The sequence below is a fragment of the Pseudomonas sp. 10S5 genome, from assembly GCF_035019745.1.
In the GTDB taxonomy this organism is placed as follows: Bacteria; Pseudomonadota; Gammaproteobacteria; order Pseudomonadales; family Pseudomonadaceae; genus Aquipseudomonas.
Window position 1 is genome coordinate 1 of record NZ_JASJVL010000006.1, and the last position, 57,671, is coordinate 57,671.

Here is a 57,671-nt window from a genome sequence, read left to right on the forward strand (position 1 = left end):
GAATATTTACCCATGAAAAACACCCCGGTAGTTGGATGGGTGTCCAACATTTGGGGCGCAGTTCACTCTGTGGGAGCGAATTCATTCGCGAAGAGGCCATCAGCCCCACCACATAAGGGGCGCAATGTTATGATCCGCCGCATTCACGACTCAGGATCAACACGTCCCCCATGGATTACCGTAAGCCCTCAGCCCGCAAAAGCATGCACGCCCGTATCGTTCAGGAAGTCGGCATGCAGATTGTCTCCGGTCGCTTTAAGCCCGACGACAAACTGCCGGCTGAAGCGACCTTGTGCGAAGAATATGCGGTCAGCCGGCCAGTGCTGCGTGAGGCCACGCGGGTATTGGTTGCCAAAGGCCTGGTGTATTCCCGGCCTCGGGTCGGCACGGTGGTCAAACCGCGCCGTGAATGGCATTTGCTCGACCCGGACGTGTTGCACTGGGTCATGCAAAGCACGCCACAAAATGAGTTCTTCGCCCTGCTGACCAGCGTGCGCAGCATCATTGAGCCCGCCGCCGCCGCCCTTGCCGCCCAACATGCAACGGACGATGACATCGCGTCGATCAGCGAAGCATTCCAGCGTATGGACGCTGCAAGTACCCCTGAAGAGTTGTTACAGCCTGACCTGGATTTCCACAGCCGAATCGCCGACGCCACTCACAACGACCTGCTCGCCCACTTGAGCAACATGTTGTCGCTGGCCCTGCGCGAAGCATTGAAGCACTCCAATCAGCGACCTAACTTGCATGAGTTGGCGATGCCGCGTCACAAAGCGATCCTCACTGCCATCGAAAACCGCGATGCCCTCGCCGCAAAGCACGCAACGCTGGTGCAGTTGGATGATGCGCAATTTGCACTAAAGCTGGTGTTGGGGCGGGAAAACCAGGGTTAATCTGCGAAACCCAATAGCCCCATTCGCAGGCAAGCCTGCCCCACAAAGACTACGCTGTGGGAGCAGGCTTGCTTGCGAAGCGTTGAATCACTCAGTGGGAAAACAAAGAGTGCCCTACTTGCCCAGCCATTTTCTCCGGTCTGAGCAAGAACCGAGCGATGGCCGGTAACAGCCATAAGGCACCGAACATGTTCCACAGCAACATAAAGGTCAGCATCAGACCCATGTCGGCCTGGAACTTGATTGCTGAGAAAATCCAGGTACAAACACCAATTGCAAGGCACAAACCAGTGAACAGCACCGCTTTACCGGTAGATTTCAGCGTCTGGTAATACGCCTCTTGCAGCGGTAGGCCGGCACGAAGGAAGGTTTCCAGTCGGCTGTAGATATAAATCCCGTAGTCAACGCCAATCCCCACCCCAAGCGCCACCACCGGCAGCGTCGCCACCTTGACGCCAATGCCCATGAACGCCATCAGTGCATTGCCCAGTACCGACGTCAGAACCAACGGCAAGATGATGCACAAGGTCGCAGCCCATGAACGGAAAGTGATCATGCACATGGTCGCTACACAAACGTATACCAAAATCAGAATCGTCAGCTCAGACTCTTTGATCACTTCGTTGGTCGCTGCTTCAATCCCGGCGTTACCCGCCGCCAGTTGGAATTGCAGACCGTCCTTGTCATTTTGCTGAGCGAAGTCCTTAACCGCATTTACAACCCGGTCAAGGGTTTCGGCTTTATGGTCGTTAAGGAACACGAGTAGCGGTGCCAGCGAACAGTCGCTGTTATACAGGCTATCGGCTCGGGCAATGGAGTTGTTCAGCACATCCTTATTGCGCGATAAGGATTCCCATTTCAGGTTGCCCTCATTCATGCCTTTGATCATCTGCTTAGACACCGTCACCAAAGAGATCGCCGACTGTACGCCGGGGGTGTTCTCCATCTTCCAGGTCAGCTCGTTGATCGCCGACATCGTGGGATAAGCCGAACAGCCTTCAGGTGGCGTCTTGACCATTACCACCAATACGTCGGAGCTGGTGGAGTAATTGTTGATGATAAAACGGTTGTCCTTGTTGTAACGCGAATCCGGGCGCAGCTCCGGCGCGCCCTGGTCAAGGTCACCAATTTTAAGGTTCTGGCTATACCAAAGGCCGCCGCCAAAGGCCAGCAGCGCCAGAACAATCGATACCCGAGCAACTTTCGGATTGGCAAAGTTCGACAGCAAACGCCAAAACTTATGCTCACGCACTGCATCCTCTTTACTGCGACTGATCGCCTTCCTGCTGATCCCGACGTAGGAAATGGCCACTGGCAGCAGGATCAAATTGGTGAAGACAATGACGGCCACTCCAATTGACGCGCCAATGGCCAACTCATGGATTACCCCGATGTTGATAATCAACAACGTAATAAACCCCACGGCGTCTGCAAGGATCGCGATCATCCCTGGGAGGAACAATTGACGGAACGTCCTTCGCGCGGCCATCAAAGAGTTTTCGGCCTCGCTGGATTGCAGCGCAATGCCGTTGATTTTCTGTACCCCGTGGGAGATACCAATGGCAAAGATCAGGAACGGCACAAGCATTGAATACGGGTCCAAACCGAAGCCGACCAGGTGCATCAAACCTAGTTGCCAGACCACCGCAATCAAGGTGGTACTCAATACCGCGACGGTACTTCGCACGCAGCGAGTAAACCAGATCAGCGCCACGAGGGTAATCATGAACGCTACACCAAAGAACATCACTACCATGACCAGACCATCGATCAGGTCGCCAACTTTTTTTGCAAAGCCGACGATATGTACCTTCACATTCGGGTTTTGCGCCTGAAACTTGTCGCGAACTTTCTCTTCGAGCTGATGGGACAGTTGCCGGTAATCAAGGGCAAGCAATTTACCTTGGTCTTGTGGGTCAGGGTACGACTCCAATAGCGGAATTTCGACCACACTGGATTTAAAATCGTTGGATACCAAACGCCCGACTTGACCGGACTTGAGTACGTTGTTGCGCAGTAAATCAAGGCTGTCTTCAGAACCGTTGTAGCTTTGAGGGATGACTTCACCGCCGGCAAAACCCTCTTCGGTCACCTCGGTCCAGCGCACGTTAGGGCTCCACAACGACTTCATCCCAGAACGATCAACGCCTGGAATGTAAAACACTTCGTCGTTGATCTGACGCAAAGTTTCCATGTACTCCTTGGTGAAAATATCGCCCTTCACCGCTTCCACGGAAATCCGCACGGTGTTGCCCATGTTGGCCAAGTCGTGGCGGTGCTCAAGCATCTTCTGAATAAACGGATGCTCCAGCGGAATCATTTTTTCGAAGCTGGTCGAAGGCCTCACCAGTGTCGCTTGGTAGAACAGGAAAATACTAACCACCAGGCAGATAAAGATCACCGCAGGGCGATGGTTGAAAATCAGATTCTCAAGACGAGTGGGTTTAGTTTGAGGCGTCAGTGGTTGGTGATTGGTCATAAAAATTCTCGCCTTAATAGGTCTTATTGTTGGACCAGCTCAGCGCCGGTGGGCGAGGTGATGTGGACGCCGCCTTGCCCTACCAGGATCAGATCGCCTTTGTCATTAACGGTCACACCTGCAAGGGAAATTCGATCAGAACGGTTGGTTACCACGAACGTCTGTCCATCATCGCTACTGCGCATGACGCTGCCGCCATTGCCTACCAGCACCAGCGAATCATCGGGTAACAAGGACGCCCCCGACAGGCCAAATTCCAGCGGGCCACGGGCGCCTTTCAAACCAATAGGGGTCCAAGTGTCACCGAAGTTGGTAGAGCGCAGTAAGTTACCGCGCAAACCGTAAGCCAACAGCGTTGCAGGTTTAGCAGTGGCGATAACGCCAAACAGCGAACCCTGATACGGACTTTGCACCCGCTCCCAGGTCTGGCCGTCGTCGGCGGAGCGAAACATGCAGCCTTGTTCGCCAACGATGAATAAGCCGGAGTCCTTCACGTAAGTGATGCCGTTGTAGTGATACTGGTCTTGGTTGTCGATGCGGTCGCTGACATCAGCCCAATGTGCGCCGCCATCGGTAGTGGTCAGCAATGCACCATACGCGCCTACGGCAAATCCGGTGTTGATGTCTTTGAACCAAAGATCCAACAGCGGCGCCTCACGTTTGAGGTCTTCGAACTGTTTGGTCCAGGTGACGCCGCCGTCGATGCTGGCAAGGATCTGTGCATCATGGCCGACTGCCCAGCCATGTTTGTCGTCGGCAAAATAGACAGCCGTTAATAACTGACGGCTTGGCACTGTGGCTTGGGTCCAGGTTTTGCCCTGGTCATCGGAGTACAAAATATGCCCCCGGTCACCCACTGTTACCAGACGCGCGCCAGCGTGAGTAATACCGAGTAATAGGCTACGAGAAGATCGGGATGACAGGATGGATATCTCGGGGTTTTGAGCAGCGGCTTGCGCCGCGTATACAGGCGTGCAAAACACAAACACCGAGAGTACGCCGAGTACACACAACGCTGCCGCCAGGGACGTGCCTTTGTGTAACGTCAATGGGGGGCACAACGCCAACGCCCCATCGAGCTGGGTGCGCCGGCTCACAGGCTCACTCATAGACTATTCCCCTTCTTATTGTTATTAGGTCGACCTTCAAGTGCGCTGAGTAAACAGCTGCAAGCGCTCTAGGAGCACCCTTTCGGAAGCAGGCCTATCCTATCCAGCTTTAGAAACGTATGACAATCGACATGACGTTATCTTTTGTTAAGCCGATACGGCGTGATTATGAGGTATTCGTTTGATTGATGAGCGATAAGCGCTGCCAGAGACAGTGATCCGCAGGAGTCGTTTACTGAGCCAGCCGGTTACTGCTTGGGCAACGAGGCCCGTGCTATCGTGCCGCCTTCGAGCCGACGATAAAGACGTAACTCCCCGCCATGCTCCAGAACAATCGCCCGAGCTGCCGACAGACCCAGCCCGACACCGCCGGTGTTGCGATTACGTGAAGCCTCCAGTCTAAAAAACGGCTCGAAGACCTTCTCAAGCAGCGCTTGGGGAATACCCGGTCCACTGTCAGTCACCTCAATGATGATCGACGTCTCAGACTGAGTCAGGTCGATACGTGGCGCTACTGCATATTTGATCGTATTTTCCAACAAGTTAGTGACGACCCGTTTGATACCCAACGGGCGGCCGAAATAAACCTGTTTGCTGGGGCCGGAAAAATCTACTGTCACACCCTGATCGCGGTAGTCATCAATGAGAGTTTGAATCAATTCGGAAAGATCGAAAGCGGTGGCAGTCTCAAGCCGGGCATCATCGCGAAAAAACTCCAAGGCCGAGGTGATCATCGACTGCATTTCATCTACATCACGAAAAAGTTTGCGCTGTTGCTCCTCATCTTCAATGAACTCGCCGCGCAACCGCATGCGGGTCAGTGGCGCCCTTAAATCATGGGAAATGGCTGCGAGCATCTGAGTTCGATCAGTGACGAAATGCCGAATCTGCGCCTGCATGGCATTGAACGCAATGATGGCTTGGCGTATTTCGTAGGGCCCTTCGGGGGTGATGGCAGGGGAGTGAAAATCACCACCGAAACGTTTGGCAGCATGAGCAAAACGCCTCAATGGAGCGGCCAGTCGACGAGTAGCAAACCAAGCCACTGACAACGCGGCGATCAAACCCAGCAGCCCCAGCACGGCGTTGCGTGCAGTTTGAGATAGACCCCACGTGCGCTCCGGCGCGACAAATGCCAACCAAGTCGCATCAGTTAACTGTACGGCGAGCATGTAGTGGGGTAGGGAATCGCCTTTTGGCCAATCTTGAGGTCCGTAGGCCTCTACTCGACGTTGCGGCGAACTCGTTAGTCGCTGAATCACAATAGCGTCAGTGAATTGAACCCCGGTTTTAAGTGGCGCTCCGATACTCGCGTGTTGCGCGTACCAACTGACGGTGAACAGCGGATTGCTCGCGGCGCTGGCTAATTTTGGGCGTAATTGGACTGGGGCGGCATCAATGATACGGGTGATGGCAGCGGCTTGATCTAGCAATCCGATCTGTTCCAGCGACGGACGCGACCAGACCCCAGCGGCTTGGATAAACAGTGCGTAGAGCCCAAGCGACGCGATCATGGCTGCCGCAATGGTGAGTGCAATCCAGCTCACTATCGTGTCTTGAGAACCGTGGGGTTTGCTCATTGGCGGCTCACACTGGCGGTGAAGATATAACCGCCATTGCGCACGGTGCGGATGATGTCCGGGCGTTTGCTGTCGGGTTCGATCTTGCGGCGCAAGCGGCTGACCTGCACATCAATACTGCGATCGAAGGCCTCATGGGAATGTCCCCGGGCAAGATCGAGTAATTGCTCTCGAGTCAAGATGCGTTGCGGATGGTCTACAAATACTCGCAGCAAATCAAATTCGCCTCCTAAAAGCGGAACCATGACGCCTTCGGTTGAACGCAGCTCTCGTCGAGTGACGTCAAGTTGCCAACTACCAAACAAAATCAATGGACGCACGTCAACTGCCAAGCGCACGGGTTGATCCGCCATACGCCTTTGCACTGAGCGCAAACGGGCCAACAGCTCGCGGGGGTCAAACGGTTTGGTCAAATAATCATCGGCGCCCAGCTCCAAGCCGATGATTCGATCACTGACCTCACTCATGGCGGTTAGCATGACCACCGGCGTGTTTGATTCAGCACGGATTTTCTGGCACAGACTCAGACCGCCCTCTCCCGGTAACATCACGTCCAGCACGATGATGTCAGGGCGTTCGTTCTTAATCGCCACCCACATGGCCACACCATCACACGCGACCGCCACTTCGTATGCGTGCTTAACGAAAAACCTTTTCAGCAGGTCGAGGATTTCGACGTCATCGTCGACGATCAGGAGTTTGCTCACGAGGGTCCAGTCAGGGCTATTAACGAGCCCTAATCTAAGTCAATTGGAGGGCTCGGTCATATATTTCAATTCCGTAATAATCATTCCGTTATGGCATAAACGGGACATATTCCAGCAAGGTCCGGTAGCCATTCTTGGGTGAACGCCATCCACTGGAAAATACCGCCATGCAGTCAGCACTCAGACGTATAAAATCCCGAAAAAACCCGGAAAATACCTGGAGAGCGCCACTTCAGATCGTTGGTCTATTATTGGGAGCGGGGATTCTGGGCGCCTGCACTCAACTACCGACAGAAGTGCCGTGCGACGAACTGAATTATCAGGTCAACGATCCAGGCGCTTCGGTCAACCGCAAAGTCTTTGCTTTCAATAAGGGGGTTGATACCTACGCCTTAAAACCAGTTGCTCATGGGTATAAGCGTCTGCCTGAGCTGGTTCAACATGGCGTCCACAACTTTACCTCGAACTTCGGCGAGCCTAAGGTGTTTATCAATGACGTGCTTCAAGGCAACATTCGCCGCTCGGCAAATACGTTGCAGCGTTTTGTGGTGAACAGCACGGTGGGTGTGCTGGGCTTGATGGACGTTGCCACCGGCTGGGATCGTCCTTACCATGAAGCGGATTTTGGGCAGACGTTTGGCGTGTGGGGTTTGCGTAGCGGGCCAACAGTGGAGCTTCCCCTATTTGGTTCTTCAAACGTGAGGGACAGCGTGGGAAAAGTCGCCAATTTTGTGCTGGACCCTTTTGGCAATGTTAATAGCAGCACCTACAGCACCTTAAGTACCGTGAACACCGTGGGTGATATCGTCGACGGACGTGCACGAGCACTACCACTGACAGACAAGCTGGAGCTGTCGCCCGACTACTACAGTGCGTTACGAGATAAAAAAGGAGAGCATCGCAGCGCACTCGTACTTGAAGGCAAGCAGGGCGCCGTTACCCATTCAACTTTGGCACAGCGCTGTCTGATCTCCCCGGAAGATGCCGATGCGGCGAAAGGTGCGCTGTAACTTTGCCGCGCACCCGGTCCCCTATAGCTATCCGCACACCATCAAGCCAGGCTTTTGCTCACCACCTCATACACATCGCTCGACAGTTCGCCTGACGCACGGATGCGTTCCAGCTCACCTTTCATTAACGCCTGACGTTTGCTGTCGTATTTACGCCAGCGCGTCAACGGCGCCAATTGGCGCGAGGCGATCTGTGGGTTGAACGCGTTCAACTCAATCACCAAGTCCGCAAGGAAGCGATAACCCGAACCGTCTGCCGCGTGAAAGTTGATCAGGTTTTGGCCGGCAAACGCGCCGACCACCGAGCGAACCTTGTTCGGATTTTTCATGTTGAACGCAGGGTGCTTCATCAGCGCACGCACTCGTTCCAAACCGCCCGGCAAGGTGCTGCCAGCCTGGACGCTGAACCATTGATCCATGACCAACGGGTTGTCTTTGAAATTTTCCGCAAAGGTCGCCAGCGCCTTGGCTTTTTCTTCAGCGAAAGGTGAGTTGACCAACACTGCCAAGGCCGTCAGGCGCTCAGTCATGTTGTCGCTGGTCTCGAACTGCTCAAGACACGCCGCCAATACCTCAGGCTTACCGCTGAGCATCAGGTACGACAGCGCAATATTTTGCAGACCGCGACGGGCGAAATGCTCGGCTTCGGCGATATAGGCCGTGGTCTTCGACAGCGTACGATTCGCGTGATAACGCTTCCACAAGCCATCGAACAGCAAGGTCGCCAATTGCTTGCGGGCGAACTCACGGGCGGCGTGGATGGCGTCGACGTCAGCAATTTCGCTTATTTCAGTGAGATAAGCCTCACCCGGCAATGACAGCATTTCTGCGACCATGGCCTGATCCAGTTGATCGTTGGCCAACAAGCTGCTCAGCGCCGTAACCAAGCGCTGATCGAGCACCAAGTCCTGACCTTTTTGATACTGGCCGATCAATTCTTGCAACACCTGTACCGACAGTTGCTGACCGGCGTCCCAACGATTGAAGCCATCGCTGTCGTGCTGCATCAAGAACATCAGTTGGTCGCGGTTGTACGGAAAACTCATTTTCACCGGCGCCGAGAAACCCCGCAGCAACGATGGCAGAGGCTGTTCAGCGATGTCGGCAAAGGTAAACGTCTGCTCCGCTTCGGTGACCGAGATCACCCGGGTGGTGCTGCCAGCGGCGGCTTCGTCTGACAAGCGCAATGGCAATTCATTACCGGCAGCGTCCAACAAGCCCAGCGCTACGGGAATCACGAACGGCAGCTTTTCCTGCTTGTCCGGGGTTTGCGGGCAGCTTTGGCGGAAGGTCAGGCTGTAGGTGCTTGCCGCGCTGTCGTATGACTCGCTGACCGCCAAGCGTGGCGTCCCTGCTTGGCTGTACCAGCGTTTGAATTGAGTCAGGTCGACGCCGTTGGCGTCTTCCATGGCGGCAATGAAGTCGTCACAGGTCACGGCCTGGCCGTCATGGCGTTCAAAATACAGGTCGCTGCCCTTGCGGAAGCCTTCGGCGCCGACCAAGGTCTGGATCATGCGGACCACTTCCGAGCCCTTCTCATACACCGTCAAGGTGTAGAAGTTGGAGATCTCGATGAAGTTGTCCGGGCGTACAGCATGGGCCATAGGTCCCGCGTCTTCGGCGAACTGATGGGTGCGCAGATACGCCACATCCTCGATACGCTTGACCGTACGCGAGTTCATGTCTGCCGAGAAGGCTGAATCGCGGAACACCGTGAAGCCTTCTTTGAGCGACAACTGAAACCAGTCGCGGCAGGTCACGCGGTTGCCCGACCAATTGTGGAAATATTCGTGGGCAACAATCGCTTCGACCCGCTGGTGAGCGGCATCGGTGGCGGTTTCGGCGCGGGCCAAAACGGCGCTGGAGTTGAAGATATTGAGGCCCTTGTTCTCCATGGCGCCCATATTGAAATCGTTGACCGCAACGATCATAAAGATGTCCAGATCGTATTCACGACCGTAGGTTTCTTCGTCCCAGCGCATGGATTTTTTCAGGCTGTTCATGGCGTGCTGGCATTTGTCGATGTTCTCTGGCTCGACGTAAATCCGCAGCGTCACTTCACGATTGCTCATGGTGGTGAAGGTGTCTTCGACGCACCACAAATCACCGGCAACCAGCGCAAACAGGTACGCCGGTTTCATGAACGGGTCTTCCCAGGTCGCCCAATGCCGGTCGCCGTCTTCCGGGCCGCTGGCAATCGGGTTGCCGTTGGACAACAGCACCGGGAAGCTGTGCTTTTCGGCGCTGAGGGTAGTGGTGAATTTGCTCATCACGTCCGGGCGGTCGAGGTAATAGGTGATCTTGCGAAAGCCTTCGGCCTCGCATTGGGTGCAAAACATGCCGCTGGATTTATACAGCCCTTCCAGCGCCGTGTTGGTTTCCGGGTGGATGCGCACGGTGGTGTCGAGGGTGAACTGCTCGGCGTTCGGCTGCACCGTCAGGTTATCGGGCGTCAGCAGGTAATCGGTGGGGCTAAGCTCGGTGTCATTAAGCTTGAGGATCACCAGCTCTAGCAATTGCCCGTCCAGCACCAGCGGCGGCAGGCCGGCACCACGCGCCGGGTTGCGGCGCATGATCAGTTGAGCATGGACCAGCGTGTGGTCATCGAACAACTCGAAGGTCAGGTGCGTCTCATCAATGAGGTACTCAGGCGCCTGATAGTCTTTCAGGTAAATCATTTTCGGTTGTTCTGTGCGCATGCTGGAATCCCCTTACTGGTGCGCGTCCTTGGGAGACGTGCCTAGTGATTCAAAGTCTAGTGATGCACGGCCAGTTGGTATGCCGTGTATTTGCGAATGTTGATTACACCGGTATCGAAGATCAGGTATTGGCCCTTGATCCCCAGCAGCGTGCCTTCAGCAATTGGGTTTTTATCCAGGTTAAAGCTGACGATTTTGGTTGGATATGCTTCGACTGGGTAACGAATATCAGTGGGTTCTACGTCATGGAGTAGTTGGATAGCCTGTAGGCCAAATCGTTCTTGCAGGCCCAACAAGCCTTCACGGCAAGACTCGAAAAGTTGCTGACGAACTGCTCTCAGATCAACGGGCAACGCATCGCCTTTGAGCAATGCACGCCAGTTAGTGCGGTCGGCGACTTGGCTGCGAAACAGGTCTTCGACGAAACCGGACTGTTGCCGGGTCGCCACACGGGCGATGGGTAACCCTTGGATTGCGCCTTGGTCTAGCCAACGGGTCGGTAACTGAGTTGCGCGAGTAATACCGACTTTGACCCCGGAGGAGTTGGCCAAATACACCACGTGGTCGGTCATGCAGAACTGTTCGCCCCACGCCGGATCACGGCAGGTGCCATGTTCGTGGTGACATTTTTCCGGGGCCATGATGCACACGTCACACTGGGCCAGTTTGATCATGCAGGGGTAGCAATACCCTTGACTGAAACTGGTTTTGGTCTTGCGTCCGCAATGGCTGCAATGGATCGCACCCAGATATTCCAGGCGCACCGTTTTCCCAATCATTGGATTGACTGGAATGTTCGTATCACCCAGACGAAAACCGTACTGCACGGTCGGCGCGTCAAGGCGCACCGACATTTTGTTAACTGCACCACGACCGATTTCGATCAATGGACGGAATCCGACTTGAACAGGATGTTCGGTACGGTAATGGACTTGGACGCACACTCCTGCGCACCCATGTAGCCAGTGCGTTGATCTTCTGGCAGGTTCTGCAATTCCCAGGCGATTAGTGCCTGCAAGGACAACTCGCGCTGCTCTTGGGACAACTTGCGGCCATCGGACCATTTGCCAATCTCTACAGCCAATTTCAGGCTTTCGTAGATATCCGGGGTAATGTTTTCAATCATTTCGACGAAAGAGGACATAGCACTCTCCAAAGTAGGTGCGCGATTTTAGCGATTACGACGGGCGAACACACCGCCCAATAGACCTGTAACACAACCGATGATCAGTCCACCGACATGGGCACCGTTGGCAATGGCACCAAAGCCCAGCATGCTGACCAGGCCCGAAATACACAGCAACAGCCAGATCAGCATCATCACCAGCACGCCACGTGGCAGCCGATAAATCGGGTTCGGCGCCAGCATCTGGTAGATCCAGCAATGACCGAGTAAGGCGTAAAGAACGCCCGACAGACCACCAAACAAACTTGGTCCGCTGTACCAATATTGCGCGTAGTTGGACACCGCGCTGAACACCAGAGTCAGGCCGAGCAAGTTCCAACTGCCCTGACGCAACTCGATCCGCCGTCCTAACTCCCAGAACCACATACCGTTCATGGCCAAGTGCAGGACGCCAAAGTGCAACAGCATCGGCGTCACAATGCGCCACCACTGTCCGGCTGCCAGACTATCGGCCACCGGCGTGAACTGGCCTTGAAGGTTGAACTCCTGAAAGGTCAGCCAGCTGAGACTTTCAAGATTTTCACCAAACAGGGTAATGCCCGCGACAATCAAGCTCAGCAGCAGCACCAGCGTCGTAACTGGGCTATTGCGCAATTGCTGAACGATGCCGGGCCGGGCCAAAGTCGTACCTTGTTCGGGCACCGGCAGTTCAAAAGACGGATCGCCTTCAGGAAACCGCTGATACAGCGAGCGGATGTCGTCGGCCAATTGAGGATCAAGCACCCACAGCACTTGCTCAGTGCCGTCTTCACTGACGCGATGGGGCACGCGCAAGCGCTGCAGCAAACTGACAAACCCACTTAAATCGGTGGTCAATGGCAAACGAAATACGGCAACAGCACTCATTGCGAAGCCTCGGGACGTTCGACGTCGACCCAAACAAACTTATGCGGGTCGATTTGGGTTTCTTGGTCCAGCCGATAGGCGACCAACTTGCCGTAAAGCACGGCGCTGTAATCCAGACAGGCCAGGTTCGGCCTTATGGGCGCGGGATGGCCGCTGCGCCAGTAGTGGCCGACAAATAACATTGGCTCGGCACTGCCATAGCGCAGCAAGGCACTTTTTTCGGTAGAAGTTAACGGCGTTTTTGCCACCAACTCAGGCAGTGCATCCGGTTGGAACACTACGTCGCCATAGGTTTGCGGATCGTCTTCCCAGAATTTGGTGCGGAAGAAGGCGCGGGTCAAGCCATCACCACCGGTCAGCGTCAGGCCGTGGGGCAAGCGCATATCGGTGCCACGCAACAAACGATCAAAGACATTGCTGGCGAAACTTCCCGCTTCTGCGGAGGCCTGAACAAAAGCCTGGTCGATACAACCATGGCTGTGCAGTGCACGCAGCGGTTCAATCAGCTCCGCATCCCAGCAGGCGTGAACCATGCGAAAGCGCCCAGCGTCGATGAACAGCGGCAATTTATAGAACCAGGCGAGAAAGTCCTGCCATTCCGCCGGGTGCTGCTCGAACTGGCTCAGAGTTTCACCTAATAACCGAGCATGACGCGGAGTATGTTCGCGCACGAATTGCTTATCGGTTCCAGGCAGCGCTGGCGTACTCCAACCCAACGCATTGAATTCGTGGTTACCCATGATGCAGCGCGCCTGACCGGCCTCGACCATGCCGCGGACGATATGCAGCGCTTCACGAATTCTGGGTCCGCGATCAATAATGTCGCCCAGGAATAGAGCGATACGTTCAGGATGGCGCCACACCCCGCCCTTAAAACGGTAACCGAGGGTGTCAAGCAAGTGCTCAAGCGTATGAGCGCAGCCGTGCACGTCACCGATCAGGTCATAGCCACGCGCGGGATCGAGCATCAATCGCCTCCACCACCGAGCCGGCTGCCCCAGCCAAGCTTGGTGCGGCAGACTTCGTAATAGTTATGGTCCAGAGGATGGATCAAGCGCAGTTTTTGCGGTTTTTTACTGACGGTAATGGTGTCGCCGGGCGCGCAGCTAAAGTGGTTCTGCCCATCACAGGAGACCTGGGGATAAATCTGCATGTTTTTCGAGACGACGATTTTCAACTCGCTGTTGCCGTCCACCACGATGGGCCTCCCCGATAAGGTGTGGGGGTACATTGGCACGATGACAATGGCGTCGAGTTTGGGGTGCATGATCGGGCCGCCAGCAGACAAAGCATAGGCAGTCGAGCCGGTGGGCGTAGCAACGATCAAGCCGTCGGCCTTTTGGCTACAGACGAACTGACCGTCGATGTACAACTCGAACTCGATCATGCGCGTCGATTTGCCGGGGTGGAGCACCACATCGTTTAACGCATCGCCTTGACCAATGGCTTCGCCATGACGCCGGACTTCTGCTTGTAACAAGAAGCGGTTTTCCACCAAGTAGTGGCCGTCTAAGACTTCGGCGACTTTCACTTCCAACTCGTCGGGACGAATGTCGGTGAGGAAACCCAAGCTGCCTCGGTTGATCCCCAGCACCGGCACGTTATGTCGCGCTAACGCGCGCGCGGCGCCTAGCAGGCTGCCATCACCGCCGACGACAATCACCATGTCGCAGACTTCCCCAAGCATTTTGCGCGTCGATGTTTGCAAACCATGGCCCGGCAAGACTTCGGCGATAGTGTCCTCGAGGATCACATGCATGTGCCGTTCAAGCAGAAACGCCTTCAAGCGGCGCACGGTATCCAGCACCTGCGAACTGCCGAGGCGACCAATGATGCCGATATTGCGAAATTGCTCCATGGGGCTCCTGCGAAATTCCATGCGACTCAAAGAGATCGATTATGGGTGAAAGGCTGGGCCAGCGGCAAACCAACAAAAATATTTGTCCTACTCCTTGGGCGCAGTTCACGCTGTGGGAGCGAATTTATTCACGAAGGCGCCAGCCAGAGCAACACCAGCTATTCTCGCACCATGACTTTGTTTCCAAGCTTACTCGACCTCCCCCCCCAACTGCGCCACCCTGAAGTGCGCGATTTGGCGTGGGTGATCCTCGCGCCACCGATGCTCAGCCAGACGCCTTGGCCTCAACGCAATCCGTTGACCGCCAGCGATTGGGTGCAGGCCCCGCAACACCTCGCCGATTGGCTCTTGCGCCTTGATCAGGACGGCGATCCCCTCAATCATTGGCTGGCATTGGGCGCAACCCGGCGTTTGGGCCTGTATTACGAACGTCTCTGGCAGTTTGCCGTGCATCAAGCCCCCGGCGTTGAACTGATAACGGCCAACCTCCCGATTCGTGTGGCCGGGCAAACGCTGGGTGAGTTGGACATGCTGCTGCGCGACGCTGATGGCGTACATCACGTGGAATTGGCGATCAAACTCTATTTGGGGCCGCAAGCAGGCAATGGCAAGGACCCGGCGCAATGGCTGGGGCCAGGTTGTCACGACCGACTGGACCGTAAGCTGGCGCATTTGAGTGAGCATCAACTGCCTATTTCGGCGCGACCGGAAAGTCGACAGGCGTTAGCCAAGCTGGGTATCACGCACTTCAGCGCAGAGCTGTGGCTCGGTGGATACCTGCTTTATCCATGGCCCGGTCACGCGCAACCGCCGGTTGGGGCGCATCTTCAGCATTTGCACGGGCGATGGCTTCATCAGCGCGATTGGCTGGCGTTTATTGCACAAAGCCCGGTCGGCCGCTGGCAGCCCCTGCCGCGTCACGCCTGGCTGGCACCTGCCCATTATAGCGACGACCAGACGTGGCAAAACCATCAGCTTGACGCTTGGCTCAGGCAACTCGACCCCATGGCCCCGGCGCAACTGATGGTGAGATTGAGCGAAAATCCAGCAGGCGAGTGGGAAGAAGCGGAACGTCTGTTCCTGGTCTCGGATAAATGGCCGAACCTTGGGGACATAACTAACAACCGCAATTTAGGGGCGTTGGAGCTTTAACGCCGGTCACACGCGAGAACTGCGCCGCCATCGCGAGCAAGCTCTAAAGATGGACCCATGTGAATTTACCCATGCTTGGTTTTGGGCAAAAACACGGTAAATATACCCAGCAACGGCAGGAATGAGCACAACGTATACACATAAATAATCCCGTGGGCGTCTGCCAAGTAACCCAGTAGCGCAGCGCCAATACCGCCGAAACCGAACATCAGGCCGAAGAACACCCCGGCGATCATACCGACGTTGCCCGGTACCAATTCCTGTGCGAAAACGACGATGGCAGAAAACGCGGATGCCAGGATAAAGCCAATGATCACGCTCAACACGGTAGTCCAGAACTGGTCCGCGTACGGCAGCACCAACGTAAAAGGTGCCACTCCGAGAATCGAAAACCAGATTACGGTCTTTCGTCCCACCTTGTCGCCGATAGGGCCACCAAAAAACGTACCCGCTGCCACAGCTCCTAGGAATAAGAACAAGTGCAGCTGTGAGCTTTCCACCGACAGGCTGAATTTCTCGATCAGGTAAAACGTGAAATAACTGGTGAAGCTCGCCATGTAGAAATACTTGGAGAACACCAAAAATCCAAGTACCACCAACGCTGCTATCACACGATTTTTCGATAAGCCGTGGGTGGCTTTTTGTCCGGCTTTAAGCTTGAACAAGTTCAAATGCGCCTTGTACCAACGGCTGATGGCATAAAGCAAACCTATAGCAAACACCGCGATTAGCCCGAACCAGGCGATATGACCCTGACCAAAAGGAATGATGATCGCTGCGGCCAATAACGGCCCGAACGCTGAGCCCGTGTTACCCCCCACTTGAAAGGTTGATTGCGCCAGACCAAAACGACCACCCGAGGCCAATCGAGCAATACGCGACGCCTCGGGGTGGAAGGTTGAAGAACCAATACCGATCAGTGCTGACGCCAGCAAAATCAGTGGAAAGCTACCAACCATCGACAGCATCAAAATACCCAGCAGAGTGCAGAGAGAACCTGCTGGCAACAGCAGCGGATTCGGATGGCGATCCGTGTAATAACCGACCCACGGCTGCAACAGCGACGCAGTCAGCTGAAATGTTAGCGTAATCAAACCAACCTGGCTGAAGCTGAGACCGTAGTTCGCTTTAAGCATCGGGTAGATCGACGGCAGCACCGACTGAATCAAGTCATTAATCAGGTGCGCCAACGCCACCGCACCAATAATGCGCATTACAAGTGGGTTGCTCTGCGTTGAGACCACAGGAGGTATTGCGCTCGACTGCGCGTTTGTGAGAGCCATGAAGTTCATCCGTCTAAATGGACCTGCGCGTTGCAAAGCCTGCAAAACGGGTCATCCGCGCTTGGGGCGCCAATGTGCCATTTTTTAACGCATTGATGCCATTTTTTGTTGCGGCGGTTGATCTTCTTCACACTCCGGCCCATGCAAGGAAATTTTCGACGTTTCAGGTAAGGCCATCCCGCCAATCAATGCAATCACGCTGACCACCATCAGGTAAAACGCCGGAGATAAATTACTGCCCGTCGAGGTAATCAACCATGTTGCCATCAACGGCGCGGTGCCGCCGAAGATCGTGTAGGCCAGATTGTAGGTAATCGCCGATGCGGTGTATCGGGCACGGGTAGGAAATGTCTCTGACAGCAGGGCCGCTGTGACCACACCACACAACACCGCGCCGACGGCCAGCAGCATCACGCCGACAATCGAGGCGATGAACGATCCCGAACTGGCCATCAAAAACGCGGGATATACCACCACCAGCAACAGCACGCTCGCACTGGCTATGGTTGCGCGACGCCCTACCCGGTCAGAAAACGCACCCGCCAATGGACAAATGGCTGCCGCAAAAACCAAGGCAATCACCGACACCAGTAACGCCGAAGCACGGCTAAGTCCGCCTGCGACCTGCAAGTAGGTGGCGAAATACGTGGTGAACATATAGAACGACAACGCCGTCAGCGAGACGAACGCCCCCAGGCAACAAATCGCGGCGCCGTGGGTCTTCAGGGTTTCACGTAACGGCGAGTGAGTCACGGCGTGTTCGTTAGTGACGGCTTTAAACGCCGGGGTTTCATCCAGTTTCCAGCGCAGGTACAAACCCACCAGGCCCAGCGGCGCGGCGAGGAGGAACGGCAAACGCCAGCCCCAACTGCTCATGGCTTCTAACGACAGCGAAGATTCCAGCGCGTAAGCCACTACTGCCGCGCAGGCGAAGGAGGAAAACGTCGACACCGGAATAAAGCTGCCGTACCACGCACGTTCGGTGCGCGGCGCGTGCTCCATCAAGTAAGCGCAAGCACCGGCATATTCGCCACCGGCAGAAAACCCCTGAACACAGCGAATAATGGTCAACAGCACCGGCGCCATGACGCCGATAGCAGCGTAACTCGGCAGCATACCGATCAACGTCGTGGCGCCAGCCATTAACAAGATGGTCAGGGCCAAGGTTTTTTTACGCCCCACTCGGTCACCGAGCATGCCAAAAAAGATGCCGCCCAAGGGCCTAAACGCAAAGGCCACGGCAAACACTGCAAAGGTTTTCAGCAGGGCCGCGCCAGGATCGCCGCTGGGGAAAAACTGCTGGGCAATGGTCGTTGCCAAAAAACCATACACGGCGAAGTCGAACCATTCGACAAAGTTGCCAATGGCCGCCGCACAGATCACACGTCTCAAGGTGGCAGGGTCTACCCGCGTCATTGCTTGGGTTGTCATGCTGGCCTCGGCGCGCTCGTTAGGAAGGTATCGATTATCGGGATCACGTTGGGAGGGGCTGATCTGAAACTGCCCTCCACATGTCAAACACCGACCCGATGCAGGTCAATGTCCGCAGGATTCGTGCCATCGGCGGGCGGAGAGGAAGTGCCGACACTAGGTGTAGGCCTTTTCCCAAAGGCTGTCCGGGGGATTGAGGCGACATTGCATATCCATGGCTGCGCGCTTTCGAACTGCAAGGAACGCGCAATGACCGATTTCATGACCCCACGTGGTCACATGGCCAATCTGGTTGCCCTGTCCAAAAGCGCCACCCCCTTCGGCGAAATCGGCGTGTGTCCGCTGACGAAAACCACTATCCAACTGCTGCAGATGCGTTACGGTCTGGTCGAACCGGGCCTTGATCCTCGCGCTGATATGGCAATGCCCTACACGCTGCAAAGTCGACCACTGGGTTTGCAGATGCTGCGCGATGGCTTCTTGTACGTGATCGACAGCGCCACCGGTCTGTTGAGCGAATACACTGTCAAGGACGGCTCATTGGAGTATTGGCTGTTTACCGGTAAAGACATCAAGGAACATCGCACGCCGCTGGGTGACCCACCGGAAATGATTTTCTCCCGGCGCAGCGTGCTGCATGTGGCTTATGCGGAAACACAATGGGCGGTCGCCAAATGCCGGCAAGTGCTGGACAACGCCAGTGAGCGCGAGCACTTCATGCAGCGCGTCGACCTGACCCAGGCCAACAGCGAAAACATTGTCGCACCCCTGATCCATTCGAGGACACTAGAAGAACCACCCCGCCTCAGCTATCGACTTCAAGCGCTGTCGAATCATTGATCGACGCGCTGGCCTCAGGAGAAGGTTGTATGCGAAATCATTCTGTCATTCATACACCTAAGCAAAGCGACTACCCGGAACTTGCTCGCCTGTGGGAAGACTCGGTGCGAGCCACCCATGATTTCTTGCCCGACTCCTATATTTTGATGCTCAAGCGTCTGGTGCTTGACGAGTATCTGGATGCAGTGATGTTGATTTGCAGCAAAGATACTCAACAACGAATTACCGGTTTTGCCGGAATCGCCGCTGGCAAGGTCGAGATGCTGTTTATAGACCCCGAGTATCGGGGCCAAGGTATCGGAAAGCTGCTGTTAAATCACGCCATCGATCATTTTCATGCAGATAGACTGGACGTCAATGAACAGAATCATCAGGCACGGGGTTTCTATCTCAAACTGGGATTTGAAGTCATCGGTCGGGAGGAGCTTGATGGCATGGGCCAGCCTTATCCGTTGCTGCACATGCGTTTGAAATTGGTCGGAGGGAATCTGTAGCACCCAATTCATTCGTAAAGCGGTACACCGGCACAGTCCATCAAGCCATTCGCGAATGAATTCGTTCCGAATGAAATCCACAGAGGTGGAATTAAGTACTGTCAGTGAATCAGGCCATTAAGCAACGCTTTGTTAAACAGTGCTGGATCTTGAATTTGCGGTGAATGGCCCAAATCGGCGAACTCCACCAGCGTTGCGCGGGGTATGCGCTTGGCGACCGCTTTGCCCAATTGCGGATAGTTACCCAACGTGCTGCGCAACGGTTCGGGCGCAAGGTCTTTGCCGATGGCGGTGTTGTCTTTCTGGCCGATCAACAGCAGGGTCGGCATTGACAGTTTCTCGAACTCGTAAAACACCGGCTGATTGAAGATCATTACGTAGGTGCGTGCGGATGCCCGGGCAACCTCTTCGCGGCCGCTGCCGGTATACATGCCGGCTTGCATACTGACCCAGCGATCAAACTCGGGTCGCCACTGGTTCGCGTAATAGGTCGCTTGTTGGTATTTACGAATGGTTTGCGCAGTGGTTTTAAGATCACGGGCATACCACTGTTCGAACGTAATGGCCGGTACGCCTTTGGCTTTCCAATCTTCCAGGCCTAGCGGGTCGACCAGTATCAGTTGGTCCACCTGCTTCGAGTACGTCAGCGCAAAACGGGTGGCAAGCATACCGCCCATGGAATGCCCGACGACCGTGACGTGATCAATACCCAGACTGTTCAGCAACCGTCGCGTGTTTTGCGCCAGCTGTTCAAAGCTGTAGATGTAATGCTCAGGCTTGCTTGATCGGCAGAAGCCAATCTGATCAGGCGCCACCACTCGGTAACCGGCCTCACTCAACGGCTTGATCGCTGATTCCCATGTTGCACCGCAGAAGTTTTTTCCGTGCAATAGAACAACTGTTTTTCCGTTGCTCTTAGCTGACGGCTTGATGTCCATGTAGCCCATTTGGATACGTTGGCCTTGAGACTCGAACACATAGTTTTTCGCGGAGTAAGGATAATTAAACCCTTCTAGTTGTGGGCCGTAAGACGGCGCTTCGGCAGCGAAAAGCGGCAAACTGACGCTCATTATCATGAGGATAAACCATTTGCTCATGGGGCTGGACTCCAGAAAAAAAACGCTATCTCAAGGCATTTTCAATGTAGCCGCGATTAACCAGGCGGGCGCGGGTACAATACCCGCCTTTCCCCCTAGTACGGCTCTTTGTCATGACAGAACCCATTCGCCTCTCCAAACGCCTTGTCGAATTGTTCGGCTGCTCCCGCCGGGAGGCCGAACTGTTTATTGAAGGCGGTTGGGTCACGGTTGATGGCGAAGTCATTGAAGAGCCGCAATTCAAGGTCGATGCCCAGAAAATCGAACTGGACCCGCATGCCAAGGCGACTGCACCTGAGCCCGTCACTATTCTGCTGCATCAACCCGCGAGCTTTGATGCTGAAAGCGCGTTGCAGTTGATCAGCCCCGGCACACTGTCCGAAGAGCATCGCTACGGCAAGCGCCCACTCAAAGGGCACTTCATGCGTCTTTCGCCGATCTCCACCCTACAAGCCAATGCCAGTGGCTTGATGGTGTTCAGTCAGGATTGGAAGGTATTACGCAAGCTGACTGATGATCGCAGCAAGATCGAACAGGAATACGTAGTCGAGATTTCCGGCGACATGGTTGCCCATGGGCTTAATCGCCTTACTCATGGATTGACCTATAAGGGCAAGGATTTGCCAGCAGTCAAGGCCAGCTGGCAGAACGAGAACCGCCTGCGCTTTGCGATGAAGAACCCGCAGCCCGGCGTCATCGCCCAGCTATGCGAAGCCGTTGGTCTCAAAGTCGTCGCCATACGACGTATACGCATCGGCGGCGTCTCTATGGGCAAGCTGCCAGAAGGCCAGTGGCGTTACCTGTCCAGCAAGGAAAAATTCTAACCCTTCGCTGACCCACCTTTGAGTGGCGCCAGGATTTGCGTGCGCCGCTCACCCCGTCTTATCAGGACCCGAACACCATGATGAACAACGATGTACTGCGTAGCGTTCGCTATATGCTTGATATCAGCGATGGCAAAATCGTCGATATCGTCAAACTCGGCGGCTACGATGTCTCCAAAGCTGACGTAATCGCCTTCATGAAGAAGGACGAGGAAGAAGAAGGTTATCTGGATTGCAGCGATGAAATCATGGCGCACTTTCTGGACGGCTTGGTGGTCTTCAAACGTGGCAAAGATGACAGCCGCCCACCGCAAAAGATCGAAGTGCCGGTGACCAATAACACCGTCCTTAAAAAGCTGCGGGTTGCCTTCGAACTTAAAGAAGACGACATGCACGCGATCCTCAAAGCGTCAGAGTTTCCGGTCTCCAAACCAGAGCTGAGCGCCTTGTTCCGCAAGTTCGGCCACAGCAACTACCGCACCTGTGGCGACCAGTTGCTGCGTAATTTCCTCAAGGGCCTGACCCTGCGTATTCGCGGCTGATTCCTGCACCGAGGCCGATGGCGACCATGACTTACACCGTTTCGCCCATCGGCTTCATGCGTTCTTGTTTCAAAGAGAAGTTCGCCATCCCTCGCCAGCCGCAACTCGCGCCTGCCGCACGCGGCGTGCTGGAACTCATAGCACCGTTCAACCATGCCGACGCCGTGCAAGGGCTCGAACAAGTCAGCCATGTCTGGCTGCTATTTTTGTTTCATCAAGCGCTGGAAGAAAAACCTCGCCTGAAAGTCCGCCCGCCGCGCCTGGGTGGCAATCAATTCACGGGCGTCTTTGCCACACGGGCAACCCATCGTCCCAACGGAATTGGTCAGTCAGTGGTGAAGCTGGACAAAGTAGAACCCGGACGTCTCTGGGTCTCGGGCATCGACCTGTTGGATGGCACTCCGGTACTCGACGTCAAACCCTACGTGCCGTATGCCGACGTCGTCGAAGGCGCCTCAAACCGCATCGCCAGTGCGGCGCCGTTATTGATTCCAGTGAAATGGGAAGACAGCGCGCTGTTTCAAGCTCGTGAACACGCGTTACGCCTAGGTGAGCCATTGATCGAACTGATTGAACAGTGCCTGGCTCAAGACCCGCGCCCGGCTTATCAGATCCCTGCACCGGAGCGCCGCTACGGCACACAACTGTGGGACGTGGATGTTCGCTGGCATTATCCGCAGGCGGGGCTAATACATGTACTTGAGGTCGTACCCGCCGTAGCACAAACCTTGTAAGAGCCGACTTTTAAGCGGGGCGTCGGACCTGACACACTGCGTCAGGCCTGTCGCTAACAAGTTGATGCCTAATGAGAAAGTGCAATCTTAGACGGTAATCTATTTCTCGACGAAAGCGCGTTCGATTAAATAATCGCCTGGCTCACGCATCCGAGGAGAGACCTTGAGACCGAAGCTGTTTAGCACTTCGCTGGTCTCATCCAACATGCTCGGGCTACCGCACAACATCGCACGGTCGTCCTGAGGATTGATCGGCGGCAGACCGATGTCGCGAAACAACTTGCCGCTGCGCATCAAGTCGGTCAACCGGCCTTGGTTCTCAAACGGCTCGCGAGTGACGGTTGGGTAATAAATCAGCTTTTCACGCAGTGCTTCGCCGAAGAATTCGTTCTGTGGCAAATGCTCGGTGATGAACTCACGATAAGCAACTTCATTCACATAGCGTACGCCGTGGCATAGGATAACTTTCTCGAAACGCTCGTAGGTTTCTGGGTCCTGAATCACGCTCATGAACGGCGCGAGGCCAGTGCCTGTGCTGAGCAGATACAAATGTTTGCCCGGCTTGAGGTCGTCAAGCACCAGCGTGCCGGTAGGCTTTTTGCTGATGATGATCTCGTCGCCTTCCTTCAAGTGCTGCAACTGGGAGGTCAGCGGACCGTCTTGCACTTTGATGCTGAAGAATTCGAGATGCTCTTCCCAGTTCGGGCTAGCAATAGAGTAAGCACGCATGAGCGGGCGCCCGTTTGGCTGCTGCAGACCGATCATCACGAACTGACCGTTCTCAAAGCGCAGACCTGGATCACGGGTGCACTTGAAACTGAAGAGCGTGTCGTTCCAGTGATGGACGCTGAGGACGCGCTCGTGATTCATGTTGCTCATGTAAAGGTGGCTCCTGAAAGTTTCGCTTGCGCCATCGTTGAGCGCCATTGCGCGTCATTCTAGTAGCAAGCACAATATCTGTTAAACGAATTATTAAGATATAGGTTATCGGTTATATAGATATGCGATTTACTCTACGTCAACTTCAGATTTTCGTCGCCGTTGCCCAGCAAGAGAGCGTCTCGCGAGCTGCCGGCCTTTTAGCACTGTCGCAGTCGGCGGCCAGCACCTCGATCACAGAGCTAGAGCGCCAATCCAGCTGCCAACTGTTCGACCGCGCTGGCAAGCGCTTGAGCTTGAATGCAACCGGACGCCAGTTATTACCCCAAGCCGTTGCGTTGCTTGATCAGGCAAAGGAAATAGAAGACCTGCTCAACGGCAAATCCGGCTTTGGCTCCCTGTCGGTGGGTGCCACGCTGACCATTGGCAACTATCTAGCCACCCTGTTGATAGGTAGTTTCATGCAGCGTCACCCGGAGAGCCAAGTCAAACTGCATGTACAGAACACTGCGCACATTGTGCAGCAAGTGGCTCAATACGAAATTGATCTAGGTCTTATCGAGGGCGATTGCACACACCCAGACATCGAAGTGCAAAGCTGGGTCGAAGATGAACTAGTGGTGTTCTGCGCACCGCAGCACCCGCTGGCGAAACGCGGTCGCGCAACTTTGGAAGAACTTACTCAGGAAGCCTGGATTCTTCGTGAGCAGGGTTCGGGAACCCGGCTGACGTTCGACCAAGCCATGCGCCATCATCGCAATGCGTTAAATGTGCGGCTGGAGCTGGAGCATACCGAAGCCATCAAGCGCGCTGTAGAGTCAGGGTTAGGCATTGGCTGCATCTCGCGCTTGGCCCTGCGCGATGCTTTTCGCAGAGGCAGCCTGGTGGCGGTGGAAACCCCGGAGTTGGACCTGTCGCGGCAGTTCTATTTCATCTGGCACAAACAGAAATACCAGACGTCTGCCATCCGCGAGTTTCTCGACTTGTGCCGGGCATTCACCGCAGGCGTACAGCGCAGCGATGAAATCGTGCTGCCCAATATTGCCTAAGCTTTTAGGCCATCAATCCAGCAGAATCAGCGCCCATACCAGACCTATGATGCACAGCGCAACGAATTGCGCCGCGCTACCCATGTCTTTGGCGTTTTTCGACAAGGGATGTAGGTCCAACGAAATACGGTCAATCGCTGCCTCAATGGCTGAGTTGAGGAGCTCGACGATTAGCGCCAAGAGGCACACCGCTATTAACACCGCCCGCTCGACCCGGCTGACGTGAAATACAAACGACAGCGGGATAAGAATGACATTGAGCAGTACCAACTGGCGAAAGGCAGCTTCACCCTTGAAGGCTGCTTGCAAACCATCGAATGAGTAGCCCGTGGCGTTGAGAATTCGTTTCAGACCAGTTTGACCTTTGAAGGGCGACATAGATAACTACTGCTTGAAAAAAGACGCGAAAGCTAATTTAACAACGGTCAAAAAAGCGTGGATAACTAATCTTATAACCCATTAGTTTATAAGCGGAATCGATTCCATTTGCTGCAACAACAACGCCGCCTGAGTACGCGTTCGCACGTTGAGCTTTCGAAAAATTGCGGTGACATGCGCTTTAATCGTTGCTTCCGACACGCTGAGTTCGTAAGCAATTTGCTTGTTCAGCAGACCTTCGCAGACCATGGTCAGCACGCGAAATTGCTGTGGAGTCAGACTGGCCAACCCAGCGCTGGCTGCTTTGGCTTCGGGTGAGACGCTGATCGCTTCATTGACCTGAGGTGGCCACCAAACGTCACCCGCGAGCACCGTGCGCACCGCGTCTTGAATCGTTTCCAGAGAACTGGATTTGGGGATAAAGCCGCTGGCGCCAAACTCCCGTGAACGTACGACGATGGATGCCTCTTCTTGGGCCGAAACCATCACCACCGGAATTTGTGGGTACTGCCCACGCAACAGAACCAGCCCAGAAAATCCGTATGCACCCGGCATGTTCAAATCCAACAGCACCAGATCCCAATCACGCTTGTCCGCCAAATGGACTTCAAGTTCGGCAATGCTTTCCGCTTCGACCAACTTCACATCCGGACCAAGGCCCAGGCTCACAGCCTGGCGCAGTGCGCTGCGAAACAACGGATGGTCATCGGCAATCAGGATTTCGTATGTCATTTATAAATGATCCTGTTTTTAGGTGAGTGCTGAAGAATTCAGTCCTCACGAAGGCATCTAGTGATGCCAGCAAACTCACAGCGCCGACTTGGCACGGTTATCGCCAAGCCCAGACAATCGGCGTTCAAGCGTCATTGCGGCGACAAGGATGACGAGCGAAGTCGGGGTGGTCAAGTTCAACGCTTTCCGGCACAGTCTGCGACCCCCTGACCCGAGCACTATGATGCAAAAACAAGCCCTGCGTGCCGACCTTCTAATGCTCCTTACCGCGATGATTTGGGGATCGGGTTTTGTCGCTCAAACCTCAGGTATGGCCCATATCGGCCCCTATCTTTTTACCGGCTTGCGCTTTGCCTTGGGGTCATTGTGTTTGTTGCCGCTCATCCTGCGTCGGCCCTCAAGTGCCAAGGCGGCCAAGCCAGAACCCTTTATGACGCGTAATTTGTTACTCGGCGGACTGGTAATGGGCCTTGCGTTGGCGGCTGGCATCAATCTGCAGCAAGTTGGGCTGCTGTTTACCAGCGTAACCAATGCGGGATTCATTACCGGTCTTTACGTCATTGTAGTTCCGCTTCTGGGATTACTGATGGGACACAAGACTGGAATGGGCACTTGGTTGGGGGCAGGGATGGCCGTAGCGGGCATGTTTCTGCTCAGTGTCGGGGACAATTTCCATGTCGCGACCGGTGATTGGCTGCAATTGATCGGGGCATTTGTGTGGGGCGGGCACGTGATCCTGGTCAGCCTATTCGCCAGTCGCCACGACCCTATCCGCTTGGCGTTCCTGCAGTTCGTCACCTGCTCCGTCGTTAGTTTGATCATTGCCCTATTTTTTGAAGACATCCATATGCAATCCATCATCGCAGCTGGCCCCGCGTTACTTTACGGCGGAGTGGTCGCTGTAGGAGTCGGTTATACCCTTCAAGTGATTGCGCAAAAAAACGCTATAGCGTCTCACGCGGCGATCATTCTTTCTCTGGAAGCAGTTTTTGCCGCGATTGCCGGTGCACTGATGCTAAACGAATCGTTGCATCTGAAAGGTTATCTGGGCTGCGCATTAATGTTAACGGGAATGATACTGGCGCAGTTATGGCCCAAAAAACCTGAGCCATCCGTGAAAATGCTGCACCCTGCAATGGCGCGTGAGAGAAAAAATTAAGGGGCAAGCTTGTTCGGGCGCCGGCAAGCCTGAGACACCGCAGTGAGTTCTTCGTCAATACGTTGGCTACGGCCTGCTGGCATCGCTTACAGAAAAGCTTTCAGATAAGTATGCGGCCCGTCCTCCAGATCAACCGGGAGTAGATGTTTGGCCCCCATATAATGGGCGCTAAAAACATCAAGATAGGCATCCAACACACCGCCAGCCGCTTGGTCACCTGCCAGTTCCAGACATAGCGCCGCCACTTCAGCGGTGCAGAAGTGGTCATCACGGCGGGAACGACGCAGCCGATAGCGAGAGATCTGTTCCGGCTCCAGGCTAAGCACCGGTAAATGATCCAGATACGGGCTTTTGCGAAACATTTTGCGTGCTTCACTCCAAGTAGCATCCAGCAAGATGAACAGAGGACGCTTGCCTTTTTCAAGCTTCACCTGCGTCACCACCCGCTCCGGGGCAACGAATTCGCCGGGAAAAACGATGTAGGGCTGCCATTGCGGATCGCTGAGTAGCGCTGGCAACTCGGCATCAACCTCTGTCCGCGACCAGCCAAATGCATGTGTTTCCTCAATAACATCAGCGATCAACCAGCCTGTGTTGGTCGGCTTTAAAGGCTCGACGTCGTACATTAGCAGGCACATAGCTGATTTTGCTGCCGCCGTCGGGCGCCAAGCGCATAGGCAGTAGCTGGGGATTACCCGGCATCCAGGGCAACGTGGCGCTCTAGACCCCCTGGCTACAAAGGGTTTGACGGCGCGGGCCAAGCGTTGGGCACGAAGGCGGGAAACGGCATGACTCATCGGTATTTACGTCGCCAAATAGAGAACATTGACATAACAGAAACTCGTTGAATAAAAAAGTCGGTAGAGTTTATCAGAGCCACATGCGGCGCCCGCGGCGAGGTGACACTTTGTTTGCGCAGTCATTCATTTATACTGCCGCGCAATTACCGCCTGACATACGCCTTATTGGGTTGTAATGATCAGGCGTCCGGTGAACGCACGTTCTCGTCAATGGTCCAAGGGCCAGTCACTGAATCAGGAGAGTTCAATGCTTCGCCTCATCGTCCCCACCCTCACACTTTTGCTAATCGTACCCTTTGGCGCCCAAGCGGCCTCAAAACAGGATTACGAACTGAGCAAGATGCTGGAAAAAGTAGCGGCGCAGAGCAGCGTCGGTACGCCTCGGGCGATAAACGAAAATATCCTTGATCAGGGTTATACCGTCGAAGGAAGAGAACTCATCGACCACCTGAGCGTACTCGAAAGTCACGCCGTAGAGATGCGCGCAAACCCTGATGTCGTTCGCAATCAACTGGGCTCCAGTGTTTGCAACAATGAAGGTTTTCGCCAACTCATGGCCAAAGGTGCACTGCTTAAATATGAGTTCACTGAATACAAAACCAACCGTGCAGTCGCGACCCATGTATTCAAGGCGGCTGATTGCAAGATGAAGAAATAGTCATATTTAAACCTTCGAGCATTATCTCTAATCGTGTATGCGTGGAGACATTATCGTCGACACGCATTTCATTGACCTGCTATTTCCCCACCCCGCAATCAATAGGCATATTGCCGTAATCACTCGTTGCCAGTGTTGTCGATGTAAGCACAAGATCAATCAACATGTGGTCGACACCTAATGGTTCCGCCAAGGAGAACCTTGAATGCCCTATGAACCGAATGATCTTTTGTCGCGACATTTTCAGAGCGACGGTGTTGACCTCGTCAGCACGGTGGAAGATCAAATCCGTATGGTTGCTCCCAATAGCCCAAATCTTCCGCTTTATCGCGACATGATATTGACAGTCCTGCGCATGGCCCAAGACGATCGCAATCGCTGGAATGCCAAGATTACGCTGCAAGCAATACGCGAACTGGAAAATGCCTTCCGGGTATTAGAGCAATTTAAAGGACGCCGCAAAGTAACGGTCTTCGGCTCAGCGCGCACGCCTGTGGAACATCCACTTTATGCGCTGGCGCGGAAGCTCGGCGCCCTGTTGGCCCGTTCGGAGTTGATGGTCATTACCGGTGCTGGCGGCGGCATCATGGCGGCAGCCCACGAAGGCGCAGGTCTGGAATACAGCTTGGGGTTCAATATCACCCTACCTTTCGAACAACACGCCAACCCGACCGTGGACGGCACTGAGAACTTGTTGCCGTTCCACTTTTTCTTCACCCGTAAACTGTTTTTCGTCAAAGAGGCCGACGCGCTAGTATTGTGCCCGGGCGGCTTTGGCACACTGGATGAAGCCCTAGAAGTTTTGACGTTGATCCAGACCGGCAAGAGCCCTTTGGTTCCCATCGTGCTACTCGACACGCCGGGGGGTAACTTCTGGCAGGAAGCGCTTAACTTCATCAAAAACCAACTGGAAGCCAACCGCTATATCTTGCCGAGTGACATGAAATTGCTGCGACTGGTTTACAGCGCAGAAGAAGCGGTAGAAGAGATCAATGGCTTCTACAACAATTTCCACTCCAGCCGCTGGCTGAAAAAAAAGTTCGTCATCCGCATGCATCACCCACTCAACGAACAAGCCATTGACCACATACAAGCAACGTATGCTGACTTGTGCCTGAGTGAGAATTTCCACCAGCATGCGTATCTTGGGGAAGAGCACGACGAAGCACAGTTCAGCCACCTTGCCCGCCTGGCGTTTTCCTTCACCGGACGAAACAACGGACACCTGCGAGAGTTGGTCGATTACATCAATCTGCCTGAAAACTGGGCACTTGCCCCCTCGCAAAAGCAAACTCAGGCACGCAAGCCTCTGAAGGTCACGTAGCCTGCCTACCGCTTAATCATCGTCATGCCGGCCGCTCAACAAGCGGCCGATCAAATCCAGCGGGTAACCTCGGTAGCTTAGAAAGCGGCCTTGCTGAGCACGCTCGCGCATGTCTCTTGGCATTTGCCCGGAAAACTTGCGTTCCCAGGTTTCTTGCAGTTTTTCTTTCCAGTCAAAACCACATTCTTTCAATGCTTGTTCTATGTCCGCGCGCTGCAAGCCGCGCTGGCCCAGTTCTTCGCGTATACGCAAAGGACCATAGCCCGAGCGAGCACGGTAGGAGACGAAACTTTCGAGATAGCGAGATTCGGACAGCAATCCTTCTTCCGTAAGACGGTCAAGGGCTGGGTCGATTAATTCAAGAGGTGCGCCTCGCTGACGCAACTTGCGCGTCAGCTCGACCCGGCCATGCTCGCGACGTGCGAGCAGGTCCATTGCAGTACGCCGAATGGCGAGAGGCGTATCAAGCACTACAGCCATGGACGTTATCGATCAGATATCGACGTCAGCTTCAGCCAAATCGTCAGCAGGCACTCGGGAGCTTACTGCTTTTGTGTCAACGCCCGGTGTCAGCAACTTGTCACGGATCAGTTTCTCCAGCGTTGCGCCTACTTCCGGGTTGTCTGCCAAGAACTTGGCCGAGTTGGCCTTACCCTGACCGATCTTACTGCCCTGATAGCTGTACCAGGCACCGGATTTTTCGACGAAACCGTGAAGCACCGCCAAATCAATGATTTCGCCGTTAAGGTAAATACCCTTACCGTAGAGAATCTGGAACTCTGCCTGACGGAACGGTGGAGCCACCTTGTTTTTCACGACCTTGACGCGGGTTTCACTGCCGACGACTTCATCGCCTTCTTTTACCGCGCCAGTACGGCGGATATCCAGACGGACAGAAGCGTAGAACTTCAGTGCGTTACCGCCGGTAGTGGTTTCCGGACTGCCAAACATGACCCCGATTTTCATCCGAATCTGGTTGATGAAAATAACCAGACAGTTTGCGTTTTTGATGTTGCCGGTGATTTTTCGCAGCGCCTGAGACATCAAGCGTGCCTGTAGACCAACGTGCATATCACCCATTTCGCCTTCGATTTCGGCTTTAGGCACCAGTGCGGCCACGGAGTCGATCACGATGACGTCAATGGCGTTGGAACGCACCAACATGTCGGTGATTTCCAGCGCTTGCTCACCAGTATCCGGTTGCGAAACCAGCAGGTCGTCAACATTGACGCCCAATTTGCCAGCGTATTCAGGGTCCAGCGCGTGTTCGGCATCGACGAATGCACAGGTAGCGCCCATTTTCTGAGCCTGAGCAATAACCGAAAGCGTCAGCGTGGTTTTACCCGAAGACTCTGGACCGTAGATTTCAACGATCCGACCTTTTGGCAAGCCACCAATGCCCAGTGCGATATCAAGACCCAGAGAACCGGTGGAGATAGCAGGAATCGCCTGGCGGTCATGGTCGCCCATGCGCATTACGGCACCTTTGCCGAATTGACGCTCGATCTGACCCAAGGCCGCAGCCAAGGCTTTCTTCTTGTTCTCGTCCATTGAAGTCCTCTCGTATCAATAAGGCCTCGCGGCCACAATAACTGTATAAGTAGCCAGTATTATTCCACAGGGTTGAGCGCTCGCCTACCCCCGTTTTGGTATTTATCTGGCAGTACGTCGGATCAGCCCTTCTAGCGCGGCCTTCACCGTTTGTCGGCGAACCTCGTAGCGGTCACCTTCGAATTGGCGACGCTCAGAAACAACCTGTGTTCCTTCACCCCAAGCAAGCCATACGGTGCCCACCGGTTTGTCGTCCGACCCGCCATCAGGACCGGCAACTCCGCTGACAGCGACCGCAAAATATGCCTGACTTTTAGCCTGCGCCCCCGAAACCATGGCCTCGACCACCTCGCGACTGACAGCCCCTACCGAGGAAAACAGTTCAGTCGGCACATTCAGCTGGCGGATTTTCTGGGCATTGGAATAGGTGACATAACCCGCTTCAAACCAAGCTGAACTGCCCGGTATGCGAGTAATGGCCTCGGCAATCCCTCCACCGGTACACGACTCGGCAGTGGTCACTTGAGCCTTGAGCGATTGCAGGCGATTACCAAGTTCGGCGGCAAGTTGAGTAATTTCATCCACGGCGTTCTCCCACAGGTCTTGCATCAGACAGCACGTCAGGGCAGATACCGTACACGAGCATCTTTTAGGTGCAAGGGTCGCAACGCTGTTTTCGGAAAGCACTGCGAACCTTGCAACAAGAATTTAGCTCACTGGACAGGTTTCTTTTTTGACCGGCCGTCTAATGGTTTCGACCGTTGTCTCTCTCGGTCTTTTCTTTGCCTCGTCTACTGGAATAAAGCGGCCACTACCGGAATCCCGTCCTCGTTTATTTTTCATATTGAACGTCCTGTTCATCGTGTTTAAAGGAGATACCGCACTGCCAGCGTAGCTCTATCCGCCTAGCCGCCCAAGGTGAAGTCGTAACCGCGCTTTTCCCCGCCAGACTCTGCAACACAAGATGCTGCGTGGTAATCTTGCGCCCATCGCAGCAAGCAGCCGGGCAGTAGGATCTCATCACGCCGATGAACGTTCGCACGTGCCTTTCCTTGCCTCACACTTTTTAACGAATTCGCCTAAAACCCGATGAATAAAGCAATTACCGACCTTTCCTCGCACACCCCGATGATGCAGCAGTATTGGCGGCTGAAAAATCAGCACCCGGACCAGTTGATGTTCTATCGCATGGGCGACTTCTACGAAATATTCTACGAGGACGCGAAGAAGGCCTCGAAGCTGCTGGATATCACCCTGACGGCCCGAGGTCAGTCCGCAGGACAGGCGATTCCTATGTGTGGGATTCCCTATCACGCGGCTGAAGGGTATCTCGCCAAGCTGGTGAAGCTCGGGGAATCGGTGGTGATCTGTGAGCAGATCGGCGATCCCGCCACCAGCAAAGGCCCGGTGGACCGTCAAGTCGTGCGGATCATTACCCCCGGCACGGTCAGCGATGAAGCATTGCTCGACGAGCGTCGCGACAACTTGATTGCCGCCGTGTTAGGCGATGAACGCTTGTTTGGCTTGGCAGTTCTGGACATCACCAGCGGTAATTTCAGCGTCCTTGAAATCAAGGGCTGGGAAAATCTGCTGGCTGAGTTAGAACGGGTCAATCCGGTTGAACTGATGATCCCTGACGACTGGCCACAAGGCTTGCCAGCAGAAAAGCGTCGCGGCACACGGCGTCGCGCGCCGTGGGACTTCGAACGCGACTCTGCGTTAAAAGCCCTGTGCCAACAATTTTCTACACAAGACTTGAAAGGCTTCGGCTGCGAGAACCTGACGTTGGCCATAGGTGCCGCCGGCTGCCTGCTTGGTTATGCCAAAGAAACCCAACGCACCGCCTTGCCGCACTTGCGAAGCCTGCGTCATGAGCGCTTGGACGATACCGTGGTGCTTGATGGCGCTACACGGCGCAACCTTGAACTGGATACCAACTTGGCTGGCGGCCGCGACAACACGTTGCAATCTGTCGTAGACCGCTGCCAAACCGCTATGGGCAGCCGTTTACTCACGCGCTGGTTGAATAGGCCTTTGCGGGATCTGGCGGTATTGAAAGCTCGACAAAGCTCGATTGCCTGCTTGCTCGAACGTTATCGCTTCGAACACCTGCAGCCGCAATTAAAAGAAATTGGCGACATCGAACGAATTCTCGCGCGCATTGGCCTGCGCAACGCACGTCCGCGTGACTTGGCACGTTTGCGTGATGCTCTTACCGCACTCCCCGAATTGCAAATCGCGATGGTGGAACTGGAAGCGCCTCATATCCAGCAACTGGCGAAAACCACCAGCACCTACCCTGAGTTGGCGGACCTGTTACAGCGCGCGGTGATTGATAATCCACCCGCCGTGATCCGTGACGGCGGTGTGCTGAAAACCGGTTACGACGCTGAGTTGGACGATCTGCAATCCCTCAGCGAAAACGCCGGGCAGTTTTTGATCGATCTGGAGACCCGCGAAAAGGCCCGCACGGGCTTGGCCAATTTGAAAGTCGGCTACAACCGGATTCATGGTTATTTCATCGAGCTTCCGAGCAAGCAAGCCGAGCAGGCACCAGCTGACTATATTCGCCGTCAGACCCTCAAGGGGGCGGAGCGCTTCATTACTCCGGAATTAAAGGCGTTCGAGGACAAAGCACTGTCGGCCAAGAGCCGTGCGCTGGCCCGAGAGAAAATGCTTTACGAAGCGCTGCTCGAAGACCTGATTGGCCATTTGGCGCCGTTACAGGACACCGCAGCGGCCTTGGCAGAGCTGGATGTGCTCAACAACCTGGCCGAACGTGCGCTTCATCTGGACTTGAATTGCCCGCGCTTTGTTGATGAGCCGTGCATGCGCATTGAGCAGGGTCGGCATCCGGTGGTCGAGCAAGTCCTGACGACCCCTTTCGTCGCCAACGACCTTGCGCTCGACGACAACACTCGAATGTTGGTAATCACCGGCCCCAACATGGGCGGTAAGTCGACCTACATGCGCCAGACAGCGCTGATTGTGTTGTTAGCTCACATCGGCAGCTTCGTACCGGCCGCCCATTGCGAGTTGTCCCTGGTCGATCGAATTTTTACCCGAATCGGTTCCAGCGATGATCTCGCTGGCGGACGCTCGACCTTCATGGTGGAAATGAGCGAAACCGCGAATATCTTGCATAACGCCACAGACCGCAGTTTGGTGCTGATGGACGAAGTCGGCCGCGGCACCAGCACTTTCGACGGTCTTTCGTTGGCGTGGGCTGCGGCAGAATGTCTCGCACAACTGCGTGCTTACACATTGTTCGCTACCCACTATTTTGAGCTTACAGTACTGCCGGAAAGCGAACCGCTCGTTACCAACGTGCACCTCAATGCAACGGAGCACAACGAACGCATTGTTTTCTTGCACCGGGTATTGCCTGGCCCCGCCAGTCAGAGCTATGGCTTGGCCGTAGCCCAGCTGGCCGGGGTTCCGGCGAAGGTTATCATGCGCGCCAAGGAGCACTTGCTGCGATTGGAAACGACCAGTCTGCCCCATGAGGCCCCGCGGGCAGCACCTGGAAAACCGCCGATCCCACAGCAAAGCGATATGTTCGCCAGTCTGCCGCACCCTGTCTTGGAAGAACTCTCGAAAACCAAAATCGATGATCTGACACCCCGCCAGGCGCTAGAGTTGTTGTATTCCTTACAAACTCGTATCTAACGGGATTCGTTACAAGCTGTTAGAATCCCGCGCGGTTTGGGATGCTGCGGGTTTTTAGCCTGACTGCGCAGATCGTCCGAGCCAAGTGAGTACGTTGCGAACCAAAGCAGGTCAATACGTCGTGGTCTCTGAACGTCTGCCTGCCGACTGCAAATGTTTCACCCGGCCCGGGAGATTCCCCCGACCTTGGCAACCCTGCTGAAAGGGCTCTGCTACCGCCGCCTGAGGAGAGAACTAGAAATGACCTTCGTCGTCACCGACAACTGCATCAAGTGCAAGTACACCGACTGCGTAGAAGTGTGTCCGGTGGACTGCTTTTACGAAGGCCCGAATTTCCTGGTGATCCACCCGGATGAGTGCATCGATTGCGCACTCTGCGAGCCCGAATGCCCTGCCGTCGCCATTTTCTCAGAAGATGAAGTTCCTGAGGACATGAAGGAATTTATTCAGCTAAACGTAGAGTTAGCGGAAATCTGGCCAAATATCACCGAAAAGAAACAGGGCCTACCAGGCGCCGAAGACTTTGATGGCGTTAAAGGTAAGCTGAAGGATTTGGAACGCTAAGTTCCACTGGCTACTGAAAAGGCCCTGCGGGCCTTTTTTGTTTTAGCTTTTTAACGGGTAAAAAAAGGGGCGGGATAACCCGCCCACATTTTTTCCCTAGTCCTTTATACCCTTTTCATCATCCTGATGAATCGCATCCTGCGATGTCCATGACTGTCGTCCTTGACGGCCTGTGCCTGTCCGTTGGCACAGTTCTAATAATAGTGATTTAGGAGTGGAGAGCAACCCGCCAAATCTTTCAAAAAAATACGTGAAAAGTTAATGACTACTAAAAAAAGACATAAAATCAGTTAGTTATAATATTTATAAGGCATCATACGGCCGAATTTACACCTAAAAACCACGATTACTTACAATACGAATAAGCAAAGGCTTACATTGAAAAGTACCACTTTACTTGGCACAACCGTTCTAACTACCGATAAGAAAGCTGATCAAGACTCACCTACTAACGATTTCTAGCCGCATACAAAAACCCCGAACCAGTCGGGGAGTTTGTATGAACGACATCAGCATGCTTGGATGAGGCGAAACTCTGTTATCGAAACAAAGACTCGCTCGACAGACCGTTTTTTTCAAGGATCTCGCGCAAACGTTTAAGCCCTTCGACCTGAATCTGCCTGACCCGTTCTCGCGTCAAACCTATCTCAAGACCCACATCTTCCAGCGTGCTGCTTTCATGTCCTCTTAGACCGAAACGCCGCACGACGACTTCACGCTGCTTGTCAGTCAACTCAGAAAGCCACTGATCGATGCTTTGTGAAAGATCATCGTCTTGGAGCAATTCACAAGGGTCGGTTGGTCGGTCATCGGTCAGCGTGTCAAGCAGCGTCTTATCCGAGTCCGGGCCGAGCGAAACATCCACCGAGGAGACCCGCTCATTAAGCCCAAGCATTCGTTTGACTTCGCATACCGGCTTTTCGAGCAAATTTGCGATTTCTTCAGGAGAGGGTTCATGATCTAGCTTTTGAGTCAGTTCGCGAGCGGCTCGCAGGTATACGTTGAGCTCTTTAACCACATGAATCGGTAACCTGATCGTACGGGTCTGATTCATGATGGCGCGCTCAATGGTCTGACGAATCCACCATGTCGCGTACGTTGAGAAGCGAAAACCGCGCTCTGGATCAAATTTTTCGACTGCCCGGATCAAACCCAGGTTGCCTTCTTCAATCAGATCTAGCAATGAAAGACCGCGATTGACATAACGCCTGGCAATCTTTACCACCAGCCGCAAATTACTTTCAATCATTCGTTTACGCCCCGCAGGATCACCGCTCTGCGATAAACGCGCAAAGTGAACTTCCTCCTCGGGCGAAAGCAAGGGAGAGAACCCTATTTCATTGAGGTACAACTGGGTAGCGTCGAGCGCACGTGTGTAATCAATGTACTTGTGCTGCTTGAGCGTTGTGGAGTTTTTGGCTCGGGCGCGAACGGGAGGTGACGCAGCTTCCTCGTTCGGCGATAAGTCCAAAACGATGCCAGGCTCCATAAGGAGTACCTCATCATCGATGTCAAACTCCGGCGCTTCTTTGTTGAGAGCCATTGTTATAGTCCTTTGGTGAGTTCGACCTCAAGCTCTAGCGGCGCCTTATCTTCCTTGGCAACGCTTGAGCCTGTTCCCTCTACGCAAGAAACAGGCTGGCAACCGATCAACGGTGTGGCAGAAATTCCAAAGGATCTACCGGCTTACCCTGGCGGCGAATCTCAAAATGCAGCTTCACCCGGTCAGTCCCAGTTGAACCCATCTCGGCAATTGTCTGCCCGACCTTGACCTGCTCCCCCTCCCGAACCAACAGCCTACGGTTATGACCATAAGCACTGACGTAGGTATCGCTGTGTTTGATGATTATTAATTCGCCGTAGCCCCGCAAGCCACTCCCGGCGTAAACAACCGAACCATCAGACGCAGCTAAAACAGGCTGTCCCAAATCTCCAGCGATATCAATTCCTTTATTCAAACTACCGTTTGAAGAAAATTTACCAATCAGAATGCCATTAGAAGGCCATGCCCAGCCACTCACTGCATGCCCCACAGACTGAATCGGTGTTGTCGCAGGAGTGCTTTCTTTCAACGGGAGAACTACCGGCACAACACCAACCGAGCGAGAAAGCACAGTCGTTTTAAACGACCCTGACGGTCCAGAGCCTGTCGTGGAGGCGCCCATCTGCGATCTAACTGCTGGTAAGGCTACAACGGGACCCGAGCTTGAGCGGCCATCAAAACGAATGGCTTGGCCCGGATGGATGGTGTACGGCGCTGGTATCTGATTCCGTTCAGCCAACGCTTTCCAATCCCATCCGTATCGAAATGCAATGGAAAACAGCGTATCGCTTCGCCGCACTACATATTGACCAGTTGTAACCGCCTGTCGCTGAGGCGCAGCTTTATTGCGATCAAATACCGGCGCACCGCCCGGCGATCTACTGGAGCAGCCAACAAGCAAGCAACCAAGGACAAGGCCAATCACCAAACGCTGAATGCTAGTTGTAGAAAGTCGCTGCTGAATGACTGTGAGACGCACCCGCCACTCCTTTACTGTGACTGAATTAAAGTTGCCTATTGTGCCGTAATAACGGCTGGCAGCTAATACTTAACTGTTTGCAAAACCGTGCTTTACACCACCAAATGAAGATACTGCATTAACCCGACCTTCGAGCTGTATGACCTGTATCGCTGTCCAGAATTCACTAAAAGGCTAAACGAGCCTTCATGCGAGGGGACCGTTGAGCAACGGTACGAACCTTACAGCACCAAGTACATGCCGGGAAAAACCATTTTCTTCACGAATGATCAGCATCAACTGCTGGACCTCTCCAGAGCCGACGGGAATGACCAGTCGTCCGCCGGGGGCCAATTGATCGAGCAGTGCTTGGGGAACATCGGTTGCGACTGCGGTCACGATAATTCCGTTGTAAGGCGCCAACGCGGGCCAGCCTTCCCAACCGTCCCCCCAACGAAACACAACGTTGCGCAAGTTAAGCTCGATCAGTCGTTCTTTCGCACGATCCTGCAACACCTTGATGCGCTCGACTGAAAATACCCGCTCGACTAACTGCGACAACACTGCCGTCTGGTAGCCAGAACCAGTGCCAATCTCAAGCACTTTGTCCAACGGGCCCGCAGCCAACAGCAGCTCGCTCATGCGCGCAACCATGTAGGGCTGTGAAATAGTCTGGTTATGCCCAATGGGCAACGCGGTATCTTCATAAGCACGGTGCGCCAGCGCTTCATCGACAAACAGATGCCGGGGCGTATTACGGATCACTTCCAACACCTGAGCGTTGGAAAGCCCCTCTTCATAAAGGCGCTGGATCAAACGTTCGCGAGTGCGCTGGGAGGTCATGCCAATCCCTCTTCGTAACAAGCTATCTTGCTCACGCGACATCAACGCAGCCCCTCTAGCCAGCCATTGAGACTGGTAAAACCATCCGGATAAGTACGATCCAGCTGTAACGGGGTAATAGATACATAACCTTGCATGACAGCATGAAAATCAGTCCCCGGACCACCGTCTTCGGCGTCTCCTGCCGCGGCGATCCAATACCCGACGCGACCACGCGGATCGACCACCTTGACCGGCGCCGCAGCCCGAGAACGATGCCCTAACCGAGTCAATTGAATACCGCGAATATGTTCAAGCGGTAGGTTCGGAATATTGACGTTCAGTACCGTGCGCGGTGGCAGATCAAGCTGTTCGTGGGCTTCGACCAGAAGGCGTGCGAAGTGCGCAGCGGTCGGCAAGTTATCCACTTGACGCGATAGCAACGAAAATGCAAACGATGGACGCTTAAGAAAACGCCCCTCCAAAGCCGCCGCCACGGTGCCGGAATACAGCACATCGTCCCCCAGATTCGCACCGAGATTAATCCCGGAAACAACCATGTCCGGTTGGCTCTCCAACAACCCATTGAGCCCAAGGTGCACACAATCGGTAGGCGTTCCGTTTACGCTGATGAAGCCATTGGGCAACGTATGAGGATGAAGCGGACGGTCAAGCGTCAGCGAACTGCTTGCGCCGCTTTTGTCTTGGTCAGGGGCAATGACTACGCACTCGCGATAGTCCGCCAGCGCAGCATGAAGCGCAGCAATACCGGGCGCAGTTACCCCATCATCGTTAGAAATCAGAATACGCATGAGCTGTCCGTTAGCCCCACCGGAACCAGGTTGACGAGTTCGCGCACCAGTACGGTGGCGAAGCATCCGGCCGGCAGGACGAATTCCAGTTGCAGAATGTCAGGTTCAGGATAATGCCACGTCAACCCGCCAATGGGCAGTCGCAGGATACGACGCTCGTGTTCCATGCCCGCTTTGACCAGCCAGTCGCGCAAGTCAGATTCGCTCGCCGCAATTGATTGCTCCAAGACACCCGTGACGCCAGTCGCGGGCGAGTCGCCCTCACCCCATTGCGGCCCCGTCGGGTGCAGGTCGAGAATCGCCAGACGCGGATCGCTGCACTCCGCTTCGCCAGCAGGAAAAAAACTGCGGCTGTCGGTAAACGCCAGTAGATCGCCGACTTGTGCTCGCTGCCAACTGCCGTCAGCCACGCGGGCCGCCAGCACCCTGTTAAACAGATAACTGCGCGCCGTGGAAAGCAATCGAGAACGAACTGCGCGCTGTTCAGGCAAAGCCTTACGCGCCGCAAAATCGCGGGCCTCCCCAAGATTGCCGCCATCCCAACCGAAACGCTGGGCGCCGAAGTAATTCGGAACGCCATGACGAGCGATCAACTCAAGCCGAGCCTGCAATGCCGCATGATCGCCATGCAGCTGGGTCAGACGCAAGGTAAAGCCATTGGCGGCGTGAGCCCCGCGCTGCAGCTTGCGCTTATGGCGACTCATTTTCAGAATTTTCAGCGTACCGTCCTGGGCCGTCGAAAGATCGGGGTCAGCCTTGCCGGGCAACTGCACGCTGAACCACTGTCGGGTCAACGCCTGTCGATCCTTCAAACCGGCATAGCTGACAGTCCGCAACGGAACACCGGCAGCACGCGCCAAACGGCGAGCAGCTTCTTCGGTGTTTAGTCCGCGCTTTTCAACCCACAACCATAAGTGTTCGCCATCGCCCGTCAAGGGAATATCCAGCACTTCGTCGACCTGAAAATCTTCGGCTGTGGCTTTGAGCACTGCAGTGCCTAACGCATCGCCATAAGCACGAGGGCCGAGCAGTTCGAATTCAGTCATGCCCAGAGCAACAAGGCGACGGCGTGAACCGCAATACCTTCTTCGCGGCCTACGAAGCCGAGCTTTTCGGTGGTGGTAGCTTTAACGTTCACTTGATCCAACTCAACCTGAAGATCCGCAGCAATCAGCGCGCGCATCGATTCAATATGCGGGGCCATTTTCGGCGCCTGGGCGACAATGGTGGCGTCAACATTACCGACTTTCCAGCCCTTTTTTTTGACCAACTCCATCACACGACGCAGCAGCGCGCGGCTGTCAGCGCCCTTGAATTGCGGGTCCGTGTCCGGGAAGTGTTTGCCAATATCGCCTAATGCTGCCGCCCCGAGCAATGCATCGCTGAGCGCATGCAACAGCACATCGCCATCGGAATGAGCGAGCAACCCGAATCCGTGCGCGATCCGCACGCCGCCCAAGGTAATGAAATCGCCTTCGGCAAACCGGTGCACATCATAGCCGTGGCCAATACGCATAAAAAAACGCCCCGAAAAAGTCAGGGCGTGATTCTACCTACTTTGTTGCACATTAACCGCTTAGAGCGACCGCATGATGCCGCAGGTGGTCCTCAATGAAGCTCGCAATGAAAAAATAGCTGTGATCGTAGCCAGGCTGCATGCGCACCGTAAGCGGATGCTCTGCAGATTTTGCAGCTTGGATTAACCCTTCCGGCTTGAGTTGAAGGGCAAGAAAATCATCACGATCGCCCTGATCGACGAGGATGGGCAGTTTTTCAACCGCCTCGGCGATTAGCGCGCAGGCATCCCATTCACGCCAGCGAGACCGCTCTTCCCCCAAGTAACGAGAGAACGCTTTCTGACCCCAAGGACAATCCATCGGGTTGCTGATTGGAGAAAACGCCGACACTGACTTATAACGCCCCGGATTGCGTAAAGCACACACCAGTGCGCCGTGGCCGCCCATCGAGTGACCGCTAATGCCACGCAGACCCGAGGCCGGAAAATGCGACTCGACCAATACGGGTAACTCGTTCACTACATAATCATGCATGCGGTAGTGCTTGGCCCACGGCTGCTGAGTCGCGTTCAAGTAGAAACCCGCACCGAGACCGAAATCCCACGCACCGTCCGGATCGCCCGGTACGTTGGGGCCACGCGGACTGGTATCGGGCGCCACAATAATCAAACCCAACTCGGCCGCGATCCGCAGCGCGCCTGCTTTGTGCATGAAGTTTTCATCGGTGCAGGTCAATCCGGACAACCAATAGACCACCGGCAGCTTGCCGCCCAGTTCCGCTTGCGGGGGCAAATAAACGGCAAACACCATGTCGCAACCGAGCACATCAGAGTGATGCTTGTAGCGCTTATGCCAGCCGCCGAAGCTTTTCTGGCAGGAAATATTTTCTAGGGACAAGGGGGATTCTCCCAGCGGTAAGCTTCAAGCGGTAAGCTGCAAGAGATGATGCGCAGTGCTCTTACTTGAGGCTTGTAGCTGCTATTAGAAATGTATGACGGTACGGATGCTTTTACCTTCATGCATCAGGTCGAACGCCTTGTTGATGTCTTCCAGGCCCATGGTGTGAGTGATGAACGTATCCAGCGGGATTTCGCCGCTTTGCGCCATTGCCACGTAGCTTGGCAGCTCAGTTCGGCCGCGCACGCCGCCAAACGCCGAACCGCGCCAGACGCGTCCGGTAACCAGTTGGAAAGGACGCGTGGAGATTTCCTGACCAGCACCCGCAACACCAATAATCACCGACTCACCCCAACCTTTGTGGCAGCACTCAAGGGCTGCACGCATCAGTTGCACGTTACCAATGCATTCGAAAGAGAAATCCACACCGCCATCGGTCAAATCAACAATCACTTCCTGAATAGGCCGGTCGTAGTCTTTAGGGTTGATGCAATCGGTGGCACCCAATTGTTTGGCGATGTCGAATTTCTCCGGATTGATATCGATGGCGATAATCCGTCCCGCCTTGGCCTTTACTGCGCCAATCAGGGCTGACAGACCAATGCCGCCCAGACCAAAAATCGCCACGGTGTCGCCTGGTTTGACCTTGGCAGTGTTGATCACCGCCCCGATTCCGGTAGTAACCCCGCAGCCGAGCAGGCAGACTTTTTCCAGTGGTGCGTCTTTGGAAATCTTGGCGACCGATATTTCCGGCAGCACGGTGTATTCGGAGAAGGTCGACGTGCCCATGTAATGGAAAATCGTCTGCCCTTTGTAGGAAAAGCGCGACGTACCATCCGGCATCAAACCCTTGCCTTGAGTGCCGCGGATGGCTTGGCACAGGTTGGTCTTGCCTGACAGGCAGTACTTACATTTTCGACACTCAGGGGTGTACAGCGGAATAACGTGATCGCCGACCGCAACTGAAGTCACGCCTTCGCCAATGGCTTCAACAATTGCACCGCCTTCGTGGCCGAGAATCGATGGAAATATGCCTTCCGGGTCCGCGCCCGACAAGGTATAGGCGTCCGTATGGCACACGCCGGAAGCGACGACCCGCAGCAACACTTCGCCAGCCTTGGGCATTGCAACATCGACTTCGACGATTTCTAGCGGTTTCTTGGCTTCAAAAGCAACGGCGGCGCGTGACTTGATCATCATTTTTCTCCATCGAGTAAATACAGGTGGTCAGTGTAATACAGTGCCGTTTGGAGAATAATCAGACCAAAAGCAAAACATTATTGCTGGGCAGGGATAATCGATGGTTGCAAACCGCTGGGAAGGATTGGATGAGTTCGTCGCAGTCGCCGAATGCGGGCAGTTCACCGCTGCTGCAGAACGCATGGGCGTTTCGTCTTCGCACATCAGTCGGCAAATCGTCCGGCTTGAGGAAAGGCTACAAACACGCCTGCTCTACCGCAGCACTCGACGTGTCACCCTGACCGAAGCCGGGCAAACGTTTTTGCAACATTGTCAGCGCCTGCAAGACGGGCGCGAGGAAGCATTGCGGGCGGTCGGCGATTTAGCGAGCGAACCCAAAGGGTTGCTGCGCATGACTTGCGCGGTGGCCTATGGCGAGCGCTTCATCGCACCGTTGGTGACTGTATTCATGGGACTGTACCCGCAACTTCGGGTTGATATCGAGCTGAGTAACCGCAGCCTTGATCTGGTTCACGAAGGTCTTGACCTGGCCGTTCGCCTCGGCCGCCTGCAAGATTCGCGACTGGTTGCCACCCGCTTGGCGCCGCGCCGCATGTACCTGTGCGCTTCGCCGTCTTACCTTGAACGTTATGGGCGACCGCATAGCTTGTCCGAGCTTAGTCGGCACAATTGCCTGATCGGCAGCACCGACACTTGGTTGCTACAGCAGAACGGGCGGGAATTTTCGCAACGGGTTCAGGGCAACTGGCGCTGCAATAGCGGCCAAGCCGTGCTCGATGCGGCAATACAAGGGATCGGACTGTGTCAGTTGCCAGACTATTACGTGCTTGAACACCTAAATAGCGGCGCACTCATTTCGCTGCTGGATGCTCATCAACCGCCGAATACCGCCGTCTGGGCGCTGTATCCACAGCAGCGCCACCTGTCACCCAAGGTGAGAAAACTGGTCGAGCATCTCAAGGCCGGGTTGGCCCTGAGAAAGGAGTATTGCGCTGATCACATTTAGCGACCGACTTAAAACTTACGGCGTTGACGCAACCATTCAAGATCTTCGGGACGTGTGACCTTGATATTGTCGGAGCGGCCTTCGATCAGTCGCGGAGACTGACCAGACCATTCCATTGCGGACGCTTCATCGGTAATGCTGACCTCCGACACTAGGCTGTCGGCCAACGCTCGATGCAGTGCGCCAAGCCGGAACATCTGCGGCGTGTAAGCCAGCCAGATACAACTACGATCGACCGTTTCAGTGACGCGCCCGTGGCTGTCGGCACGTTTAAGAGTGTCGCGAGCGGGAACCGCCAGCAAACCGCCCACCGGATCGTCAGCTAATTCGGACAACAGTTTGTCCAGATCCTCACGCGACAAATTCGGGCGTGCAGCGTCGTGAACCAACACCCAATCGTCATCATGGGCACCGTTCACGTGCAAATACAGCAATGCGTTAAGCACCGAGTCCGCCCGTTCCCGTCCACCCGCAGCGCGCTGAATTCGTGGATCTGCAGCGCACGCCAAGCTTGGCCAATAGGGATCATCTACAGCCAAACTGATCACCAAGCCCAGGAGCTGGGGGTGATCGAGAAAACAATTGAGGCTGTGTTCAAGAATAGTGAGGCCGCCCAGCTGCAAATACTGCTTAGGACGGTCAGCTGCCATGCGAGCGCCGATACCAGCGGCGGGAACAACTGCCCAGAAGGCAGGCAACGCGCAAATCATTGGGCCAACTGATAGAGGGTTTCGCCGTCTTTAACCATGCCAAGTTCATGGCGAGCACGCTCTTCAACGGTCTCCATGCCTTTTTTCAGCTCCAACACTTCCGCGTCGAGAATACGGTTACGTTCGAGCAAAGCATCGTTTTCCGCATGCTGATCAGCAATTTGCTGAGACAGACTGGCCACTTGCGCCAAGCTTCCATTACCCACCCACAAGCGGTACTGCAGGCCAGCCAGCAGCAGGAGCAAGATCAGGAACAACCAGTTAGGACTGCGCATTGAATATCAGGTACTCAGTGGAAAAAGACAGCGGTGCCGACACATTAAAGCAGTGAGGGCATCGAACCCGATAGCCGGGTCCGATCACTCATATACGGACAGAATCGTCGGTTAATCGACTTTTCGTATTGTGCCCGTCGTCTTTTTACCATCTCCAGCTCAGCCGCGAAACTCGTTGCGACCGTTGTATACAGCTTTGGCGCCCAATTGCTCTTCGATACGCAGCAATTGGTTGTACTTGGCGATGCGATCGGAACGGCTCAGCGAGCCAGTTTTGATCTGACCCGCTGCAGTACCGACCGCCAAGTCAGCAATGGTCGAATCTTCAGTTTCGCCGGAACGGTGCGAGATGATCGCCGTATACCCTGCTGCTTTGGCCATCTGAATGGCTTCCAGCGTTTCGGTGAGGGTGCCGATCTGGTTGAACTTGATCAGGATCGAGTTGGCGATCTTTTTATCGATGCCTTCTTTCAGGATCTTGGTGTTGGTCACGAATAGGTCGTCGCCCACCAATTGAATTTTTTCGCCGATCTTGTCGGTAAGGACTTTCCAGCCAGCCCAGTCGGACTCGTCCAGACCGTCTTCAATGGAGATGATCGGGTAACGCTCGGTCAAGCCCTTGAGGTAGTCGGCAAAGCCTTCGGAGGTAAACACTTGGCTTTCGCCGGACAAGTTGTATTTGCCGTCTTCGTAGAATTCGCTGGCCGCGCAATCCAGTGCGAGAGTCACGTCGGTGCCAAGATTGTAACCGGCGTTAGCCACAGCTTCCGAGATGACTTTCAACGCGTCTTCGTTAGACGCCAGGTTAGGCGCAAAACCGCCTTCATCACCCACCGCAGTGTTCAAGCCACGAGCCTTGAGCACAGCTTTGAGGTGGTGGAAAATTTCGGTGCCCATTCGCAACGCTTCCGAGAACGTCTTGGCGCCAACCGGCTGCACCATGAACTCCTGGATATCGATGTTGTTATCGGCATGCTCGCCACCATTGATGATGTTCATCATTGGGACGGGCATGGAATAAACGCCGGGTGTGCCGTTGAGATTAGCGATGTGGGCGTACAGCGGCAGATCCTGATCCTGAGCAGCGGCTTTGGCAGCAGCCAAAGACACCGCGAGGATAGCGTTAGCGCCAAGACTGGCTTTGTTTTCAGTGCCGTCCAGAGCAATCATCGCGCGATCAAGCGCCTGCTGGTCGAGCGGATCCTTGCCCATCAACAGAGCACGGATCGGACCATTGATATTGGCCACAGCCTTGAGAACACCTTTACCCAAGTAACGGCTCTTGTCGCCATCACGCAGCTCAAGCGCTTCACGCGAGCCGGTGGAAGCACCGGACGGCGCACACGCACTGCCGATGATACCGTTATCGAGAAGCACATCCGCTTCGACGGTGGGATTGCCACGGGAGTCGAGAACTTCACGACCTTTGATGTCGACGATTTTTGACATTGTTGTAAACACTCCAAGATTGACGAAAACGACGCAGCTGAAATATTGATGGCCGCCGTCAGTACGTATGCAGCGGGCAGCCCTGACTGACGACAACCCTCTGACCATTGATCAGAGTAATAGTGTGCGGCACTTTACCGAACGGCACTCTACCGGAGAAGCCGCTGTTAAGCGGTTTCTACCGTCGGAAAACTTTTTACCAAGTCGTCCAATGCTTTGAGCTGAGTCAAAAATGGTTCGAGCTTGTCCAGACGCAAAGCGCAAGGGCCATCACACTTGGCGTTATCCGGATCTGGATGCGCCTCAAGGAACAACCCTGCCAGGCTCTGACTCAAGCCAGCCTTGGCCAGATCGAGCACCTGAGCCCGACGACCACCGGCAGAATCCGAACGACCGCCGGGCATTTGCAGGGCGTGAGTCACGTCGAAAAAAACCGGGTATTGAAACTGCTTCATGATGCCGAAGCCGAGCATGTCCACCACCAGGTTGTTGTACCCGAAGCTGGAGCCGCGCTCGCATAGGATCAATTGATCGTTCCCGGCTTCTTCGCACTTGTTCAAGATGTGTTTCATTTCCTGCGGCGCGAGAAACTGGGCTTTCTTGATGTTGATCACCGCGCCAGTCTTGGCCATCGCCACCACCAGATCGGTTTGTCTCGACAAAAAAGCCGGCAGTTGAATGATGTCGCAGACTTCAGCCACGACCGCCGCCTGCTGCGGCTCATGCACATCGGTAATCAACGGCACGCTGAAGGTCTTTTTGATTTCTTCGAAAATCCGCATCCCTTCTTCCAGGCCTGGGCCACGGTAAGAAGCCACGGAAGAACGATTGGCCTTGTCGAAACTGGCCTTGAACACGTAAGGAATGCCCAGTTTTTCAGTCGCCCTGACATAGGCTTCGCACACCTGCATCGCCATGTCCCGGGATTCCAGCACGTTCATGCCGCCAAACAACACGAACGGCTTGTCGTTGGCAATCTCGATTGAGCCTACACGGATGATCTTCTGCGACATGCTGTTCATATCCCGGCTCAGGCCTTCTTCTGGTGTTGGGTCAGTGCCGCCTTCACGAAACCACTGAACAACGGATGGCCGTCGCGGGGTGTCGAGGTGAATTCAGGGTGGAACTGGCACGCCACGAACCATGGATGATCCGGCGCTTCAATCACTTCAACCAACGCGCCGTCACCAGAACGTCCGGAAATTTTCAGACCAGCTTCCATCAAGCTCGGCAGCAGGTTGTTGTTCACTTCGTAACGATGGCGATGACGCTCAACGATAACGTCTTTGGCATAACAATCGTGAACCAGCGAACCGCGTTCAAGTTGGCAATCCTGCGCACCCAGACGCATGGTGCCGCCCAGATCAGACGTCTCATTACGCACTTCAACGGCGCCGGTAGCGTCTTCCCACTCGGTGATCAAACCGACAACCGGGTGGCCGCTGGTGCGATCAAATTCAGTGGAGTTAGCGTCTTTCCAGCCCAGCACATTACGTGCGAACTCGATCACGGCCACTTGCATACCCAGGCAGATACCCAAGTAAGGCACTTTATTTTCGCGAGCAAACTGCACGGCAGTGATCTTGCCCTCAACACCGCGCAGACCGAAGCCGCCCGGCACCAGAATCGCGTCGCAACCTTCAAGCAAGGCGGTGCCTTGGTTTTCGATGTCTTCGGAATCGATGTAGCGCAGATTGACCTTGGTGCGATTGGTGATGCCGGCGTGACTCATCGCTTCGATCAGCGATTTGTAAGCGTCGAGCAACTCCATGTATTTGCCGACCATGGCGATGGTGACTTCATGCTCAGGATGGAGCTTGGCGTCGACCACTTTTTCCCACTCGGACAGATCAGCGCCGCCACATTGCAGGCCAAAACGCTCAACGACGAAATCATCCAGACCCTGGGCGTGCAGCACAGCCGGGATCTTGTAGATGGTGTCGACGTCTTCCAGGGAGATAACCGCGCGCTCTTCGACATTGGTGAACAATGCGATTTTGCGACGTGAGGAAATGTCGATGGGGTGATCGGAGCGGCAAATCAATACATCAGGCTGCAGACCAATGGAACGCAACTCTTTTACCGAGTGTTGAGTAGGCTTGGTCTTGGTTTCACCGGCAGTGGCGATATAAGGCACCAGCGTCAAGTGAATCAACATGGCGCGTTTGGCACCTACTTCAACGCGCAATTGGCGGATAGCTTCCAGGAACGGCTGCGATTCAATGTCGCCTACGGTGCCACCGATCTCGACCATGGCGACGTCAGCATCGCCAGCGCCTTTGATGATCCGGCGTTTGATTTCGTCGGTGATGTGCGGGATCACCTGGATGGTTGCGCCCAGATAATCACCGCGGCGCTCTTTGCGCAGGACGTGTTCGTAAACACGGCCAGTGGTGAAGTTGTTGTTCTGGGTCATGGTAGTGCGGATAAACCGCTCGTAATGGCCCAGGTCCAGGTCGGTTTCAGCGCCGTCATGCGTGACGAATACTTCACCGTGCTGGAATGGGCTCATGGTGCCCGGGTCCACGTTTATATAGGGGTCCAGCTTCAGCATGGTGACCTTAAGTCCCCGCGCCTCCAGGATGGCCGCCAATGAAGCTGCAGCAATGCCTTTCCCCAATGAAGAAACAACACCGCCCGTGACGAAGATGTAGCGCGTCATGAAAAACCCTAGAAGTCTGCGTTAAAGCGGTCAGAGCCGCCGGGGAAAGCGAATGAAGGCCGAAGCCCGCAATTACCAAAAAATCTCACAGTGCACTCCTGAAAATTGCTGCGTTGAGACCGGCAGACTGAAAAAGCCTGTCTGTTGCTCGCTACATTTTTAAGAATCGCCCAGCAAAACCGCCTGGTAATTGGCAACTTCCGTCAATTCAGAAGAATCCACAGAAGCTCTATCAAGAAGGGAGCGTAGTCTACCGGAAACGGCCTTTCAGCTCAAACTTTGGTCGTTCGTCGGTGCGATCCAGTGTAATCGCCAGTCACCATGGGCTGTTCCGTCAAGTTCAGGCAAGTTGGCGACGGCCAATAGTTGGCCCGAGCAGTACAACAATGGCAAGCGACCTCGCACAAAAACCGGAAGACGGCTCTCATTTAGCAGTCGCTTGAGATCACGATGACCTCGACCGGGCAATCTCATAACTTCCCCGCCTTCGCGATAACGCACCTGAAACTCGCCTGCAGGAGCCTCCCCACTGAAACTAAGCCAGCCATTGTTCGCCAGCGTCAGCGGATGTTTAGGATCGCGCCAGACCAATGAGCCGGCCGATGGCACTAACCACGTATCAGGCAGCCACCAGATTCGGTCTTCGGCACGATGCAGTTCACCGTCGGCCAAGCGCCAAATAGGCTGAGAACCTTCACCAGCATCGCGCAGGCTATCCCAGCCGGCCCAATGCTCACTGTCCGGCAAGCGCGTCAGAACCGCTAGCCAGTGACGCAACGCGTTGCGTTGGCGCGGTAGTGAAAGATGCTTGAGCGGTGCCAGGGCCAACGACGGCAACCCAAGCCAAGGAAACGCCGAGGGCGAATCAGCTTCGGCCAGATCCTGCGCAGCCACCTCGTCGAGTAGGCCTTGCGCCTCAGCCAGATGCCCGGCAGCCCTCGCCATGCTAGCTGTTGCTTGAGGCCAGCGACCCACGAGTAACGGCATGACCTGTCGGCGCAGATAATTTCGAGAGAACTCGCTGTTGGCATTGCTCGGATCTTCCACCCAGCGCAACGAGTGCTCGGCGGCATAAGCCTCCAGCGCTGCCCGCGAAGCGTTAAGCAATGGCCGCAACAACCTGCCTTTGCCCAAAGCACGCTGCTCGGACATGGCTGACAAACCCCGAACCCCTGCTCCACGCAGCAACCGAAATAACAGCGTTTCGGCTTGATCGTCACGGTGCTGGGCAGTAAACAACACTTCGTCTACTTCCAGCACCTGGTTAAACGCCGCGTAACGCGCCTCACGGGCGGCACGTTCGACGCTGGCGCCCGGCTTCACATCAATTCGAATCACCTGCAGTGGCACGCCGAGGGCACCGCACACCACAGCACAATGTTCCGGCCACGCGTCTGCCGCAGCCTGAAGGCCATGATGAATGTGAATGGCGGATAAAGGGGGCAACGGCTCGCGGGTAGCGAGATCGGCCAGAAGGTGGAGAAGGACAGTGGAATCTAATCCGCCAGAAAACGCGATACGCCATGCGGGAGCGCCGCGCCAGCGAGCTACGGCATTGAGCAAATGATCGTGAAGATGTTGTTTCAAAGCACACAACCCCGTAGGAGCTAATTCAATCGCGAAGACAACAACGCGGTCTATCGAACATACCGTGCGCTCACTTCCCGAATAAATTCGGTCCCACAGGATTGAGGGGCTGCAATCAGAGACCGTAGCTCATCAGGCGCTCGTAACGACGAGCCAACAGCGCGTCTGTGTCGAATTTTTTGAGCATCGCCAACTGGCTGCTCAATTCCGTTCGGATCGAAGCAGCAGCAGTCGCCGGGTCGCGGTGCGCACCGCCCAAGGGTTCGCCAATAACTTTATCGACAATGCCCAAACCTTTGAGACGCTCTGCCGTAATGCCCATGGCTTCAGCCGCATCAGGGGCTTTTTCGGCGGTTTTCCACAGGATCGAGGCACAGCCTTCCGGCGAAATCACTGCGTACGTCGAGTACTGGAGCATGTTCAATTGATCGCAGACACCAATGGCCAATGCACCGCCTGATCCACCTTCACCAATCACGGTAGCGATGATCGGCGTTTTAAGACGAGCCATTACCCGCAAGTTCCAGGCAATTGCTTCGCTCTGGTTACGCTCTTCGGCATCGATGCCCGGGTAAGCGCCTGGCGTATCGATGAACGTCAGGATCGGCATTTTGAAGCGCTCGGCCATTTCCATCAGACGGCAGGCTTTGCGGTAGCCTTCGGGCCGTGGCATGCCAAAGTTGCGACGAACTTTCTCGCGCACTTCGCGGCCTTTCTGGTGGCCGATAATCATTACTGGCTGGTCATCAAGACGCGCAACACCACCGACAATGGCAGCGTCGTCGGAGAAGTGCCGATCACCGTGCAGCTCGTCGAACTCAGTAAAGATGTGCTCGATGTAGTCCAGGGTGTAAGGACGACGTGGATGACGCGCCATGCGCGCGATCTGCCAACTGGTCAAGTTGCCGAAAATGCTTTCGGTGAGCGTATTGCTCTTCTCTTGCAGACGGGAAATTTCGTCGCCGATGTTTAGCGAGTTGTCATTACCGACCAAGCGCAATTCTTCGATCTTGGCTTGAAGGTCAGCGATCGGCTGTTCGAAATCGAGAAAATTCGGGTTCATAGGCATCCGTCTTGGGTCGACGGCCAAGGGGCCGGCCGGTTGATCCGTGTGCGCCATACCTTACGGGAACAGGCGCATCCAGGTCGAGATTAAAAATTATGGTTGAGCGCAGGCCGGATTTACAGGCATGCACTATTTCAACGGTATTGCAGGAAGACGTTCTCACGTCCGAACTGGTCACGCAGCGCTTGAATCAAGCTGTCCGCCGGATCGATTCGCCACGCTTCACCAAACTGCAGCAAGGCCTTCGCGCCCATGCCGGTGTAGTCAAGTGTGATCGGGCACGCGCCACGGTGACGCTTGCACAATTCCCCCAGCCATTTGAGACGATCACCCTTGAGCGCGTCGGCATGAATTTTTAACCGCAGGCTTTCTGCAAGATTGGTTCGCGCATCCTCAAGACTCATCACCCGCTTGGCCCGCAAACGCAGGCCGCCGGAGAAGTCGTCATTGCTGACTTCCCCTTCAACCACCACCATCGCGTCGGTCTGCAACAACGACTGCGCGGAATGGAAAGCCTCGGCAAACAGCGACGCTTCAATTCGCCCCGAACGGTCATCGAGGGTAATGAAGCCCATTTTGTCGCCCTTTTTATTCTTCATAACCCGCAACGCAATGATCAAACCGGCAACGGTCTGAGTGTCACGGGCAGGCTTCAGATCGATGATGCGCTGACGAGCGAAACGGCGAATTTCGCCTTCGTATTCGTCAATAGGGTGCCCGGTGAGGTACAGACCCAAGGTCTCTTTTTCCCCGCGTAAACGGTCTTTCAAGCTCAGCTCTTTGGCTTTTCGATGGTTCGCATAAACGTCGGCATCAGGCTCGACGAACAAGCCGCCAAACAGATCCGAGTGCCCGCTGTCATGACTGCGCGCAGTTTGTTCAGCCGCCTGGATTGCTTCTTCCAGCGCCGCCAACAGCACCGAACGATTACGATCGAGATTAGCCTGGTAGGTTTTGACGTCTACATTGTCTTCAAAATATGGCCCCAGGCGATCCAGCGCACCGCTGCGGATCAAGCCGTCCAAGGTCCGTTTATTAATACGTTTGAGGTCGACGCGCGCGCAAAAATCGAACAAATCCTTGAAGGGCCCGGCCTGACGTGACTCCGTAATCGCTTCTACCGGTCCTTCGCCCACGCCTTTGATTGCACCAAGTCCGTACAATATCCGGCCGTCGTCGCTGACAGTGAACTTGTATTCCGAGGTGTTCACGTCCGGCGCGTCGAGGCGCAACTTCATATTGCGCACTTCTTCGATCAAGGTCACAACCTTGTCGGTGTTGTGCATATCGGCCGACAACACGGCGGCCATGAACGGAGCCGGGTAGTGGGTTTTCAGCCATGCGGTCTGATACGACACCAACCCGTAGGCGGCCGAGTGAGACTTGTTGAAGCCATAACCAGCGAATTTTTCCACCAGGTCGAAAATGTTACCGGCCAGGTCCGCTTCAATGTTGTTGTTTTTACAGCCCTCAATGAAACCGCCACGTTGTTTGGCCATCTCCTCGGGTTTTTTCTTACCCATAGCTCGACGCAGCATATCGGCGCCGCCAAGGGTATAACCGGCCATGACCTGAGCGATCTGCATCACTTGCTCTTGATACAAAATGATGCCGTATGTCGGCGCCAGTACCGGTTTGAGGCCCTCGTACTGATAATCAACATGGGGATACGATAGCTCTGCGCGGCCATGCTTTCGGTTGATGAAGTCGTCTACCATGCCTGATTGCAGGGGGCCTGGGCGGAACAGCGCTACCAGTGCGATCAAATCTTCCAAGCAGTCGGGCTTGAGCTTTTTGATTAGCTCTTTCATGCCACGCGACTCAAGCTGGAACACCGCTGTGGTTTCGGCCTTTTGCAGCAGGCTGTACGTCGCCTTGTCATCCAGCGGGATAAACGCGATATCCAGCGGCAGCTCGTCGACCTTGGCGCGCTCGCGGTTGATCGTCTTCAGTGCCCAGTCAATGATGGTCAGGGTTCGCAGACCGAGGAAGTCAAACTTCACCAGCCCGGCAGCCTCGACGTCATCCTTGTCGAATTGGGTCACCAGGCCATCACCCATTTCATCGCAATAAATCGGCGAGAAGTCAGTCAGCTTGGTCGGTGCGATAACAACGCCGCCAGCGTGCTTACCGACGTTGCGCACAATGCCTTCAAGCTTGCGGGCCATCTCCCATATTTCGGCGGCCTCTTCATCGATCTTGATGAAATCGCGCAGAGTTTCTTCCTGCTCGTAGGCTTTCTCCAAGGTCATGCCGACTTCAAACGGGATCATTTTCGACAGGCGATCCGCCAGGCCGTAAGACTTGCCCTGGACCCGGGCAACGTCGCGGATCACGGCCTTGGCAGCCATTGAACCGAAAGTAATGATCTGGCTAACCGCATTGCGCCCGTACTTCTGCGCCACATACTCGATGACTCGGTCGCGACCGTCCATGCAGAAGTCGACATCGAAGTCGGGCATCGATACCCGTTCAGGGTTCAAGAAACGTTCAAATAGCAGGTCGTATTCCAGTGGATCAAGGTCGGTGATCTTCTGAACGTAAGCCACCAACGAGCCAGCGCCCGACCCACGGCCTGGCCCCACTGGAACGCCGTTGCTTTTGGCCCACTGGATGAAGTCCATTACGATCAGAAAGTAACCGGGGAAGCCCATCTGGATAATGATATCCAGCTCGAAATTCAGCCGATCGACGTACACCTGACGCTTGGCGTCGTAATCCTCGGTGGTGTCCTTTGGCATTAATACCGAAAGACGGTCTTCAAGACCATCGAACGAGACCTTACGGAAGTACTCATCCATGGTCAGGCCGTCAGGAATCGGGAAGTTAGGCAGAAAGTGCGTACCTAGCTTCACTTCGATATTGCAACGCTTGGCAATTTCGACGGTGTTTATCAGCGCCTCAGGCAAATCACTGAACAGCTCGGCCATTTCCGCTGCCGTTTTAAGGTATTGCTGATCGCTGTAGTTATGTGAGCGGCGTGGGTCATCAAGCGCACGGCCCTCGCCGATACAAACCCGGGTTTCATGGGCCTCAAAGTCTTCCTGCTTGATAAAGCGCACATCGTTGGTGGCCACCACTGGCGCACCCAGCCGGTCAGCCAAGGCGACAGCTGCGTGTAAATGTTCTTCGTCATTAGGGCGGTTAGTGCGCTGTACTTCCACATAAAAACGGTCTGGGAATACTGCCATCCAATCACGCAGCAATTGCTCCGCTTCGCCGGGATTTCCAGCGAGCAAGGCCATGCCGATCTCGCCTTCTTTGGCTGCCGACAATGCGATCAGACCTTCACTGGCCTGCGCGACCCATTCACGCTCAATGATCACTTGGCCGTTGCGCTGGCCATCGATGAAGCCACGGGAAATCAATTCGGTAAGGTTGCGGTAACCTTTGGCATTCATCACCAACAGGCTTATTCGGCTCAACCCGGCGTCTGCATCCTTGTTGGACAGCCACAAATCCGCGCCACAGATCGGCTTGATACCCGCGCCCATGGCCGCTTTATAGAATTTGACCAGCGAACACATGTTGTTCTGATCGGTCACGGCCACGGCTGGCATATTCATGGCGGCCAAAGTCTTGACCAACGGTTTGACCCGGACCAGACCATCAACCAGAGAATATTCAGTGTGCAGGCGTAGATGAACGAAAGAAGCCGGCATGTTGATCCTATAGCGCGAAATTCAAAAAACGAAGGCCCGGATTCTACCGGGCCTCGGTTAAAACATCAGCCCGGCGCAAATATTGAGAGTGGACTTTGCAGCATCATGGCTTGAGCTTCGTAAGCCGCTCGCACAGGGGCAAACGAACGTCGGTGGATGGGTGTCGGACCTAGACGCGCCAATGCTTCCAGGTGAACGGGGGTCGGATAGCCTTTGTGAGCACCCATCCCATAACCGGGGTAAATCAGCTCGAACGCTGCCATTTCACGGTCCCGGCTGACTTTGGCCAGGATAGAAGCCGCTGCGATGGCCGGTACCGACGCGTCGCCCTGAATAACCGAGGCGCTGGGCACTGACAGTTGAGGGCAGCGATTGCCGTCGATCAACGCCAGCTTAGGGACAATGATCAAACCTTCGACCGCACGCTTCATCGCCAGCATGGTGGCGTGGAGAATATTCAGCTCGTCGATTTCTTCGACTTCAGCCCGCGCTATGAACCAGCACAGGGCTTTTTCACAGATCTCGTCGTAAAGTTTTTCCCGACGAGCTTCGGTGAGTTTTTTTGAATCGTTAAGGCCCAGGATGGGTCTGCGTGGATCAAGAATCACAGCGGCCGTCACTACGGCGCCACAGAGAGGACCGCGACCGACTTCGTCGACACCGGCGACCAGTTCTTCGACCAGATTAAAGTCCAAACCCATTTGCATTTATAACGAACTCACTGTGAAGGCGATTGACCCAACAACCCAAGCACCGCATCGGCGGCCTGATTGGAGGCGTCGCGGCGTAAGGTCCGGTGAATCTCATCGAAGCCCTGCGTTTGCACTTCGCCACTTTCAAGCAACGGCAGCAAGGTTTGCGCGAGGGTCTCGGCGGTCGCAGCTTCCTGTAATAACTCAGGGACCAGCAAACGCTGTGCAAGCAGGTTAGGCAGCGAGACGTAAGGGCTTTTCACCAGACGCTTGAGTATCCAAAAGGTAATCGGTGCCAAACGATAGGCAACCACCATTGGTCGTTTGTACAGCAGCGCTTCAAGTGTCGCAGTGCCTGAGGCGATCAACACCGCATCGCAGGCAGCGAGTGCAAGGTGCGACAGACCATCAAGCAGCAGAACGGGAAGGTCGCGTCCTTGCAGCAAGGTCTCGATCTGAATGCGTCGCTGGGGGCTTGCGCAGGGCAGCACAAACCGGATACCTGGGCGCAGTAACATCAGGCGCTCGGCGGCGTCGAAAAACAGGCCGCCTAGCTTACCGACTTCTGCGCCCCGACTGCCTGGCATCAGCGCAATCACAACGCCATCTGGCAAGCCCAATACTGCACGAGCAGCCGCACGATCTGATTCCAGCGGGATGGTGTCGGCCAATGGGTGGCCGACAAACCGCACCGGCACACCCTTCTCTTCGTAAAAGCGCGCTTCAAACGGTAGCAGCGTCAGCATCAAATCGCAGCCTTCGCGGATCTTCAATACGCGCTTTTGCCGCCACGCCCATACCGATGGGCTGACGTAGTGCACGGTCTTTATACCGGCACGGCGCAACTTGAGTTCGATAGTGAGGTTGAAGTCCGGGGCATCGATGCCGATGAACACGTCGGGCTTTTCGCTGATCAACGTTTGGATCAGTTGCTTACGTTTAGCCAGCAGCTCCTTAAGTCGGCCAAGGACCTCAATCAGCCCCATCACCGACAACCGCTCCATCGGAAAATAAGACACTAAACCCTCGGCCTGCATCAGGGGACCGCCAACGCCGATGAACTCGACATCGGGGTGCCGCGCCTTGAGCGCACGCATCAAGCCTGCCCCAAGAATATCTCCGGACGCTTCGCCTGCAACCAGCGCAACACGCAGTGTCTTGATCATCAACGAATTCATTAGCGAGTTATGCCACGGGTCGACGTTTGAATGGACTCAAGAAATACTGCGACTTCAGGAAACAGCGCGGCTGGCTCGGCCAGCTCAGCGATAGCCTGATCAACCGTC

Annotated in this window: 54 protein-coding genes (1 of these 54 running past the window's edge); 15 read left to right on the forward strand and 39 right to left on the reverse strand. The window is 54.9% G+C overall.

Features of this window, described 5'->3' with window-relative positions:
• Nucleotides 1-170 precede the first annotated feature (170 nt).
• A complete protein-coding gene (locus QN378_RS07635; protein WP_323551122.1) occupies nt 171-893 on the forward strand; it encodes a FadR/GntR family transcriptional regulator in 723 nt (240 codons plus the stop codon).
• 91 nt (nt 894-984) lie between these two features.
• On the opposite strand, the gene QN378_RS07640 is transcribed toward QN378_RS07635, so the two are convergent.
• The 4 genes from QN378_RS07640 to QN378_RS07655 all read right to left on the reverse strand — a co-directional run bounded on the left by QN378_RS07640 (nt 985) and on the right by QN378_RS07655 (nt 6,768).
• A complete protein-coding gene (locus QN378_RS07640; protein ID WP_322201796.1) occupies nt 985-3,372 on the reverse strand; it encodes an RND family transporter in 2,388 nt (795 codons plus the stop codon).
• A 23-nt stretch (nt 3,373-3,395) separates the two neighbouring features.
• On the reverse strand, nt 3,396-4,481 hold the full coding sequence (locus tag QN378_RS07645) for a WD40/YVTN/BNR-like repeat-containing protein (protein WP_323551121.1): 1,086 nt from the start codon (nt 4,479-4,481) through the stop codon (nt 3,396-3,398).
• 248 nt (nt 4,482-4,729) lie between these two features.
• The gene (locus QN378_RS07650; protein WP_323550708.1) at nt 4,730-6,061 is read right to left on the reverse strand and encodes an ATP-binding protein; all 1,332 of its coding nucleotides are present in this window, start codon (nt 6,059-6,061) and stop codon (nt 4,730-4,732) included.
• Nucleotides 6,058-6,768, reverse strand: coding sequence for a response regulator (locus QN378_RS07655; protein WP_323550707.1), 711 nt, complete (start codon nt 6,766-6,768; stop codon nt 6,058-6,060). The genes QN378_RS07650 and QN378_RS07655 overlap by 4 nt, the downstream gene beginning before the upstream one ends.
• 167 nt (nt 6,769-6,935) lie before the next feature.
• On the opposite strand from QN378_RS07655, the gene QN378_RS07660 reads away from it, so the two are divergent.
• Nucleotides 6,936-7,778, forward strand: coding sequence for a VacJ family lipoprotein (locus QN378_RS07660; RefSeq protein WP_323550706.1), 843 nt, complete (start codon nt 6,936-6,938; stop codon nt 7,776-7,778).
• A gap of 41 nt (nt 7,779-7,819) precedes the next feature.
• Here QN378_RS07660 and pepN read toward each other — a convergent pair whose 3' ends face one another.
• From pepN to QN378_RS07690, 6 genes are read right to left on the reverse strand one after another with little or no spacing between them, the layout of a single operon-like run.
• Nucleotides 7,820-10,477 (reverse strand): aminopeptidase N, encoded by a 2,658-nt coding sequence (gene pepN / locus QN378_RS07665; protein WP_323550705.1) that lies wholly within the window; start codon nt 10,475-10,477, stop codon nt 7,820-7,822.
• A 56-nt stretch (nt 10,478-10,533) separates the two neighbouring features.
• Entirely contained in the window at nt 10,534-11,364 is an 831-nt protein-coding gene (locus QN378_RS07670; protein WP_322201783.1) for a DUF2797 domain-containing protein, read from the reverse strand.
• Nucleotides 11,361-11,621 carry a YeaC family protein gene (locus tag QN378_RS07675; protein ID WP_322201781.1) on the reverse strand — a complete coding sequence of 87 codons (261 nt, stop codon included), beginning with the start codon at nt 11,619-11,621 and terminating at the stop codon, nt 11,361-11,363. Before QN378_RS07675 ends, QN378_RS07670 begins: the two co-directional genes overlap by 4 nt.
• A 27-nt stretch (nt 11,622-11,648) precedes the next feature.
• The gene (locus tag QN378_RS07680) at nt 11,649-12,509 is read right to left on the reverse strand and encodes a rhomboid family intramembrane serine protease (protein WP_323550704.1); all 861 of its coding nucleotides are present in this window, start codon (nt 12,507-12,509) and stop codon (nt 11,649-11,651) included.
• Nucleotides 12,506-13,477: a metallophosphoesterase gene (locus QN378_RS07685; RefSeq protein ID WP_322201777.1), complete on the reverse strand. Its 972-nt coding sequence runs from the start codon at nt 13,475-13,477 to the stop codon at nt 12,506-12,508. The genes QN378_RS07680 and QN378_RS07685 overlap by 4 nt, the downstream gene beginning before the upstream one ends.
• Nucleotides 13,477-14,367, reverse strand: coding sequence for an NAD(+) kinase (locus tag QN378_RS07690; RefSeq protein WP_322201775.1), 891 nt, complete (start codon nt 14,365-14,367; stop codon nt 13,477-13,479). Before QN378_RS07690 ends, QN378_RS07685 begins: the two co-directional genes overlap by 1 nt.
• Before the next feature lie 171 nt (nt 14,368-14,538).
• Here QN378_RS07690 and QN378_RS07695 point away from each other — a divergent pair, with 171 nt between their 5' ends.
• On the forward strand, nt 14,539-15,519 hold the full coding sequence (locus tag QN378_RS07695) for a DUF1853 family protein (RefSeq protein ID WP_323550703.1): 981 nt from the start codon (nt 14,539-14,541) through the stop codon (nt 15,517-15,519).
• Nucleotides 15,520-15,584: 65 nt separating this feature from the next.
• On the opposite strand, the gene QN378_RS07700 is transcribed toward QN378_RS07695, so the two are convergent.
• Nucleotides 15,585-16,802 (reverse strand): MFS transporter, encoded by a 1,218-nt coding sequence (locus QN378_RS07700; RefSeq protein WP_322201771.1) that lies wholly within the window; start codon nt 16,800-16,802, stop codon nt 15,585-15,587.
• Nucleotides 16,803-16,886: 84 nt separating this feature from the next.
• Nucleotides 16,887-18,233: an MFS transporter gene (locus QN378_RS07705; protein WP_322201769.1), complete on the reverse strand. Its 1,347-nt coding sequence runs from the start codon at nt 18,231-18,233 to the stop codon at nt 16,887-16,889.
• 249 nt (nt 18,234-18,482) lie between these two features.
• On the opposite strand from QN378_RS07705, the gene QN378_RS07710 reads away from it, so the two are divergent.
• Together QN378_RS07710 and QN378_RS07715 are read left to right on the forward strand one after the other, a co-directional pair.
• Nucleotides 18,483-19,073: a toxin VasX gene (locus QN378_RS07710; RefSeq protein ID WP_322201767.1), complete on the forward strand. Its 591-nt coding sequence runs from the start codon at nt 18,483-18,485 to the stop codon at nt 19,071-19,073.
• A 29-nt stretch (nt 19,074-19,102) separates the two neighbouring features.
• Nucleotides 19,103-19,567 (forward strand): GNAT family N-acetyltransferase, encoded by a 465-nt coding sequence (locus QN378_RS07715; RefSeq protein WP_322201766.1) that lies wholly within the window; start codon nt 19,103-19,105, stop codon nt 19,565-19,567.
• A gap of 101 nt (nt 19,568-19,668) precedes the next feature.
• Here QN378_RS07715 and QN378_RS07720 read toward each other — a convergent pair whose 3' ends face one another.
• Nucleotides 19,669-20,664 (reverse strand): alpha/beta hydrolase, encoded by a 996-nt coding sequence (locus QN378_RS07720; RefSeq protein WP_322201764.1) that lies wholly within the window; start codon nt 20,662-20,664, stop codon nt 19,669-19,671.
• A gap of 113 nt (nt 20,665-20,777) precedes the next feature.
• Between QN378_RS07720 and QN378_RS07725 the strand changes: the two genes are divergently transcribed.
• From QN378_RS07725 to tsaA, 3 genes are all read left to right on the forward strand, one after another.
• Nucleotides 20,778-21,488, forward strand: a complete 711-nt coding sequence (locus QN378_RS07725; protein ID WP_322201762.1) for an rRNA pseudouridine synthase — start codon at nt 20,778-20,780, stop codon at nt 21,486-21,488.
• A gap of 77 nt (nt 21,489-21,565) precedes the next feature.
• Nucleotides 21,566-22,030, forward strand: coding sequence for a DUF1456 family protein (locus QN378_RS07730; RefSeq protein ID WP_322168115.1), 465 nt, complete (start codon nt 21,566-21,568; stop codon nt 22,028-22,030).
• 26 nt (nt 22,031-22,056) lie between these two features.
• Nucleotides 22,057-22,764 carry a tRNA (N6-threonylcarbamoyladenosine(37)-N6)-methyltransferase TrmO gene (tsaA, locus tag QN378_RS07735; protein ID WP_322201761.1) on the forward strand — a complete coding sequence of 236 codons (708 nt, stop codon included), beginning with the start codon at nt 22,057-22,059 and terminating at the stop codon, nt 22,762-22,764.
• Nucleotides 22,765-22,863: 99 nt separating this feature from the next.
• Here the strand turns inward: tsaA and fpr are convergent, their stop codons facing one another.
• A complete protein-coding gene (gene fpr / locus QN378_RS07740; RefSeq protein ID WP_322201759.1) occupies nt 22,864-23,643 on the reverse strand; it encodes a ferredoxin-NADP reductase in 780 nt (259 codons plus the stop codon).
• A 122-nt stretch (nt 23,644-23,765) separates the two neighbouring features.
• On the opposite strand from fpr, the gene QN378_RS07745 reads away from it, so the two are divergent.
• Nucleotides 23,766-24,692 carry a LysR family transcriptional regulator gene (locus QN378_RS07745; RefSeq protein ID WP_322201757.1) on the forward strand — a complete coding sequence of 309 codons (927 nt, stop codon included), beginning with the start codon at nt 23,766-23,768 and terminating at the stop codon, nt 24,690-24,692.
• 12 nt (nt 24,693-24,704) lie between these two features.
• On the opposite strand, the gene QN378_RS07750 is transcribed toward QN378_RS07745, so the two are convergent.
• Both QN378_RS07750 and erdR read right to left on the reverse strand, forming a co-directional pair.
• Complete coding sequence (locus QN378_RS07750) at nt 24,705-25,070, reverse strand: diacylglycerol kinase (protein ID WP_322201755.1); 366 nt, start codon at nt 25,068-25,070, stop codon at nt 24,705-24,707.
• An 81-nt stretch (nt 25,071-25,151) separates the two neighbouring features.
• Nucleotides 25,152-25,802: a response regulator transcription factor ErdR gene (gene erdR / locus QN378_RS07755; RefSeq protein ID WP_322201753.1), complete on the reverse strand. Its 651-nt coding sequence runs from the start codon at nt 25,800-25,802 to the stop codon at nt 25,152-25,154.
• A 223-nt stretch (nt 25,803-26,025) separates the two neighbouring features.
• Here erdR and QN378_RS07760 point away from each other — a divergent pair, with 223 nt between their 5' ends.
• The gene (locus QN378_RS07760) at nt 26,026-26,961 is read left to right on the forward strand and encodes a DMT family transporter (protein WP_322201751.1); all 936 of its coding nucleotides are present in this window, start codon (nt 26,026-26,028) and stop codon (nt 26,959-26,961) included.
• A gap of 86 nt (nt 26,962-27,047) precedes the next feature.
• Here QN378_RS07760 and QN378_RS07765 read toward each other — a convergent pair whose 3' ends face one another.
• Nucleotides 27,048-27,758, reverse strand: a complete 711-nt coding sequence (locus QN378_RS07765; RefSeq protein ID WP_322201749.1) for a tRNA-uridine aminocarboxypropyltransferase — start codon at nt 27,756-27,758, stop codon at nt 27,048-27,050.
• A 250-nt stretch (nt 27,759-28,008) separates the two neighbouring features.
• Here QN378_RS07765 and QN378_RS07770 point away from each other — a divergent pair, with 250 nt between their 5' ends.
• Both QN378_RS07770 and QN378_RS07775 read left to right on the forward strand, forming a co-directional pair.
• Nucleotides 28,009-28,419: a quorum-sensing-regulated virulence factor family protein gene (locus QN378_RS07770; protein ID WP_322201747.1), complete on the forward strand. Its 411-nt coding sequence runs from the start codon at nt 28,009-28,011 to the stop codon at nt 28,417-28,419.
• 205 nt (nt 28,420-28,624) lie between these two features.
• Nucleotides 28,625-29,743 carry an LOG family protein gene (locus QN378_RS07775; protein WP_323550702.1) on the forward strand — a complete coding sequence of 373 codons (1,119 nt, stop codon included), beginning with the start codon at nt 28,625-28,627 and terminating at the stop codon, nt 29,741-29,743.
• 12 nt (nt 29,744-29,755) lie between these two features.
• Here the strand turns inward: QN378_RS07775 and recX are convergent, their stop codons facing one another.
• From recX to QN378_RS07790, 3 genes are all read right to left on the reverse strand, one after another.
• Nucleotides 29,756-30,223 (reverse strand): recombination regulator RecX, encoded by a 468-nt coding sequence (recX, locus tag QN378_RS07780; RefSeq protein WP_322201743.1) that lies wholly within the window; start codon nt 30,221-30,223, stop codon nt 29,756-29,758.
• Between the two features lie 12 nt (nt 30,224-30,235).
• Nucleotides 30,236-31,294, reverse strand: coding sequence for a recombinase RecA (gene recA, locus QN378_RS07785; protein WP_322168105.1), 1,059 nt, complete (start codon nt 31,292-31,294; stop codon nt 30,236-30,238).
• A gap of 102 nt (nt 31,295-31,396) precedes the next feature.
• Entirely contained in the window at nt 31,397-31,879 is a 483-nt protein-coding gene (locus QN378_RS07790; protein ID WP_322206829.1) for a CinA family protein, read from the reverse strand.
• A 516-nt stretch (nt 31,880-32,395) separates the two neighbouring features.
• On the opposite strand from QN378_RS07790, the gene mutS reads away from it, so the two are divergent.
• Together mutS and fdxA are read left to right on the forward strand one after the other, a co-directional pair.
• Nucleotides 32,396-34,963, forward strand: coding sequence for a DNA mismatch repair protein MutS (gene mutS / locus QN378_RS07795; protein WP_323550709.1), 2,568 nt, complete (start codon nt 32,396-32,398; stop codon nt 34,961-34,963).
• 240 nt (nt 34,964-35,203) lie between these two features.
• Nucleotides 35,204-35,527: a ferredoxin FdxA gene (gene fdxA, locus QN378_RS07800; protein WP_322206827.1), complete on the forward strand. Its 324-nt coding sequence runs from the start codon at nt 35,204-35,206 to the stop codon at nt 35,525-35,527.
• A gap of 538 nt (nt 35,528-36,065) precedes the next feature.
• On the opposite strand, the gene rpoS is transcribed toward fdxA, so the two are convergent.
• The 8 genes from rpoS to QN378_RS07840 form a co-directional block, all read right to left on the reverse strand.
• Nucleotides 36,066-37,070, reverse strand: a complete 1,005-nt coding sequence (gene rpoS / locus QN378_RS07805; RefSeq protein WP_322201741.1) for an RNA polymerase sigma factor RpoS — start codon at nt 37,068-37,070, stop codon at nt 36,066-36,068.
• A 106-nt stretch (nt 37,071-37,176) separates the two neighbouring features.
• Nucleotides 37,177-38,049: a peptidoglycan DD-metalloendopeptidase family protein gene (locus QN378_RS07810; RefSeq protein WP_322201739.1), complete on the reverse strand. Its 873-nt coding sequence runs from the start codon at nt 38,047-38,049 to the stop codon at nt 37,177-37,179.
• Between the two features lie 186 nt (nt 38,050-38,235).
• Nucleotides 38,236-38,871, reverse strand: coding sequence for a protein-L-isoaspartate(D-aspartate) O-methyltransferase (locus QN378_RS07815; protein WP_322201737.1), 636 nt, complete (start codon nt 38,869-38,871; stop codon nt 38,236-38,238).
• Between the two features lie 41 nt (nt 38,872-38,912).
• Entirely contained in the window at nt 38,913-39,662 is a 750-nt protein-coding gene (surE, locus tag QN378_RS07820) for a 5'/3'-nucleotidase SurE (RefSeq protein ID WP_322201735.1), read from the reverse strand.
• A complete protein-coding gene (truD, locus tag QN378_RS07825) occupies nt 39,650-40,708 on the reverse strand; it encodes a tRNA pseudouridine(13) synthase TruD (RefSeq protein WP_322201733.1) in 1,059 nt (352 codons plus the stop codon). Before truD ends, surE begins: the two co-directional genes overlap by 13 nt.
• Nucleotides 40,705-41,178, reverse strand: coding sequence for a 2-C-methyl-D-erythritol 2,4-cyclodiphosphate synthase (gene ispF, locus QN378_RS07830; RefSeq protein WP_322201731.1), 474 nt, complete (start codon nt 41,176-41,178; stop codon nt 40,705-40,707). The genes truD and ispF overlap by 4 nt, the downstream gene beginning before the upstream one ends.
• Nucleotides 41,179-41,230: 52 nt before the next feature.
• Nucleotides 41,231-42,076 (reverse strand): S-formylglutathione hydrolase, encoded by an 846-nt coding sequence (gene fghA, locus QN378_RS07835; RefSeq protein WP_323550701.1) that lies wholly within the window; start codon nt 42,074-42,076, stop codon nt 41,231-41,233.
• 84 nt (nt 42,077-42,160) lie between these two features.
• The gene (locus QN378_RS07840; RefSeq protein WP_322201727.1) at nt 42,161-43,273 is read right to left on the reverse strand and encodes an S-(hydroxymethyl)glutathione dehydrogenase/class III alcohol dehydrogenase; all 1,113 of its coding nucleotides are present in this window, start codon (nt 43,271-43,273) and stop codon (nt 42,161-42,163) included.
• A 103-nt stretch (nt 43,274-43,376) separates the two neighbouring features.
• Between QN378_RS07840 and QN378_RS07845 the strand changes: the two genes are divergently transcribed.
• Nucleotides 43,377-44,282, forward strand: a complete 906-nt coding sequence (locus QN378_RS07845) for a LysR substrate-binding domain-containing protein (RefSeq protein WP_322201725.1) — start codon at nt 43,377-43,379, stop codon at nt 44,280-44,282.
• A gap of 8 nt (nt 44,283-44,290) precedes the next feature.
• Here QN378_RS07845 and ispD read toward each other — a convergent pair whose 3' ends face one another.
• The 11 genes from ispD to lpxA all read right to left on the reverse strand — a co-directional run.
• Nucleotides 44,291-44,992: a 2-C-methyl-D-erythritol 4-phosphate cytidylyltransferase gene (gene ispD / locus QN378_RS07850; protein WP_322201723.1), complete on the reverse strand. Its 702-nt coding sequence runs from the start codon at nt 44,990-44,992 to the stop codon at nt 44,291-44,293.
• Nucleotides 44,989-45,267 (reverse strand): cell division protein FtsB, encoded by a 279-nt coding sequence (gene ftsB, locus QN378_RS07855; RefSeq protein ID WP_322168092.1) that lies wholly within the window; start codon nt 45,265-45,267, stop codon nt 44,989-44,991. Before ftsB ends, ispD begins: the two co-directional genes overlap by 4 nt.
• A gap of 159 nt (nt 45,268-45,426) precedes the next feature.
• Nucleotides 45,427-46,716 carry a phosphopyruvate hydratase gene (eno, locus tag QN378_RS07860; protein WP_322201720.1) on the reverse strand — a complete coding sequence of 430 codons (1,290 nt, stop codon included), beginning with the start codon at nt 46,714-46,716 and terminating at the stop codon, nt 45,427-45,429.
• Between the two features lie 167 nt (nt 46,717-46,883).
• Nucleotides 46,884-47,729, reverse strand: a complete 846-nt coding sequence (gene kdsA / locus QN378_RS07865) for a 3-deoxy-8-phosphooctulonate synthase (protein ID WP_322206826.1) — start codon at nt 47,727-47,729, stop codon at nt 46,884-46,886.
• A gap of 17 nt (nt 47,730-47,746) precedes the next feature.
• On the reverse strand, nt 47,747-49,378 hold the full coding sequence (locus QN378_RS07870) for a CTP synthase (protein ID WP_322201718.1): 1,632 nt from the start codon (nt 49,376-49,378) through the stop codon (nt 47,747-47,749).
• Between the two features lie 267 nt (nt 49,379-49,645).
• Nucleotides 49,646-50,965 carry a tRNA lysidine(34) synthetase TilS gene (gene tilS / locus QN378_RS07875; protein ID WP_323550700.1) on the reverse strand — a complete coding sequence of 440 codons (1,320 nt, stop codon included), beginning with the start codon at nt 50,963-50,965 and terminating at the stop codon, nt 49,646-49,648.
• A 115-nt stretch (nt 50,966-51,080) separates the two neighbouring features.
• Entirely contained in the window at nt 51,081-52,028 is a 948-nt protein-coding gene (locus QN378_RS07880) for an acetyl-CoA carboxylase carboxyltransferase subunit alpha (protein ID WP_323567413.1), read from the reverse strand.
• A gap of 137 nt (nt 52,029-52,165) precedes the next feature.
• Nucleotides 52,166-55,693 (reverse strand): DNA polymerase III subunit alpha, encoded by a 3,528-nt coding sequence (gene dnaE, locus QN378_RS07885; RefSeq protein WP_323549427.1) that lies wholly within the window; start codon nt 55,691-55,693, stop codon nt 52,166-52,168.
• 65 nt (nt 55,694-55,758) lie between these two features.
• Nucleotides 55,759-56,400, reverse strand: coding sequence for a ribonuclease HII (gene rnhB / locus QN378_RS07890; protein ID WP_322201710.1), 642 nt, complete (start codon nt 56,398-56,400; stop codon nt 55,759-55,761).
• 11 nt (nt 56,401-56,411) lie between these two features.
• Nucleotides 56,412-57,551 carry a lipid-A-disaccharide synthase gene (gene lpxB, locus QN378_RS07895; RefSeq protein ID WP_322201708.1) on the reverse strand — a complete coding sequence of 380 codons (1,140 nt, stop codon included), beginning with the start codon at nt 57,549-57,551 and terminating at the stop codon, nt 56,412-56,414.
• A gap of 11 nt (nt 57,552-57,562) precedes the next feature.
• Nucleotides 57,563-57,671, reverse strand: partial view of an acyl-ACP--UDP-N-acetylglucosamine O-acyltransferase gene (lpxA, locus tag QN378_RS07900; protein ID WP_322201706.1) — the final stretch only. The gene runs 668 nt beyond the window's last position; the window shows 109 of its 777 coding nt (coding positions 669-777); its start codon lies off the right edge, out of view — the gene reads right to left on this strand; it ends in the stop codon at nt 57,563-57,565.

Bases quoted from the DNA above. Each gene is read 5' to 3' on its own strand.
- QN378_RS07635 (WP_323551122.1), top strand. From the start codon at position 171: ATGGATTACCGTAAGCCCTCAGCCCGCAAAAGCATGCACGCCCGTATC.
- QN378_RS07640 (WP_322201796.1), bottom strand. From the start codon at position 3,372: ATGACCAATCACCAACCACTGACGCCTCAAACTAAACCCACTCGTCTT.
- QN378_RS07645 (WP_323551121.1), bottom strand. From the start codon at position 4,481: ATGAGTGAGCCTGTGAGCCGGCGCACCCAGCTCGATGGGGCGTTGGCG.
- QN378_RS07650 (WP_323550708.1), bottom strand. From the start codon at position 6,061: ATGAGCAAACCCCACGGTTCTCAAGACACGATAGTGAGCTGGATTGCA.
- QN378_RS07660 (WP_323550706.1), top strand. From the start codon at position 6,936: ATGCAGTCAGCACTCAGACGTATAAAATCCCGAAAAAACCCGGAAAAT.
- pepN (WP_323550705.1), bottom strand. From the start codon at position 10,477: ATGCGCACAGAACAACCGAAAATGATTTACCTGAAAGACTATCAGGCG.
- QN378_RS07675 (WP_322201781.1), bottom strand. From the start codon at position 11,621: ATGTCCTCTTTCGTCGAAATGATTGAAAACATTACCCCGGATATCTAC.
- QN378_RS07680 (WP_323550704.1), bottom strand. From the start codon at position 12,509: ATGAGTGCTGTTGCCGTATTTCGTTTGCCATTGACCACCGATTTAAGT.
- QN378_RS07685 (WP_322201777.1), bottom strand. From the start codon at position 13,477: ATGCTCGATCCCGCGCGTGGCTATGACCTGATCGGTGACGTGCACGGC.
- QN378_RS07690 (WP_322201775.1), bottom strand. From the start codon at position 14,367: ATGGAGCAATTTCGCAATATCGGCATCATTGGTCGCCTCGGCAGTTCG.
- QN378_RS07695 (WP_323550703.1), top strand. From the start codon at position 14,539: ATGACTTTGTTTCCAAGCTTACTCGACCTCCCCCCCCAACTGCGCCAC.
- QN378_RS07700 (WP_322201771.1), bottom strand. From the start codon at position 16,802: ATGGCTCTCACAAACGCGCAGTCGAGCGCAATACCTCCTGTGGTCTCA.
- QN378_RS07705 (WP_322201769.1), bottom strand. From the start codon at position 18,233: ATGACAACCCAAGCAATGACGCGGGTAGACCCTGCCACCTTGAGACGT.
- QN378_RS07710 (WP_322201767.1), top strand. From the start codon at position 18,483: ATGACCGATTTCATGACCCCACGTGGTCACATGGCCAATCTGGTTGCC.
- QN378_RS07715 (WP_322201766.1), top strand. From the start codon at position 19,103: ATGCGAAATCATTCTGTCATTCATACACCTAAGCAAAGCGACTACCCG.
- QN378_RS07720 (WP_322201764.1), bottom strand. From the start codon at position 20,664: ATGAGCAAATGGTTTATCCTCATGATAATGAGCGTCAGTTTGCCGCTT.
- QN378_RS07725 (WP_322201762.1), top strand. From the start codon at position 20,778: ATGACAGAACCCATTCGCCTCTCCAAACGCCTTGTCGAATTGTTCGGC.
- QN378_RS07730 (WP_322168115.1), top strand. From the start codon at position 21,566: ATGATGAACAACGATGTACTGCGTAGCGTTCGCTATATGCTTGATATC.
- tsaA (WP_322201761.1), top strand. From the start codon at position 22,057: ATGACTTACACCGTTTCGCCCATCGGCTTCATGCGTTCTTGTTTCAAA.
- fpr (WP_322201759.1), bottom strand. From the start codon at position 23,643: ATGAGCAACATGAATCACGAGCGCGTCCTCAGCGTCCATCACTGGAAC.
- QN378_RS07745 (WP_322201757.1), top strand. From the start codon at position 23,766: ATGCGATTTACTCTACGTCAACTTCAGATTTTCGTCGCCGTTGCCCAG.
- QN378_RS07750 (WP_322201755.1), bottom strand. From the start codon at position 25,070: ATGTCGCCCTTCAAAGGTCAAACTGGTCTGAAACGAATTCTCAACGCC.
- erdR (WP_322201753.1), bottom strand. From the start codon at position 25,802: ATGACATACGAAATCCTGATTGCCGATGACCATCCGTTGTTTCGCAGC.
- QN378_RS07760 (WP_322201751.1), top strand. From the start codon at position 26,026: ATGCAAAAACAAGCCCTGCGTGCCGACCTTCTAATGCTCCTTACCGCG.
- QN378_RS07765 (WP_322201749.1), bottom strand. From the start codon at position 27,758: ATGAGTCATGCCGTTTCCCGCCTTCGTGCCCAACGCTTGGCCCGCGCC.
- QN378_RS07770 (WP_322201747.1), top strand. From the start codon at position 28,009: ATGCTTCGCCTCATCGTCCCCACCCTCACACTTTTGCTAATCGTACCC.
- QN378_RS07775 (WP_323550702.1), top strand. From the start codon at position 28,625: ATGCCCTATGAACCGAATGATCTTTTGTCGCGACATTTTCAGAGCGAC.
- recX (WP_322201743.1), bottom strand. From the start codon at position 30,223: ATGGCTGTAGTGCTTGATACGCCTCTCGCCATTCGGCGTACTGCAATG.
- recA (WP_322168105.1), bottom strand. From the start codon at position 31,294: ATGGACGAGAACAAGAAGAAAGCCTTGGCTGCGGCCTTGGGTCAGATC.
- fdxA (WP_322206827.1), top strand. From the start codon at position 35,204: ATGACCTTCGTCGTCACCGACAACTGCATCAAGTGCAAGTACACCGAC.
- rpoS (WP_322201741.1), bottom strand. From the start codon at position 37,070: ATGGCTCTCAACAAAGAAGCGCCGGAGTTTGACATCGATGATGAGGTA.
- QN378_RS07815 (WP_322201737.1), bottom strand. From the start codon at position 38,871: ATGACCTCCCAGCGCACTCGCGAACGTTTGATCCAGCGCCTTTATGAA.
- surE (WP_322201735.1), bottom strand. From the start codon at position 39,662: ATGCGTATTCTGATTTCTAACGATGATGGGGTAACTGCGCCCGGTATT.
- truD (WP_322201733.1), bottom strand. From the start codon at position 40,708: ATGACTGAATTCGAACTGCTCGGCCCTCGTGCTTATGGCGATGCGTTA.
- ispF (WP_322201731.1), bottom strand. From the start codon at position 41,178: ATGCGTATTGGCCACGGCTATGATGTGCACCGGTTTGCCGAAGGCGAT.
- QN378_RS07840 (WP_322201727.1), bottom strand. From the start codon at position 43,273: ATGATCAAGTCACGCGCCGCCGTTGCTTTTGAAGCCAAGAAACCGCTA.
- QN378_RS07845 (WP_322201725.1), top strand. From the start codon at position 43,377: ATGGTTGCAAACCGCTGGGAAGGATTGGATGAGTTCGTCGCAGTCGCC.
- ispD (WP_322201723.1), bottom strand. From the start codon at position 44,992: ATGATTTGCGCGTTGCCTGCCTTCTGGGCAGTTGTTCCCGCCGCTGGT.
- ftsB (WP_322168092.1), bottom strand. From the start codon at position 45,267: ATGCGCAGTCCTAACTGGTTGTTCCTGATCTTGCTCCTGCTGCTGGCT.
- eno (WP_322201720.1), bottom strand. From the start codon at position 46,716: ATGTCAAAAATCGTCGACATCAAAGGTCGTGAAGTTCTCGACTCCCGT.
- kdsA (WP_322206826.1), bottom strand. From the start codon at position 47,729: ATGTCGCAGAAGATCATCCGTGTAGGCTCAATCGAGATTGCCAACGAC.
- QN378_RS07870 (WP_322201718.1), bottom strand. From the start codon at position 49,378: ATGACGCGCTACATCTTCGTCACGGGCGGTGTTGTTTCTTCATTGGGG.
- QN378_RS07880 (WP_323567413.1), bottom strand. From the start codon at position 52,028: ATGAACCCGAATTTTCTCGATTTCGAACAGCCGATCGCTGACCTTCAA.
- dnaE (WP_323549427.1), bottom strand. From the start codon at position 55,693: ATGCCGGCTTCTTTCGTTCATCTACGCCTGCACACTGAATATTCTCTG.
- rnhB (WP_322201710.1), bottom strand. From the start codon at position 56,400: ATGCAAATGGGTTTGGACTTTAATCTGGTCGAAGAACTGGTCGCCGGT.
- lpxB (WP_322201708.1), bottom strand. From the start codon at position 57,551: ATGATCAAGACACTGCGTGTTGCGCTGGTTGCAGGCGAAGCGTCCGGA.